Origin of the sequence: Actinomadura sp. NPDC049753 (assembly GCF_040674655.1) — a bacterium.
Lineage (GTDB): Bacteria > Actinomycetota > Actinomycetes > Streptosporangiales > Streptosporangiaceae > Spirillospora > Spirillospora verrucosospora.
In genome coordinates this window covers 99,399-141,005 of sequence record NZ_JBFARL010000001.1, presented here as the reverse complement: position 1 = coordinate 141,005, position 41,607 = coordinate 99,399, and the positions used below count along the sequence as shown (strand labels likewise).

General features: G+C 69.6%; 35 protein-coding genes, 4 tRNA genes and 2 pseudogenes. 22 read left to right on the top strand and 19 right to left on the bottom strand.

Features of this window, described 5'->3' with window-relative positions; genetic code table 11:
* Positions 1-418: pseudogene (locus AB0K37_RS00740) on the top strand (stress protein); the annotation flags it as partial.
* Here AB0K37_RS00740 and AB0K37_RS00735 read toward each other — a convergent pair.
* Together AB0K37_RS00735 and AB0K37_RS00730 are read right to left on the bottom strand one after the other, a co-directional pair.
* Entirely contained in the window at positions 419-886 is a 468-nt protein-coding gene (locus AB0K37_RS00735; protein WP_363972642.1) for a hypothetical protein, read from the bottom strand.
* Between the two features lie 15 nt (positions 887-901).
* Positions 902-1,690, bottom strand: coding sequence for a metalloregulator ArsR/SmtB family transcription factor (locus AB0K37_RS00730; RefSeq protein ID WP_363972639.1), 789 nt, complete (start codon positions 1,688-1,690; stop codon positions 902-904).
* A 198-nt stretch (positions 1,691-1,888) separates the two neighbouring features.
* On the opposite strand from AB0K37_RS00730, the gene AB0K37_RS00725 reads away from it, so the two are divergent.
* A complete protein-coding gene (locus tag AB0K37_RS00725; RefSeq protein ID WP_363972636.1) occupies positions 1,889-3,373 on the top strand; it encodes a glycoside hydrolase family 71 protein in 1,485 nt (494 codons plus the stop codon).
* Between the two features lie 410 nt (positions 3,374-3,783).
* On the opposite strand, the gene AB0K37_RS00720 is transcribed toward AB0K37_RS00725, so the two are convergent.
* The 3 genes from AB0K37_RS00720 to AB0K37_RS00710 all read right to left on the bottom strand — a co-directional run bounded on the left by AB0K37_RS00720 (position 3,784) and on the right by AB0K37_RS00710 (position 4,069).
* Positions 3,784-3,855, bottom strand: a tRNA-Val gene (locus tag AB0K37_RS00720).
* 31 nt (positions 3,856-3,886) lie between these two features.
* Positions 3,887-3,957: transfer RNA gene (locus AB0K37_RS00715), tRNA-Cys, on the bottom strand.
* Positions 3,958-3,997: 40 nt separating this feature from the next.
* A tRNA-Gly gene (locus tag AB0K37_RS00710) sits at positions 3,998-4,069 on the bottom strand.
* 127 nt (positions 4,070-4,196) lie between these two features.
* On the opposite strand from AB0K37_RS00710, the gene AB0K37_RS00705 reads away from it, so the two are divergent.
* The 9 genes from AB0K37_RS00705 (at position 4,197) to AB0K37_RS00665 (ending at position 15,015) form a co-directional block, all read left to right on the top strand.
* Positions 4,197-4,901 (top strand): helix-turn-helix domain-containing protein, encoded by a 705-nt coding sequence (locus AB0K37_RS00705; RefSeq protein ID WP_363972633.1) that lies wholly within the window; start codon positions 4,197-4,199, stop codon positions 4,899-4,901.
* Positions 4,898-5,914, top strand: a complete 1,017-nt coding sequence (locus tag AB0K37_RS00700) for a chorismate-binding protein (RefSeq protein WP_363972630.1) — start codon at positions 4,898-4,900, stop codon at positions 5,912-5,914. Before AB0K37_RS00705 ends, AB0K37_RS00700 begins: the two co-directional genes overlap by 4 nt.
* Positions 5,865-6,701 (top strand): aminodeoxychorismate lyase, encoded by an 837-nt coding sequence (locus AB0K37_RS00695; RefSeq protein ID WP_363972627.1) that lies wholly within the window; start codon positions 5,865-5,867, stop codon positions 6,699-6,701. Before AB0K37_RS00700 ends, AB0K37_RS00695 begins: the two co-directional genes overlap by 50 nt.
* A gap of 80 nt (positions 6,702-6,781) precedes the next feature.
* The gene (locus tag AB0K37_RS00690) at positions 6,782-8,206 is read left to right on the top strand and encodes an extracellular solute-binding protein (protein WP_363972624.1); all 1,425 of its coding nucleotides are present in this window, start codon (positions 6,782-6,784) and stop codon (positions 8,204-8,206) included.
* Positions 8,178-9,161, top strand: a complete 984-nt coding sequence (locus tag AB0K37_RS00685) for a sugar ABC transporter permease (protein WP_363972621.1) — start codon at positions 8,178-8,180, stop codon at positions 9,159-9,161. Before AB0K37_RS00690 ends, AB0K37_RS00685 begins: the two co-directional genes overlap by 29 nt.
* Entirely contained in the window at positions 9,158-9,985 is an 828-nt protein-coding gene (locus AB0K37_RS00680; RefSeq protein WP_363972619.1) for a carbohydrate ABC transporter permease, read from the top strand. Before AB0K37_RS00685 ends, AB0K37_RS00680 begins: the two co-directional genes overlap by 4 nt.
* Positions 9,985-11,139, top strand: coding sequence for an ABC transporter ATP-binding protein (locus AB0K37_RS00675; protein WP_363972616.1), 1,155 nt, complete (start codon positions 9,985-9,987; stop codon positions 11,137-11,139). Before AB0K37_RS00680 ends, AB0K37_RS00675 begins: the two co-directional genes overlap by 1 nt.
* Positions 11,108-12,304, top strand: coding sequence for a CehA/McbA family metallohydrolase (locus tag AB0K37_RS00670; protein WP_363972613.1), 1,197 nt, complete (start codon positions 11,108-11,110; stop codon positions 12,302-12,304). The genes AB0K37_RS00675 and AB0K37_RS00670 overlap by 32 nt, the downstream gene beginning before the upstream one ends.
* Positions 12,295-15,015, top strand: a complete 2,721-nt coding sequence (locus AB0K37_RS00665; RefSeq protein ID WP_363972610.1) for an alpha-mannosidase — start codon at positions 12,295-12,297, stop codon at positions 15,013-15,015. The genes AB0K37_RS00670 and AB0K37_RS00665 overlap by 10 nt, the downstream gene beginning before the upstream one ends.
* Here AB0K37_RS00665 and ppgK read toward each other — a convergent pair.
* Genes ppgK through AB0K37_RS00650 form a run of 3 tightly spaced genes read right to left on the bottom strand, consistent with a single transcriptional unit; the run spans position 15,012 to position 16,916 of the window.
* Complete coding sequence (ppgK, locus tag AB0K37_RS00660; protein WP_363972607.1) at positions 15,012-15,824, bottom strand: polyphosphate--glucose phosphotransferase; 813 nt, start codon at positions 15,822-15,824, stop codon at positions 15,012-15,014. The two genes, AB0K37_RS00665 and ppgK, sit on opposite strands and share 4 nt — an antisense overlap.
* 28 nt (positions 15,825-15,852) lie before the next feature.
* Positions 15,853-16,173, bottom strand: coding sequence for a multidrug efflux SMR transporter (locus tag AB0K37_RS00655; RefSeq protein ID WP_363972604.1), 321 nt, complete (start codon positions 16,171-16,173; stop codon positions 15,853-15,855).
* Positions 16,173-16,916, bottom strand: coding sequence for an SDR family oxidoreductase (locus AB0K37_RS00650; protein ID WP_363972601.1), 744 nt, complete (start codon positions 16,914-16,916; stop codon positions 16,173-16,175). Before AB0K37_RS00650 ends, AB0K37_RS00655 begins: the two co-directional genes overlap by 1 nt.
* A gap of 103 nt (positions 16,917-17,019) precedes the next feature.
* Here AB0K37_RS00650 and AB0K37_RS00645 point away from each other — a divergent pair, with 103 nt between their 5' ends.
* Positions 17,020-17,631 carry a helix-turn-helix domain-containing protein gene (locus AB0K37_RS00645; RefSeq protein ID WP_363972598.1) on the top strand — a complete coding sequence of 204 codons (612 nt, stop codon included), beginning with the start codon at positions 17,020-17,022 and terminating at the stop codon, positions 17,629-17,631.
* A gap of 112 nt (positions 17,632-17,743) precedes the next feature.
* Here the strand turns inward: AB0K37_RS00645 and AB0K37_RS00640 are convergent, their stop codons facing one another.
* Entirely contained in the window at positions 17,744-18,334 is a 591-nt protein-coding gene (locus tag AB0K37_RS00640; RefSeq protein WP_363972595.1) for a TetR family transcriptional regulator, read from the bottom strand.
* A 96-nt stretch (positions 18,335-18,430) separates the two neighbouring features.
* Here AB0K37_RS00640 and AB0K37_RS00635 point away from each other — a divergent pair, with 96 nt between their 5' ends.
* Together AB0K37_RS00635 and sthA are read left to right on the top strand one after the other, a co-directional pair.
* A complete protein-coding gene (locus AB0K37_RS00635) occupies positions 18,431-19,303 on the top strand; it encodes an SDR family NAD(P)-dependent oxidoreductase (RefSeq protein WP_363972592.1) in 873 nt (290 codons plus the stop codon).
* A 63-nt stretch (positions 19,304-19,366) separates the two neighbouring features.
* Positions 19,367-20,770 (top strand): Si-specific NAD(P)(+) transhydrogenase, encoded by a 1,404-nt coding sequence (gene sthA / locus AB0K37_RS00630; RefSeq protein WP_363972589.1) that lies wholly within the window; start codon positions 19,367-19,369, stop codon positions 20,768-20,770.
* Here sthA and AB0K37_RS00625 read toward each other — a convergent pair.
* A complete protein-coding gene (locus tag AB0K37_RS00625) occupies positions 20,767-21,180 on the bottom strand; it encodes an SsgA family sporulation/cell division regulator (protein WP_345180665.1) in 414 nt (137 codons plus the stop codon). The two genes, sthA and AB0K37_RS00625, sit on opposite strands and share 4 nt — an antisense overlap.
* Before the next feature lie 287 nt (positions 21,181-21,467).
* Between AB0K37_RS00625 and AB0K37_RS00620 the strand changes: the two genes are divergently transcribed.
* On the top strand, positions 21,468-21,893 hold the full coding sequence (locus tag AB0K37_RS00620) for a TIGR02611 family protein (protein WP_363972586.1): 426 nt from the start codon (positions 21,468-21,470) through the stop codon (positions 21,891-21,893).
* 98 nt (positions 21,894-21,991) lie between these two features.
* Positions 21,992-22,063: transfer RNA gene (locus AB0K37_RS00615), tRNA-Val, on the top strand.
* A gap of 91 nt (positions 22,064-22,154) precedes the next feature.
* Here the strand turns inward: AB0K37_RS00615 and AB0K37_RS00610 are convergent.
* From AB0K37_RS00610 to AB0K37_RS00600, 3 genes and pseudogenes are all read right to left on the bottom strand, one after another.
* The gene (locus AB0K37_RS00610) at positions 22,155-22,736 is read right to left on the bottom strand and encodes a site-specific integrase (protein WP_363972583.1); all 582 of its coding nucleotides are present in this window, start codon (positions 22,734-22,736) and stop codon (positions 22,155-22,157) included.
* Complete coding sequence (locus AB0K37_RS00605; protein ID WP_363972580.1) at positions 22,721-23,392, bottom strand: hypothetical protein; 672 nt, start codon at positions 23,390-23,392, stop codon at positions 22,721-22,723. Before AB0K37_RS00605 ends, AB0K37_RS00610 begins: the two co-directional genes overlap by 16 nt.
* A 188-nt stretch (positions 23,393-23,580) precedes the next feature.
* Positions 23,581-25,494: pseudogene (locus tag AB0K37_RS00600) on the bottom strand (DUF3987 domain-containing protein).
* Positions 25,495-25,696: 202 nt separating this feature from the next.
* Between AB0K37_RS00600 and AB0K37_RS00595 the strand changes: the two are divergent.
* The 3 genes from AB0K37_RS00595 to AB0K37_RS00585 all read left to right on the top strand — a co-directional run bounded on the left by AB0K37_RS00595 (position 25,697) and on the right by AB0K37_RS00585 (position 33,220).
* On the top strand, positions 25,697-28,840 hold the full coding sequence (locus tag AB0K37_RS00595) for an ATP-binding protein (RefSeq protein WP_363972578.1): 3,144 nt from the start codon (positions 25,697-25,699) through the stop codon (positions 28,838-28,840).
* A gap of 1,244 nt (positions 28,841-30,084) precedes the next feature.
* The gene (locus tag AB0K37_RS00590; protein ID WP_363972576.1) at positions 30,085-31,068 is read left to right on the top strand and encodes an NADP-dependent oxidoreductase; all 984 of its coding nucleotides are present in this window, start codon (positions 30,085-30,087) and stop codon (positions 31,066-31,068) included.
* A 508-nt stretch (positions 31,069-31,576) separates the two neighbouring features.
* Positions 31,577-33,220, top strand: a complete 1,644-nt coding sequence (locus tag AB0K37_RS00585; protein ID WP_363972651.1) for a Na+/H+ antiporter — start codon at positions 31,577-31,579, stop codon at positions 33,218-33,220.
* 201 nt (positions 33,221-33,421) lie between these two features.
* On the opposite strand, the gene AB0K37_RS00580 is transcribed toward AB0K37_RS00585, so the two are convergent.
* A complete protein-coding gene (locus tag AB0K37_RS00580) occupies positions 33,422-34,198 on the bottom strand; it encodes an SDR family oxidoreductase (protein ID WP_363972574.1) in 777 nt (258 codons plus the stop codon).
* A 249-nt stretch (positions 34,199-34,447) separates the two neighbouring features.
* On the opposite strand from AB0K37_RS00580, the gene AB0K37_RS00575 reads away from it, so the two are divergent.
* Together AB0K37_RS00575 and AB0K37_RS00570 are read left to right on the top strand one after the other, a co-directional pair.
* Positions 34,448-37,198, top strand: a complete 2,751-nt coding sequence (locus AB0K37_RS00575; protein WP_363972571.1) for an AAA family ATPase — start codon at positions 34,448-34,450, stop codon at positions 37,196-37,198.
* Between the two features lie 398 nt (positions 37,199-37,596).
* Positions 37,597-38,145: a hypothetical protein gene (locus AB0K37_RS00570; protein ID WP_363972568.1), complete on the top strand. Its 549-nt coding sequence runs from the start codon at positions 37,597-37,599 to the stop codon at positions 38,143-38,145.
* On the opposite strand, the gene AB0K37_RS00565 is transcribed toward AB0K37_RS00570, so the two are convergent.
* Together AB0K37_RS00565 and AB0K37_RS00560 are read right to left on the bottom strand one after the other, a co-directional pair.
* Positions 38,121-38,483 (bottom strand): GNAT family N-acetyltransferase, encoded by a 363-nt coding sequence (locus tag AB0K37_RS00565; protein ID WP_363972566.1) that lies wholly within the window; start codon positions 38,481-38,483, stop codon positions 38,121-38,123. The two genes, AB0K37_RS00570 and AB0K37_RS00565, sit on opposite strands and share 25 nt — an antisense overlap.
* A gap of 132 nt (positions 38,484-38,615) precedes the next feature.
* Positions 38,616-39,032: a MarR family transcriptional regulator gene (locus AB0K37_RS00560; RefSeq protein WP_363972563.1), complete on the bottom strand. Its 417-nt coding sequence runs from the start codon at positions 39,030-39,032 to the stop codon at positions 38,616-38,618.
* Positions 39,033-39,094: 62 nt separating this feature from the next.
* Between AB0K37_RS00560 and AB0K37_RS00555 the strand changes: the two genes are divergently transcribed.
* Positions 39,095-39,382: a DUF1330 domain-containing protein gene (locus AB0K37_RS00555; RefSeq protein ID WP_173392871.1), complete on the top strand. Its 288-nt coding sequence runs from the start codon at positions 39,095-39,097 to the stop codon at positions 39,380-39,382.
* A gap of 239 nt (positions 39,383-39,621) precedes the next feature.
* Here the strand turns inward: AB0K37_RS00555 and AB0K37_RS00550 are convergent, their stop codons facing one another.
* The 3 genes from AB0K37_RS00550 to AB0K37_RS00540 form a co-directional block, all read right to left on the bottom strand.
* Positions 39,622-40,188, bottom strand: a complete 567-nt coding sequence (locus AB0K37_RS00550; RefSeq protein ID WP_363972561.1) for a flavin reductase family protein — start codon at positions 40,186-40,188, stop codon at positions 39,622-39,624.
* Positions 40,189-40,260: 72 nt separating this feature from the next.
* Positions 40,261-41,037, bottom strand: a complete 777-nt coding sequence (locus tag AB0K37_RS00545) for an SDR family oxidoreductase (RefSeq protein WP_363972558.1) — start codon at positions 41,035-41,037, stop codon at positions 40,261-40,263.
* A gap of 38 nt (positions 41,038-41,075) precedes the next feature.
* A partial coding sequence (locus tag AB0K37_RS00540) for an SDR family NAD(P)-dependent oxidoreductase (RefSeq protein ID WP_363972555.1) occupies positions 41,076-41,607 on the bottom strand: 532 nt, incomplete at its 5' end.

Sequence of the window (41,607 nt, the reverse complement as noted above, 5' to 3'; positions counted from 1 at the left end):
GGCCGCCGAACGCCTCCGCCGCCTCCTCGACCTGGTCGACCTGCGCCGCATCGGCGGCGACGACGGGCCGGCCGCGGGGCCGCCGCTGCGCCTGGTCGTCGTCATGGACGCCGGCGCCGCGCTCGACGGCGAGGAGGCCCACCACCTCCTGCGCCTGGTCGAGGACGGCCCCCTGGTCGGGGTCCCGGTGCTCCTGGTCGAGACCGACACGCCCGCGGCGGAGTCGGTGCGCACCATGCGCGTCCGGCAGTCCTGCAACGACCTGCCCTCCAGCGAGGGCTCCATCGGCGACTCGTGGGTGGGCGCGGAATGGACGCTCACCCCCGACGTCCTCCCGGACACGGTGGGAGGCTCCCGGGCTCCCGCCCTGTTCGCCCACGTCCTCGGCGTCCACGCCCGCGCGGGCACGGCGCCGTAGTCACGGCGTCAGGGCAAGGATCTGCCGTGTGTGGCCGGGCAGCTCCGTCTCGGCGAGACCGCCGAGCAGATCGCGCAGAGGAACGGGCTGATCGACCAGCAGGTCGCCGTTGGACACGAGCCGGGTCGGCACCGGGGTGTCGAGTTCGGCGCCGTCGAGTATCGGCCCGAGCGTGCAGAGAGCGTCCGCCTGGGAAGCGATGCGGTCCCGGAGCCCTGCGCCGCCGCCGGCCTGCGCGATGACGCGCTCGATGGTCCAGGGCTCCTGGGCCATGCGGTTGTCGTAGGTCGCGATCGTGGCCGACGCGACGGCGGAGACGGCGCTGATCGTGACGGCGCTGATGATGCTGACGTGCGCCAGGATCTGCTCGACGTTCCATTCGCCCGGCGGTGGAACGGCATCGGAGCCGGCCGCCGCGGCGGCGTCCAGCAGGGCACGGTAGGCGTCCCGCAGCGGAGCGGTGTCCATGGTGTCCTCCTCTGCTCAGGCCTGCGTACCGGCCATCTCCCACGGCACCTGCGGGAGGACGTCGCCGGTCTCCAGCAGCGACTTGAGGTTGGCCACGACGGCCGGCCACCCCTGCGAGATGCCGTTGAGCATCTCCTCGTTGGGGAGGTTCTCGTGGGTCACGGTGAGCCGGACGATGTCGTGGTGCGGCTCGACGAGGAAGGTGACGACCGACGCGTCCCTGGGCGGCTCGACGCCAGGGGAGTCCTCGAAGGTGATGGCCAGGCGCGTCGGCGGTTCGGCCACCAGCACCCGGCCGACGCCGTCGACCACCCCTGACCCGTCGGAGCGCCGGTGCTCCCAGGGCGAGCCCGGCTGCCAGTCCGAGATGTTGGCGTGCCCCCAGTACCGCGCCGTCAGGTCCGCGTCGGTCAGGGCGCGCCACACCTGCTCGGCGCTCGCTCGGATGTAGGTGACATAGACATAGGTCGGGACGGTCGTCGGTTCGCCGGTCATGGCGTACTCCTCTGCCTGGGCCTTGATGGCGCTGAGCACTTGCAGGCGGGGCCTGTCGAACTCGGAGATCCAGCGTTCCTCGATCTCGTGGATCGGCGCCGGGTTGAGGTAGTGGACCCGCTCCCGCCCCCGCCTGACGACGGTCACGAGCCCGGCCCCCACCAGGATGTCGAGATGCTGCGTCGCCGACTGCCGCGCCATGTCCAGCCGTTCGCACAGCTCACGCAGCGTCTGCCCGTTCTGCTCCCGCAACCGGTCGAGCAGAAGGCGCCGCGTGGGATCGGCCAACGCCTTGAAGACCGAATCCATCCCTCCCGAATTCACACGCTCATTATGCAGGCATCTACCTGCCTAACGTCAAGCAAGGAGGTGCTGGCCGTCCCGCCCGCTCCGACCGGTCGGGGCGACCGCCGTGCCGCGATGGCTCGCCTCGACACCGCCCGTCCTTGAGACCGATTGGAGTGATCTTGAGATGGCGGCGCGGGTGGTGCAGTACGGTGCGGCCCCATGAAGATCACCTTTTCGCGGGCCGCAGGGGTCCTGCTGCTGGGCGGGGTCCTGGCGGCCGGGTGCGGGTGGACCGCGCGGGAGCCGGTGCCGGTCGAGGGCGTGGCCGAGGCGAGCACCACCAAGGCCCTGCCGTTCGACCTGCCCGCCACCGCGACCCTCCGCGCTTCCAAGCAGAAGGTGTTCGCGCACTACTTCACCCCGTATCCGGTCTCGCTGGACAACAAGGCGCCCGAGACGGACTACTACGCCCGCAACTACCTGAGTCCGGCCGGTGAGGGCGGGATCCATCAGGCCTACGGGGGGCTGCTGCGCGACCGTCCGGCGCCCCGCGCGTCGATCAGCGGCGACTACCAGCTGGAGGACATGAAGCGCGAGGTCCGCACGGCCGTCGCGGCCGGCCTGGACGGCTTCACGGTCGACCTGCTCAACCTCTCGGCCACCAGTCCGCACCGCAAGCGGGTGGAACTGCTCGTCAAGGCGGCCGAGCAGGTCGACCCGGGCTTCAGGATCGTCCTGATGCCCGACATGACCGCCACCCAGATCAAGGGCCTGGACGCGGCGGGCCTCGCCGCCGAGCTGGCGGGCCTCGCCAAGTCGCCGGCGGTCTACAGGCTGCCCGACGGGCGCGTGGTCGTCTCGCCGTTCAAGGCCGAGAACCGCACCGCCGACTGGTACGCGGCGCTGAGCACCGCCATGACGGGCCTCGGCGCCAAGCCCGCGCTCGTCCCGGTGTTCCTCAACTTCGGCGCCAACTACAAGAACTACGCCTCGGTCAGCTACGGCTTCTCCAACTGGGGCAACCGGAGCCCGAACCTCCAGGGCGGCATCGGCGGCAACATCAGCGCCTCGCACGGCCTCGGCAAGATCTGGATGCAGCCGGTCGCCGTCCAGGACGAAAGGCCCAACCAGGGCATCTACGACGAGGCCAACAACACCGAGAACCTCCGGACCACCTGGCAGAACGCCATCGACGGCGGCGCCGACTGGGTCCAGCTCACCACGTGGAACGACTTCTCCGAGGGCACCCAGTTCGCGCCCTCCCCGCACAATGACGGCGCGTACCTGGACCTGGCGTCCTACTACCTGACCCGCCTCAAGACCGGGAAGTGGCCGGTCATCGCGCGCGACACGGTCTACCTGACCCACCGCACTCAGGCCGCGTCCCTCAAGCCGACCTCGGGCGGCCAGACGAAGTTCATGGTGCCGCGCTCCGGCACCGCGACCCCGCGCGACAAGGTGGAGGTCCTCACCTTCCTCACCGCCGCCGCTCAGGTCCGGGCCACCATCGGAGGAACGGCGAGCACCTACGACGCGGCGGCCGGCGTCCAGGCGCGCTTGTTCCCCCTGGCGAACGGCACCAACACCGCGTCAGTGACCCGCAACAGCGCCACAACCGCCACAGTCACCTCCCCCTTCACCGTGACCGCGACCCCACCGGTACAGGACCTCCAGTACCACGCCGTAAGCAGCGGCCGCCCCTGACCCGGAACGCCGCAACGCCGCTCCTGGACCCGAGTTCCAGGAGCGGCGGCGTTCGCGGGAAGGCGACAAGGCACGGCGGATGACGGGTCGCGGTCTCAGGGACCCAGGTGAGCCAGCGAGGAAAGCGCGCACGGTGATGGGGGGACCCAGCCGCCAAAAGGGTGTTCGCCGAAGCCGACCGCGAGCCTCAAGGTGCGCACGAAACCCCGGCCCGCACGCAGGGGGAGTGGGGGCCGGAGTCCCGACTCGGGGGTCTGGGGGTCGCCCCCCGGGAAAGCATTGCGGGCCACCGGGAGGGCGCTAAGGCGCCGACCATGGTGGCCCGACTCGGGGGTCTGGGGGTCGCCCCCAGGAAAGCATTGCGGGCCACCGGGAGGGCGCCAAAGCGCCGACCACGATGACCCGACTCGTGGGCGATACTGGGATTGAACCAGTGGCCTCTACCGTGTCAAGGTAGCGCTCTCCCACTGAGCTAATCGCCCGGGTCCGTGTCCTCCGGAGAGGTACGGGTTGAGGTGGAGACGGGATTTGAACCCGTGTACACGGCTTTGCAGGCCGTTGCCTCGCCTCTCGGCCACTCCACCAGAAGGAGACCTTCTGGTCATAGCCTGAAAGGCCCCTCAGAGCGGAAGACGGGATTTGAACCCGCGACCCTCACCTTGGCAAGGTGATGCTCTACCCCTGAGCCACTTCCGCTTGCGCCCTGCGGCGACGGGGAAAACATTAGCGCGTCCGGGGCGGTGACGCGAACCGGATTGCGGGGCGGGGCGGGGCGCGGATGCTTCGGCGCTGGTCGAAGGGTGGGTCGCCTAGGCTCGGTGGCATGGGCTCAGAACAGGTCGTGGGTGTGGACTTCGCGCCGGTGGCGGCTCTGCTGGCGGACCGGGCGCGGGCCGCGATGCTGACGGCGCTGCTGGACGGGCGTCCGCTCGCGGCGGGGGAGCTGGCGAGGACGGCGGGGGTGAGCGCCCAGACGGCGAGCGCGCACCTGTCGCGTCTGCTGGACGGCGGGTTCGTGACGGTCGTGAAGCAGGGGCGGCACCGGTACTACCGGTTGCGGGGCAGTGATGTGGCCCAGGTGATCGAGGCGCTGTCGCGGATCAGCCCGCCGGTGCGGGTGAACAGCCTGCGGCAGTCGCGGGAGGCGCGGCGCCTGCACGATGCGCGGACGTGTTACGACCATCTCGCCGGCATGGCCGGGGTGACGTTGTTCGCGGCGCTGGTGGACGGCGGCCTGATCGAGGCGGCGGACGGCGACGCCTACGAGGTGACGGAGAAGGGCGAGGAGCGTCTTGAGGCGCTGGGCCTGGATCTGGCGGCACTGCGGAGGGCGCGGCGGAGGTTCGCGTGGCACTGCCTCGACTGGACGGAGCGGCGGCCGCACCTGAACGGGGCGCTGGGGCAGGCGCTGACCAGCCGGATGATCGAGCTGGGCTGGTTCGAGCGGGGCAGGACGCGGCGGGCGCTGGTCGTGACGGATGCCGGGCTGGCGGGCCTGGCGGATTCGTTCGGGTGCGTGCTGGGGTGAGCTTCGCCTATGCCGGGGGCCTGCTGGCGACCGGGCTCGCGGATGTGACCTCCGACCTCGGGGCGCTGGATTCGCGCGGCTGGTGGGCGGTCGTGGTGACCTATGAGGGGAAGGTCACATGCGCCCGGTTCGAGACGGTCAGGCCCGCGCCGCATCCGGGGGGCCCGTGGCTCGGCCCGGGGGAGTGGACGAGTTCGCTGGACGAGGCCGCCTACGTCGCGGGCGTCGAGCGCATCCGCGGCGCGATCGCGGACGGTGTGGTCTACCAGGCGAATCTCTGCCGCGTGCTCTCCGCGGAGCTGCCCGGTGGCGCCGGCATCGCCGGGCTGGGGGCGAGGCTCGCGGGGCGCCATCCCGCGCCCCACGCGATGACGCTGGAGCTGCCGGGCCTGGAGGTGGCGTCGGCCTCGCCGGAGTTGTACCTGCGGCGGGACGGGCGGGTGGTCGAGTCGCGTCCGATCAAGGGGACGGGCCGGACGGCGGACGACCTGCTGCCCAAGGACCGCGCCGAGAACGTGATGATCGTCGACCTGGTCCGCAACGACCTCGGGCGGGTGGCGGAGACCGGGTCGGTGAGCGTGCCGGAGCTGTGCGCGCTGGAGGAGCATCCGGGGCTCGTCCATCTGGTGTCGGCCGTCCGGGCGCGGCTGGCGGGGGGCGGCTGGCCGGAGCTGATCGCCGCGACGTTTCCTCCCGGTTCGGTGACGGGCGCGCCGAAGTCGAGCGCGTTGCGGCTGCTGGAAGAGCTCGAACCCGTCCCCCGGGGGCCGTACTGTGGGGCCGTCGGCTGGGTGGACGCGGACTCCCGGCGCGGCGCCCTCGCCGTGGGCATCCGGACGTTCTGGGCGCAGGACGGCCTGCTGCGGTTCGGCACCGGCGCCGGCATCACGTGGGGGTCCGATCCGCTTCGCGAGTGGCGCGAGACCGAGCTGAAGGCGGCTCGGCTATTGGAGGTGGCTTCCGGTGACGGAGCAGGCCAGGATCTGGCTGAACGGGGAACTGCTCGACCCTGAGCGGGCGACGGTGTCGGTCTTCGACCACGGCATGCTCGTCGGGGACGGGATCTTCGAGACCGTGAAGGCGACGAACGGGGAGCCGTTCGCGCTGACCCGGCATCTGCGGCGGCTGGCCCGTTCGGCGGCCGGCCTCGGCCTGCCGGAGCCCGACCACGACGCCCTGGCGCAGGGCACGCTGGAGGTGCTCGCGGCCGCGCCGAAGTGGCCGCTGGCGCGGATCCGCATCACCTACACCAGCGGCCCGGGCCCGCTCGGCTCCGCGCGCGGCGACGAGGGCCCGACCGTGTCGATCATCGTCGGCCTGCAGGACCCGTTCCCGGCGACGGCGGACGTGACGGTCGTGCCGTGGCCGCGCAACGAGCGGGGCGCCCTGTCCGGCCTCAAGACCACCTCCTACGCGGAGAACGCCCTGGCGCTGGCCTACGCCAAGGAGCGCGGCGGCGGCGAGGCGATCTTCGGCAACACCGCCGGGAACCTGTGCGAGGGGACGGGCAGCAACATCTTCGTCGTCCTCGGCGGGCGCCTCGTCACTCCGCCGCTGGCGTCGGGCTGCCTGGCCGGGGTGACGCGCGCGCTCACGCTGGAGTGGTGCGGCGGCGAGGAGGAGGACGTCGCGCTGGAGGACCTGTACCGCGCGGACGAGGCGTTCCTGACCTCCACGACCCGCGACGTCCAGCCGATCCGGGCGGTGGACGGGACGGTCCTCCCGGCGGCCCCGGGCCCGATCACGGCGAAGGCCATGGAGGCGTTCGCGGCACGGTCCGCCGAGCTGATGGACCCCTGAACCAGAAAAACGATCTCCGGCTCTTTACGTGATCGAATTCTTCGTTCACGTTATGTGGTGACGCTTGTAGGAGGTCACCCATGGTCTTCTCCAGCAGGGGCTTCTCCAGGAGGCGGATCGGCGCGGCGGCCGCGCTCGCGATGGCGGGCGCGGCGCTCGCCGGGTGCGGCGGCGGATCCTCGACGGACCCCGACCGGGGCAAGGACGCCAAGAGCTTCTCCCTGACGATCACCCGCAACGCCATCGAGGGCGGCAAGAACACCGAAGAGGCCGTGTGGATCACCAGAACGGTGATCCCGAAGTTCGTCGCGGCGCAGAAGGCCAAGGGCGTCACGGCGAAGGTGACGTTCCGCGGCCAGGGCGTGGACGACGAGGTGTACAAGACCAAGCTGGCGCTCGACCTGAAGTCGCGCTCCGGTGCCGACATCATGGACATCGACGGCATCTGGGTCGGTGAGTTCGCGCAGGCCGGCTACATCCTGCCGCTCTCGAAGGCGGTCGGCGCCCCCGCCGGCGCCTGGGACGGCTGGTCCCGGATCCCCGGGTCGGTCCAGCGGCTGGCGACGTTCGAGGACGAGAGGTACGGGATCCCGCCCGGGACCGACGGCCGCCTCATCTTCTTCAACAAGAAGCTGTTCGCGCGGGCCGGGCTGCCCGCCGACTGGCAGCCGAAGAGCTGGCAGGAGATCGTCGCGGCGGGGCGGGCCCTGAAGAAGGTCCCCGGCGTGACCCCGATCCAGCTCAACGCGGGCACCGCGATGGGCGAGGCCACCAGCATGCAGGGGACGCTCCCGCTGCTGGCCGGGGCGGGCGCCGAGATCTGGGCGGACGGCAGATGGACGGGCGGCGGCCAGGCGCTCAAGCAGGTCCTCGGCCTGTACGCGCAGGTCTACGGCCGCGAGGGCCTCGGCGACCCGAAGCTCCAGCAGGAGGCCAAGGGGCGCGACAAGTCGTTCGAGGAGTTCGCCGCCGGCAAGATCGGGATCCTGTTCGAGGGCGACTACTTCTGGCGGGACGTCCTCAACCCGAAGACCGGCGTGGCGAGGATGGCCACCCGCGACCAGGACGTCGGCTACGCGCTGATCCCCGCCGTCTCCCAGGGCCGCGGCGTGCGCGGGCAGTCGTTCGTGAGCATGTCGGGCGGCTCGGTGACCGTCCTCAACCCCAACACGAAGTACCCGCAGCAGGCCTTCGAGCTGCTGGCCTTCATGAACTCGCCGGAGATGGTCAAGGCGCGGACGGCCGGCACCCCCGAGATCACGTCCCGGACGGACGTGAACAAGGAGATCCTCGCGGGCGACCCGTTCCTGACGTTCGTGTCGGAGAAGGTGCTGCCCGTCACGTCCTACCGTCCCGGGCTCTCGGCCTATCCGCAGGTGTCGACGGCCTTGCAGGAGGCGACGGCGAGCGTGGTGTCGGGGAGGAGCCCGGACCAGGCCGCCGCCGAGTACGCCAAGAAGCTGGAGGGGATCGTCGGTGGCGCCTCCCACGTCGCCCCGCGCTGACGTCGCGTCCCCGGCCGCGTCCTCCGAGGGCGACGCGGCCGGGCTGGGGCGGGGACGCGCCGCCGCCTTCGTCGCGCCCGCGCTGGTCCTGGTCGCGGTGTTCCTGGTGTTCCCCGCGCTCTGGACGCTCTACCTGGGCACGACCGACTACCGGCTCACGGGCATCGCCGCCAGCGAGCCGCGGTTCGTCGGGACCGGCAACTACCGGACGGTGCTCGGCGACGGGGACTTCCACCGGTCGCTGTGGCTGACGCTCCAGTTCGTCCTGGGATCGGCGGTGGTCGGGCAGACCGTGCTCGGCTTCTCGATCGCGTGGGTGATGCGCGACCGTGCGGGCCCGGTCAGGCGGCTGGTCGAGGGCCTGGTGCTGCTGGCCTGGATCCTGCCGTCCTCGGTCATCGCGTTCCTGTGGATCGCGCTGCTCGACCGCGACGGCGGGACCCTGAACGCCGTGCTCGGCACCCCGGGCACGGCGTGGCTGCTCGACCATCCGATGGCGTGCGTCGTCGTGTTCAACGTCTGGCGCGGCACGGCGTTCTCGATGATGCTCTACGGAGCGGCGATCGGGAACGTTCCACCATCCCACCTGGAGACGGCTCGGCTCGCGGGCGCCTCCACGTGGCAGACGCTCCGCGACGCGGTGCTCCCGCGCATCAGGGGCCACCTGCTGACGAGCCTGCTGCTGGTCAGCCTGTGGACGTTCAACGACTTCACCCCCTTCCTGATCACCGCGGGCGGCCCGGACGGGCGCTCGGAGATCATGTCGGTGTACGTGTACCGGACGGCGCTCGGGGACGGCCGGCTCGGGTTCGGCGCCGCCATCTCGCTGATCATGATCCTGGTCAACCTGGTGATCGCGCTGGTCTACCTGCGGGCGCTGCGCGACCGCGGCCGCGCCCGCTCGGCGGAGGCGGGCGCGGCGGAGGCGGGCGCGGCGGAGGGGGCGGCCGCGTGAACGGCACGGTGCGCGAGCTGCTGCGCCGGATCGGGCTGGCGGTGTTCGTCTCGGCCGTCCTCGGGTTCTTCGCGCTGCCGCTGCTCTGGCTGGCCTTCGCGCCCTTCGACGCGAACCCGGGCATCTCGGCCTCGCTGCCCGAGTTCACCCTGCACAACTTCCGGGTCCTGCTGGACAACCCCTACGCGCTCGCGTCGCTGCGCAACTCGGTGCTGCTGGCCGCCGGGACGGCCGCGCTGGTCGTCACGACCGCGTCGCTGGCCGCCTACGCGCTGAGCCGGGTCCGGGTCCCGGGCCGGGACCTGCTGCTGTACGTCCTGCTCCTGCTGTCGTCGATCATCACCGGGACGGCCGCGATGGTGCCGGTGTTCCTGCTGGCCTTCAACCTGCACCTGATCGACTCGCGGCTCGGCGTGGTCCTGGTGCTGACCGGCGGGCTGCTGCCGGCGGCGATCTTCCTGCTGAAGGACTTCACCGACGCGACGCCCACGTCCTACGAGGAGGCCGCGCGGGTGTTCGGCGCCTCCCCGCTCCAGGTGCTGCGGCACGTGGTCGTCCCGGTCATCCGCCCCGGGCTCGCCACCGTGACGGTCTGGACGGTCGCGCAGGTGTGGGGCGACTTCCTCATGCCGTTCCTGCTCCTGCGGAACCCGGACAAGGCCCCCGCCTCCGTGATCATGTACACGTTCTACACCGAGGGCGGCCAGCCGGACCTGCCGCTGATCTCCACGTTCTCGCTGCTGTACTCCCTGCCGGTCGTGCTCATGTACCTGTTCGTCAGCCGCCGGTACGGGTTCCGCTTCCACGGAGGGATCAAGCGCTGATGGGGTCCATCACGATCCGGCGGCTGACGAAGGTGTACCCGGGCGGTGTGCGGGCCCTGGACGCGCTCGACCTCGACGTCGCCGCGGGCGAGTTCTTCGCGCTGCTCGGCCCGTCCGGCTGCGGGAAGACGACGCTGCTGCGCACGGTCGCCGGCCTGGAGGCGGCCACCGGCGGGACGATCCGCCTCGGCGACGAGGACGTGACGCGGCTCCAGCCGGGGCGGCGCGATGTCGGCATGGTGTTCCAGGACTACGCGCTGTTCCCGCACATGACCGTCATGGACAACATCGCCTACCCGCTGCGCGTCAGGAAGCAGAGCCGCGCCGTCCGGTACTCGCGGGCGGCCGAGGCCGCCCGCGAGCTCGGCCTGCAGGGGCTGGAGCGGCGGCGTCCCGGGGAGCTGTCGGGCGGCCAGCAGCAGCGGGTCGCGCTGGCCCGCGCCGTGGTGGCCGACCCGAGGGTCCTCCTGCTGGACGAGCCGCTGTCCAACCTGGACGCGCGGCTCCGCCTGGAGGCCCGCACGTTCCTGAAGAGGTTCCAGCAGCGCCTCGCGTTCACGTCGGTGTTCGTCACGCACGACCAGGCGGAGGCCCTGGCGCTCGCCGACCGGATCGCGGTCATGGAGTCGGGGCGGATCCGGCAGATCGGCACGCCCGCGGAGGTGTTCGGGCGCCCGGCGAACCTGTTCACGGCCTCGTTCATCGGCTCGACGCCGATGAACCTGCTGCCCGGCACGGTCCGCGGCGGGGCCGTCGCGGTCGGCGGAACCGAGCTCCCCGTCCCGGAGGAGGCGCGCGGCCTCGTGCTGGACGGGCAGGAGGTCGTCTGCGGGGTACGTCCCGAGTACATGGAGTTCAGCGCCGAACCGGTGGACGGGGCGTTCGCCGGGAGGGTGTCGGTCGTGGAGAACCTCGGCGCGTCCTCCCTCGTGACCCTGGACGTCGGCGGCGAGACGGTGCGAGTCGTCGTGGGGGAGGGCCGCGAAACCCGGCTCTCCGCCGAAGGGTGGGCGTCGCCGCGTCCGGGGCGCGTCCTGCTCTACCGCGACGGCGAGCTGGTGACGGGCGGCGGCGACCGGGCCGGACGGCCGGCGGTGCCCCTGACCGAGGACGGAGGAGCGGATGACCGTGCACAGCGGACGGTGGACTCTTGAAGACCGTCTGGAGCAGGGGCTGCGCGAACTCCCTTTCGAGGTCCCGCGGGGCACGGCGTCCGTCACGGTGGAGCTTTCCTTCGACGGCGGCGTGATCGACCTTGGCTGCCATGGGCCGGGCGGATTCCGCGGCTGGTCCGGCGGGGCGCGCCGCCGGTTCACGATAGGCGCCGACTGGGCAACGCCCGGGTACCTCCCCGGCGAGCCGGAACCGGGCCTTTGGCACGTCTGGCTCGGGCTGCATCGGATTCCTCCGGACGGCGTCCCGTACGAGGTCACCGTCACCACCTCTGGGCAGAGCCCGAGGCGGCCGGACGAATCTCCGCCCCCACGCCCGGAACGTCCGTCCCGCCCGGAACTCCCCGCCCCGGAGGGGATGCGCTGGCTCGCCGGTGACCTGCACTCCCACACCGTCCACAGCGACGGCACGCTCACCGTCCACGAACTGGCGTGCCTCGCGGCCTCCCGCGGCCTGGACTACCTCGCGGTGACCGACCACAACACCGTCAGCCACCACGCCGAGCTGCCCGCCGCCGGCGCGCACGCCGGGATCCTGCTGCTGCCCGGCCAGGAGGTCACCACCGACCTCGGCCACGCGAACGTCTTCGGCGACACCGGCTGGATCGATTTCCGCGGGCCGAGCGCCGACTGGGCCGCCTCCGCCGCCGCGCGCGGCGGGCTCATGTCGATCAACCACCCGCTCAGCGGCGACTGCGCCTGGCGCCGGCCGCTGCCCGCCGAGCACCGGCCCCGCTTCGTCGAGATGTGGCATTCGTCCTGGTGGGACCGCCGCTGGGGCGCCCCTCTGGCCTGGGCGCAGGAGTGGCGGCCGCAGAGCGTCGTCCCGCTCGGCGGCAGCGACTTCCACGATCCGGCGCAGGAGAAGAGCCTCGGCGAGCCCGTGACCTGGGTCCTCGCCGAGGGAACGGACGTCCTGGGCGGGCTCGCGGCGGGCCGGACGGCCGTGTCCGCCGGCCTGGACGCGCCGGTGCTGCTGCGCGTCGCCGGAGAGCTCGTCGCCCTCGGCGCGGACGGGACCGTGCTGGTCGCCCCGGACGGGCGGCGGACCGCCGTCCGGGGCGACCGCGTCCGGATGCCGGCCGGCGGGGCGGGCATGCACCGACTGGAGACCCATGAGAACGAGGTGATCGCACTGTGCGGGTAGAAGGCCGGACCGAGGGCTCGCAGATCGTCGTCGTGCCCCACACCCACTGGGACCGCGAGTGGTACCTGCCGTTCCAGCGCTTCCGGCTCCGCCTGGTGTCGCTGCTGGACGGCGTCATCGAAGGGATGGAGGCCGACCCGCGCTGGCACTTCACGCTGGACGGGCAGATGGCCGCCGTCGACGACTACCTGGAGATCCGCCCCGAACGGCGCGAGCGGCTGGCCGCGCTCGTCCGTGAGGGCCGGCTGGCCGTGGGGCCCTGGCAGATCCTGCACGACGAGTTCCTGTGCTCGGGGGAGAACATCGTCCGCAACCTGGAGCTCGGGCTGCGGCGCGCGGAGGAGCTGGGCGCCGCGATGATGGTCGGCTACCTGCCCGACCAGTTCGGGCACTGCGCCCAGACACCGCAGATCCTCAAGCTCGCGGGGATCGAGCACGCCTGCGTGTGGCGCGGCGTCCCGGACCGGGTCCGCACCCGCGCGTTCGCCTGGGAGGCGCCGGACGGCACCGCGATCCGCACCCAGTACCTCCCCGAGGGCGGCTACGGAAACGCCGCGTCGATGTTCGAGGAGTTCGAGGACGGCGCGTCCCTGCTGCCCGGCCGCGTCGCCGGGTTCGCGGAGGCGATGGGCCGCTGGTACCCGGGCGGCGGGCCGCTCCTGGCCATGTACGGGGCCGACCACACCGCGCCCGCCCCCGACCTCGCCGACCGGGTCGCCTCCGCCGGGCTCCCGATGCGGCTCGACACGCTCGCCGGGTACTTCGCGGGCGAGAAGGCGTCCGTGGACGGCCTGCCGCACGTCCGGGGCGAGCTGCGGTCGCACGCCCGCGCCAACATCCTGCCGGGCGTGCTGTCGGCCCGCGTCCGGCTCAAGCAGCTGATGGGACGCGCCGAGCGGGTCGTGGAGCGGTACGCCGAACCGCTGACGGCCCTCTGGTACACCGGCGACGCCCAGCGGTTCCTCGACCTGGCGTGGCGGCGCCTCATCGAGGTGAGCTGCCACGACTCGGTCACCGGATGCGGCAGCGACGAGACCGCCGAGCAGGTCGCGGCCCGCATGGCGGAGGCCGAGCAGCTCGGCCGCGCTGTCTGCGACCTGGTCACCGCCGAGCGCGCCGCGACCGTTCCGCTCGGCTCGCACCTGGTGTTCAACCCGACCCCCGCTCCGCGGACCGGCCTCGTCACCCTGGACATCCCGTGCGAAGGGGAACCCGGGCTGGTGACGGGGGACGGGCGGCCGGTCCCCGTCCAGACGCTCGACGTCGCGCCCACCGTCCTGGACGACGCCGTCCACCCGGCCTCCGAACTGCCGGTACTTCTGGAGCGGGTGTACGGGCGGGTCCTGTTCGGGCAGGAGATCCGCGACTGGACGGTGTCCCGGGAGGACCGCACGCTCACCTTCCACGTGACCGCCCGCGCCGACGTCCCGTTCGACATCGGCGAGGTGCGGGACGCCCTGCGCGACGCGGACGGGGACTGGCGCGTCCGGATCCTGGCCGATCCGCGCCGCACGGTCGCCGCGCTGGTCGACGCGCCCGCCCTGGGGCTCACCGCCGTCCGGCCCGTCGCGCCGGGCGGCGCCGAGGAAGGGCCGGTGAGGGCCGAGGGGAACGTCCTGGACAACGGGCTGCTGCGCGCCGAGGTCCGGGAGGACGGCACGCTCCAGCTGCGCACCCCGTCCGGCCACGTCGTCGAAGGGGCCGGCCGCGTCGTGGACGGCGGCGACCTCGGCGACTCCTACAACTACGCGCCGCCCGCCGAGGACCGCCTGATCGGCGACCCCCTGGCAGTGGACGTCCGGCCCGTGTGGGACGGGCCGCTCGTCGCCGCGCTCGACATCGTCCGGAGCTACCGGTGGCCCGCCTCCGGAGACGTCTCCCGCGACGCCCGGTCCGACGCCGAAGAGGACGTGACCGTCACCACCCGCGCGGAACTGCGCGCCGGCGAGCCCTTCCTGCGGCTGCGCGTCGCGTTCGACAACCGGTGCGACGACCACCGCGTCCGGCTGCACATGTCGCTGCCGCGCCAGGCCGGCTCGTCCTTCGCCGAGGGGCAGTTCGCGATCGTCGAGCGCGGGCCCTCGGCGGAGGGCGGCTTCGGGGAGCGGCCGGTGCCGACGTTCCCCGCGTCCGGGTTCGTCGCCGCGGGCGGCCTTGCCGTCCTGCTGGAGCACGTCACCGAGTACGAGGTGCTCGGCGGACGGGAGCTGGCGCTCACTCTGCTGCGCTCGATCGGCTACCTGTCGCGGGACCGCAACGCCTACCGCGACCAGCCCGCCGGGCCGCAGCTTCCCACGCCGCGGGCCCAGTGCCGGGGCGAGCGCGCGGTCGGCTTCGCGATCATGCCGTACTCCGGGGAGGCGCCCGGAACCGATGTCCTGGAGGCCGCGGAGGCATACCGCCATGACCTGCTCACCGCCGCCGGTTACGGACGGGCGGCCACACCCCTCCCGGCCGCCCGGGCGGGCCTCTCGATCACGGGCGACGGCGTGGCGATGACCTCCCTCCGCCTCCGCGACGGCTGGACCGAGACCCGGATGGTCGCCCAGTGCGCGCGTCCCACCACGGCCGTCCTGCGGGGCGATTTCACCGAGGCGACCCGCGTCGACCTGCGCGGACGCCCCGGCATCCCGCTCGACGTGCACGACGGGACGGCCACGCTGTCACTGCGCCCCTGGGAGATCGCGACCGTCCGCTTCCGGACGCCCTAACGCGCGGCCTCCAGGGCGCCCGCCGACTTCGCCGCTCCGTGGTGAGCGGCCTCGGCCGCTGCGTCATGAGCGGCCTCGGCCGCCATCGCCGCCCCCACGATGCCCGCGTTGTTCACCAGCCGTGCCGGGACGATCTCCGCCCGGACACCCTTGATCAGCGGAAGGAAGTGCTCGGACTTCTTGCTCACCCCGCCCCCCACGATGATCAGCGAGGGGGAGATCAGCGCCTCCAGGTGGGCCATGTACACGCTCAGCCGCTTCGCCCACTTCTTCCAGCTGAGGTCCTCCTCCTCCCGCGCCCTCGCCGCCGCGCGGACCTCGGCGTCCTCGCCGTCGATCTGGAGGTGGCCGAACTCGGTGTTCGGGACGAGGACGCCGTCGGTGAACAGCGCGCTGCCGATCCCCGTCCCCAGCGTGAGCACGACGACCGTCCCGCGCCGCCCGCGTCCCGCGCCGAGCCGCATCTCCGCGATCCCCGCCGCGTCCGCGTCGTTGAGCAGCGTGATCTCCCGTCCGGTCGCGTCCGCGATCAGCGCTCGCGCCTCCAGCCCGATCCACCGCCCGGACACGTTCGCCGCCGACATCGTCACGCCGTCGACCACCACGCCGGGATAGGTGACCCCGACCGGGCCGTCCCACCCGAAATGCTCCACGACCTGCGCGAGCACCTTCGCGACCGCCTTGGGCTTCGACGGCTGCGGCGTGTCCACCCGGAACCGCTCCCGGGTGAACGTCCCGTCCGACAGGTCGACCGGCGCGCCCTTGATCCCCGACCCGCCGATGTCGATCCCCAGCATCTCCCTCGCCATGCCCCCACTCTGCCCGATCTCCGCCCCGCTAAGAGCCCTCCAGCATCTGCAGGCCGACCACGCCCACGACGATCAGGCCGAGGAACGCCAGCCGGGCCGGCGACGCGCTCTCGCCGAACGCGACCATGCCGACCAGCGCGACGCCGAGCGCCCCCAGGCCGACGAACACCGCGTACGCCGTCCCGACCGGCAGGGTCCGCAGCGACAGCGACAGCACCACGACGCTGAGGAGCGCGACCGACAGGCCGATGACGGTCGGCCAGAGCTTCGTCAGGCCGTCCGACTGCTTCAGCGCCGTCGCCCACACCAGCTCCGTCAACCCCGCGATCAGCAGGAAGATCCAGGCCATCAGGCTGCGTACCCCCCGTCCACGGCGATCGCCGCACCCGTGACATAGTCCCCGCCCGGGCCCGCCAGATGCGCGACCATCGCGGCGATCTCCTCGGCGCGCCCGTACCGGCCGAGGGCCGTGAACCCGCGCTCGAACTCGGCGTCGGGGGAGTCGGCGGGGTTCATCTCGGTGTCGGTCGAGCCCGGCTGCACCACGTTCGCGGTGATCCCGCGCGGCCCGAGATCGCGGGCCAGGCCCCGGGTGAGGCCGGTGAGCGCCGACTTGCTCATGGCGTACAGCGTCCACCCGGCGTAGGGGACGCGCTCGGCGAGGCTGCTGCCGATGTTGATGACCCGCCCGCCCGGCCCGAGATGCCGGGACGCCGCCTGCGCCGCGACGAAGGCCGCCCGGACGTGGATCGCCAGGGTCCGGTCGAGCTCGGCGGCCGACACGTCCTCAAGCGGCCCGTAGGGCGCGATCCCGGCGTTGTTGACCAGGATGTCGAGCCGGCCCAGTTCCGCCGCCGCCCGGTCGACGGCCGCGACGACGGCCGCGGGGTCGGCCGCGTCGGCGGCGATCGCCAGCCCGCGCCCGCCCGCCGCCTCGATGTCGCGGACGACGCCGCGGGCCCGTTCCGGGGCCCGCACGTAGGTCACCGCGACGTCGGCGCCGTGCCGCGCCAGCCGCCGCGCGATCGCCGCCCCGATGCCGCGCCCGCCGCCCGTCACCAGCGCGGCCCGTCCCGTCAGATCCGCCGTCATCTCAACTCCCTAACCGGAGAAAGTTCCACTTAGCGGAGCTTAACCGGAGAGTATTCCGGATACAAACCGGTTAGGCTGGTGTGCCGTGCCGAGAGGGGGCTGGATGCGGGAGCTGCCCGTGGTGGGGCGGCCGCCCGCCGAGCGCGCGGACGCGACGCACAACCGCCGCCGCATCCTGCGCGCGGCCGCGGAGATGATCGCGACCCGCGGGCCCGAGGCCGTCTCGATGGACGAGGTCGCGCGGGCCGCCGGGGTCGGCGTCGGCACCGTGTACCGCCGGTTCGGGGACCGGGCCAGGCTCGTCTACGCCGTGATCGACGACCGCGAGCGCGACTTCCAGGCCGCGTTCATCCAGGGCCCTCCGCCGCTCGGCCCGGGCGCGGCCCCCGCCGAGCGCGTCCGCGCCTTCCTGCACGCCCTGGCCGACCGCACCGAGGCCCAGGCGGACCTGCTGCTGATGGCCGAGGCCGACCCGCCCGAGGCCCGCTTCCGCGAGGGCTCCTACAGGCTCTACCACCGGCATCTGGCGATGCTGCTCCGCGAGGTCCGCCCCGACGCCGACGCCGCCTACCTGGCCGACGCCCTTCTCGCCCCCCTCGCCGCGAACCTGTTCCTCTACCAGCGCCGGACGCGCGGCATGCCCCTCGACCGCATCAAGGCCGGCCTGGACGCGCTCGCCGGAGACCTCACCGCCCCCCGGGAGCGACCGGGCTGATCATTCACCGCCGTTCCGGCAAGGGCGCCTGGAACCGGTGATCGTGAAGGCGAAGCCCCGCCGCGCCGGCCGGCATTCGGCAGGCCGTGACCGGGGCCGGGATGAGGTCGTCTCAGAGACGCGGCGCCAGCAGGATGAACGCCTGGTCGATGAGGGCCGCGCGGTCGGCGGTGCCGTCCGAGCGCACCCACTCGCGGGCGGCCGCGTCCAGGGCGGCGCCGGCGGCGGCGGTGAGCAGGTCGGCGGTGAAGGTGTCGAGCGGGGCGCCGGGTCTTTCCCTCAGAGCGGCGCTGATCCGATCCCGTAGCTCGTCGCGTTTCTGGTGCAGGCGTGCCCGCAGCGCCGGGGTCGTCTCGATGAGGCGCATGCCGGTCAGGTCGCGCTGCGCGGCGTGGATGCGCGGCTCCCAGTCGCGCAGCACGGCGTGCAGGCACGCCCAGGCATCGCCGTCGCAGGGCCGCGACCGGATGTCGTCGGCGACGCGTTCGGCGAGGTCGTCGACGTCGCCGAACAGGACGTCCTCCTTGGTCGGGAAGTAGCGGAAGAAGCTGCGCTTGGACAGGCCGGCCGCAGCGGCGATGTCCTCGACCGTGGTCCGCTCGTACCCGCGTTCGATGAACAGTCCCAGCGCGAGCTCGGCGAGTTCGGCGCGCACCGCGCGCCGTGTCCGCTCCCGCAGCCCCATCGTCTCCGCACGTGTCATGCACCGAGGATAGGTTATGGCACTTAGAGTTGTGTCTGGCACTCGGTGACATATTCTGTCCTCCGTCGGCGACGGCCGGCGGGAGAGGAGAAGACGATGCACGGCAAGACCGTCCTGGTGACCGGAAGCACAGCGGGGATCGGCCGGGAGACCGCCCGGCGGCTGGCCATGCTCGGCGCCGAAGTGGTCCTCGTCGGGAGGGACCCCGACCGCGCGAGGACCGCCGCCGACGCGATCTCGCGGGAGGCCGCCGGCGAAGCCACGGCGCTGACCGCGGACCTGTCGGACCTGGCCGGCCTGCGGCGCCTCGCCGATCAGGTCACCGAGCGGTACGACCGGCTCGACGTCCTGGTCAACAACGCCGGGGGCATGAACGCCGAACGGCGGCTCACGCGGGACGGCGTCGAGGCCACGTTCGCCGTCAACGTCCTCGCCCCGTACGCCCTCACCTGCCTGCTCCTGCCGGCGCTGCGCGCGGCGGGCGCGGCGCGCGTGGTCAACCTGACCGGCGGCATGCCCGGCGGGACGATCGATCCCGGCAACCTGCAAGGGGAGAAGAAGTACCTCGGGTGGAGGTTCGCGCACTACAACCACGCCAAGACGGCCCTGATGGCGATGAGTCACCGGTTCGCCTCCCATCTGGAGGACGAGGAGGTGACCGTCAACGTGGCCTACCCCGGCCACGCCTACACCCCCGGGAACCAGGCCACCCCCATGCGCGCGTTCCCCTACCTCTACCGGCCCGCCGCCCCGCTGATCAGGCTGCTGGGGCCGCTGCTGCTGTCGGACATGACCAAGGCCTCGCGTTCCAGCGTCCACCTGGCGTCCCGCCCGGAGATGGAGGGCGTCACCGGCGCGTATGTCGACGCCAAGGCGCGCCGCGCGGCCTGGCCGTCAGGGGCGCTCGACGCGCGGGGGCAGCAGGCGGTGTGGTCGGCGTGCGAACGCCTCAGCGGGCTGAGGCCGTAGGGGCCGGGGGAATCGTTCCCTGAAGCCCTTATCGGACGGGCGGCCAGACGTCACACTGGCGGAGTGAGCGACTTCGATCTCCTCGTCCTCGGCTCGGGACCCGGCGGGCAGCGCGCGGCCATCGCCGCCGCCAAGCTCGGCCGCAGGGTCGGCATCGTCGACCGCCGCGACATGATGGGCGGCGTCTGCATCAACACCGGAACGATCCCGTCCAAGACGCTCCGCGAGGCCGTCCTCTACCTGACCGGCCTCAACCAGCGGGAGCTGTACGGGCAGAGCTACCGGGTCAAGGACGAGATCACCGTCGCCGACCTCGGGATGCGCACCCGGCACGTCATCGGCCGCGAGACCGACGTCGTCCGCAGCCAGCTCGCCCGCAACCGCGTCACCGTGCTGCCCGGCACCGGCCGCTTCCTGGAACCCGACACGATCGCCGTCAGCGGGGCCGGCGACCGCGAGCAGAAGCTCACCGCCGACCGCATCGTCATCGCGACGGGCACCCGTCCCGCCCGGCCCGAGACCGTCGACTTCGACGACCGGACGATCATCGACTCCGACGGCATCATCCACATGGACCGCATCCCCGAGACCATGGTCGTCGTCGGCGCCGGCGTGATCGGCATCGAGTACGCCTCCATGTTCGCCGCGCTCGGCACCAAGGTCACCGTCGTCGAGCGGCGCGAGCGCATGCTCGACTTCTGCGACCTGGAGATCGTCGAGGCGCTCAAGTACCACCTGCGCGACCTGGCCGTCACCTTCCGGTTCCGCGAGAGCGTCGCGTCCGTCGAGCGGATGGCGCACGGCGCGATCACCGTCCTGGAGAGCGGCAAGCGGATCCCCGCCGACACCGTCATGTACTCCGCCGGACGCCACGGCATGACCGGCGACCTGTGCCTGGAGGCCGCGGGCCTCGCCGCCGACCACCGCGGCCGGATCAAGGTCGACGAGCACTACCGCACCGAGGTCCCGCACATCTACGCGGTCGGGGACGTGATCGGGTTCCCGTCCCTCGCGGCCACCTCGATGGAGCAGGGCCGCCTCGCCGCCCACCACGCCTGCGACGAGCCCGTCTCGCAGATCCACGAGACCCAGCCCATCGGCATCTACACCATCCCCGAGATCAGCTTCGTCGGCCGCACCGAGGACGCCCTGACCGAGGCCAAGGTCCCCTTCGAGGTGGGCGTGTCCCGCTACCGCGAACTGGCCCGCGGCCAGATCATCGGGGACTCCTACGGGATGCTGAAACTCCTCGTCTCACCGGAGGACCGGCGCCTCCTCGGCGTCCACGTCTTCGGCACCGGCGCCACCGAGCTCGTCCACATCGGCCAGACGGTCATGGGCTGCGGCGGCACGATCGACTACCTGGTCAACGCCGTCTTCAACTACCCCACCCTCGCCGAGTCCTACAAGGTCGCCGCCCTGGACGCGATGAACAAGATGCGCCACATCGCGCGCCTGTCCGGCTAGGACGGCCAGAGCAGGTTCTCCAGCTCGGCGTCGATGTCGATGAACTCGCTCTCCTCGCCGGCGGGCACCGCCTGGTACGTCCGGTGGAGGAAGTCGGCGAGAGGGGAGAGCGGCACCTCGAACAGCGCGTCCCCGAACGGGGAGGACAGCGCGATGTTGAGCGTGCCGTCGTCCTCGCCGGGCCAGACCTCAACGTCGCCGTTCCCGACCTTGCGCACGATGCCGACGGTGAGCAGCTCCCGAGCGAAGATCCACTCGACCGGCTCGTCGTCGCCCACGTAGAAGGCCATCCGGATCGCGTACGGGTCGTCGGCCGCGTACTCCAGCCCGGCCAGCAGAGGGACGGTCGTGCGGTCGGGGACGACGAGACGAAGGCCCAGCTCTGCTGAGACGGTGGTACTGCTGTTCATGGCCATTCCCTCTTACGTCGGTCCCGCTGGCTCACGGGGTGCCTCGGTGGCGGTGCTCCTTCCCACCGACATCCCCGCGATCTATGACGCCTAACTGCCTGAACTCGGCCGAACATTCCGGCGTCCCCGGCGTTTGTGATCCATCTCACCCTAGCAAAACCCGCGTCTGACCTGGGCAAAAGCGGATCATTCGCAAGTTTCCTTCGCGCCGTCCCGCCTGCCCCACGGCCCGATCCACCCACCTTCGCGGGCTCCCGAGCGCCCATCCGCTGGCTTAGAGTAAAACCGTGGCAATAAATCATGAAAAGGACTCCACGCCCTCGGAACCGCGCCTCTCCCACCGCTTCCGAGCCCGGATCCGGCGCAACCCCCTCCTCAACACCGCCTGGCGCGCCGGCGTCTTCCTCGCCGGCGCCGCCGTCCTCGCCGGCGGCCTGATCATGATGGTGACCCCCGGCCCCGGCCTCCTCGGCATCGTCATCGGCCTGGCCATCCTCGCCACCGAGTTCGCCTGGGCCCAGCGCGCCCTCCACCGCGCCAGGACCGCCGCCGACCGAGCCAAGGAGAAGGCCCTCGACCCCCGCACCCGCCGCCGCAACACCATCCTCGGCGCCCTGACGGCCGCAGCCCTGGCCGCCGCCCTGACCGCCTACCTGGCCGTCTACGGCGCGACCCTCCCCTGGAACATAGAAGACCCCACCTTCTGGACCTGACCGAAGCCCCGCCACCCGCACCGCAGCCACGGAAACCGGCGCGCGACCACCCCCGGAGATGCGCTAGAGTTTCCGACGTCGGAACACGCGTTCCGCAGGGGCGATTAGCTCAGTGGGAGAGCGCTTCGTTCACACCGAAGAGGCCACTGGTTCGAACCCAGTATCGCCCACCCCCTTATACGGCAAGGTCAGAGGCCACTTCCAGTATCTGGAAGCGGCCTCTTCGTCGTCTTGGAGACCTCCAAAGCGCCCCGAGCCTGACTAACTGCCTGACGGCGGCTCGATGATCAGCTCAGGGAAGATCCGATCCATGGCGGTCGCGCCCTCGTCCATCACGGGCCTGATCTGCTGCCGGTAGACCTTCTCGGTGACGGTCGGGCTCTTGTGCCCAACCAGGCGGGAGATGTGCTCGATCGGCACGCCGCGGTCCGACAGCACCGACACGAAGCTGTGCCGCATCTCCCGCGGCGTCCACTGCTCGGCCTCGAGGCCGGCCCGGGCGATGACGCGGCGGAACTCGCGCCGGACGTTGCCGGCGGCGAGCTGCGCGCCGGCCCGCGTGGCGAACACCAGGCCGTCGGTCCGCCCGTTGCGGTCCTCCCACAGCGCGACGAGGGGCGGGACGCAGCGTTGGGGGAGCTTGAGCGTCCGGCGAGATTTGGGCGTCTTGGTGTCGCCGGACGCGCGAACCGAGCGCCAGACGTAGACGGCGAACTCCTCATGCTCCCAGCCGGCCGCGCCCACCGGCCGCCACGCCTGACGCTCCTGGTCATAGGCGACGACGTGCGACCATTCCAGCCCCCGCAGCTCCTCGGTACGAGCACCGGTCAGCAGCGAAAGCACCACGTAGGCGCGTAGCCAGGGCGCGCGCTTTCGGCGGCGGTGAGAACGGCCTCGGCCTGTTCCAGCGTCAGCGACTTGGACGGCCGGCCGGGGCGTCCCTTGGGCAGCTCGCACAGCAGCACGACGTTCCGCTTCACCTTGTCGCGGGCCTGGGCCCGGGCGACGGAGCGTTTGAGGATGGACCGCAGCTCCTGAAGCGTGCGGGTGCTGACCTGCTTTGCCTTTCGGGTCAGCCAGGTGTCGACGTCGTCGGCCGAAAGCTCTCTGAGCTTGCGGGCGCCGAGCTCCGGGATGATGTGCTTGGCCGCCAGGAACCGCTTGGTCTGGACGGTGCTGGGGTCGCGGCCGTTAAGCCCGTGTTCAAGCCAGTTCTCTACGGCCTGGGCGACGGTGTATCTGGTGTCCTCGCTCGGCAGCCCGTCTTCGCGGTCGCGGAGTTTCTGGTGAAGCTTCTTGAGCGCCTTGCTCTTGCTCCGGTCGCTGGCGGAGCGGACGATCCGCTTGCCCTCCGGGGTGTACCCGATGGTGATCTCGGCGATCCAGCGCTGCCGGCTCTCACTCCAGCGCAGGCCGCCGTCCCCCTGCGGGCGCCGCTGGCGGGCGGCTTTGCTCCCTTCGTCCGGTTCTTCGGGGGTGGGGGCGGTGGTTCTGGGCATCGTGATCTCCTCTGAGTGTCGTCACGTTGGGTGACGGGGATCGGGTGCTGGCGAGGGGCTGTGCGGCTGCAGGTATGCAGGAAATGCAGAACAATTGATTTCTCTGCATTACTTGCAGGCCTGCAGGGGCTCGTCCGGGGGTTCGCGCCCTAAGGCAGTCACCGTGCGTAGCCGCCGCGGGGGTGTGGTTATGGGTCTCTGGGCGGATCTTCGAGGGTGTGTGGGTGGACCTCGTAGACGGTGGCGCGGACGCGGCCGGGGCCGCTGGCGCGTGGTGCGGAGGGGCGCCGTCTGATCCAGCCGTGAGCGTCTAGGACGCGTAGGCCCGCCTCGGTGTCGGCGACCTTGCGGAAGCGGGGGCGCAGGGCTTGGACGGCGTCGCTGGCGGTGAAGCGGTGAATGCCGGCGCGGGCGATCCAGTCGCGTAGGGCGCGGGCGTCGGCCAGGTCGGGGTCGGCGCCGATGAGGTCGTAGGCGGCTTGGGCGTGGGTGAGGAAGTAGTCGCCGATCTGGCGGGCGCAGGCGAAGGTGTCGGCGGTGATGGGGCGGTTCCATGTGCCGTGATGGTGTTGGGCGAGGTGGAGTAGGCCAGCGATGCGGACGACTGCGCCAGGGAGCTTGCCGCCCCAGTCGGGCATGTGGGCCAGGTCGTTGCCGGGGCGGAAGCGCGGTTCGGTTTCGCGCAGCAGGTCTTGGACGGCGCTGAGGCCGGTTTCGGTGAAGGTGAGCGTGATCGGTTCGGGGATGTCGTGCAGTCAGGTGATGAGGCCGGTGAGGGTGTCGGTGTAGGTCTGGGCGATGTGCGCGGGGATCAGTTCGGGGCTGGCGTCGCGGTAGCCGAGGAGTGAGGCCGGGACGGAGTAGAGCAGACGTCCGAGGAGGCCCTGGCCGCGGAATTGCGGGGTGTCGGCGAGGCCGGCCAGGACGTCGGGTTGGGTGCAGATGCCGAGGGTGACGTGTGCGGACTCGATGATTTCCGAGGGCCGACCGACGCGGTCGATGCGCATGCCTTCGCCGGCGTGGCCGTGCTTGAGGACGGCGAAGTTGGGGGCGCCGCTGTAGCGGCCGGCGGCGATCGAGAAGATCTCGCCCTCCGGGGACAGCACGGCCATCCGCCCGCCCTGCTGCGCGAGCTGAGAGGTCAGGACTTCGGGTGTTGCGTCGTCGGAGAACAGCCGCGGCTCGGCCGGTATCAGCAGCTCCTGGAGGCGTTCGGCGGCGATGCGCGCGTCTGCCAGGTGCTGCTCGCGGACGACGGCGTCAACGGCGTTGATCGCGGCATTCTCGGCCTTCTCCATGTCGGCCTCGGCGACGCGCCGCTGGATGGCTATGTCGGTGATGTAGGGCTGGGCCTGGTCGCGGAGCCTTATCTCGGCGGCGCGGATTGGTGCGGTCATGGCCGCGAAGACCTCGGACTTGCGGTTGCCGGGGCCGAGCGCGATGACGGTGAACAGGTTGGTCGGCTCGCGCCAGCCGCGCGCCTGCACCCAGACCTTTCCGCCGGCGGTGACGGCGAGGACGGCAAGGGCCAGACAGCCGGCCAGGTCGGGTGGTGTCTGGGTTTGTTCGGCCAGTCGGGCGGCGTATTCGGCGAGCCAGTCCGGCAGCATCGGTAGCGGGAAGGTCGGCAGTTCGCGGGCGGCCTCAAGCGGTGTGGGGGCCGGCCAGCCTCGGGTGTCCGGTGCGGTGATTTCCTGGACGGCCGAGGTGACCGAGGCGCGCAGGTCGAGGGCGTCACCGCCTGCGGCCTGGTGGCCGAGTTGGGTGAGGTGGATTCCGGTCATCGCGACGGTGCGGGCGTAGGCGAGATCGGCGACCCGGTGGGCGTAGTAGCCGGCCTGGGTGGAGGACACCGTGTCCTGGATGAGGGTGTGCAGGTAGGGGCCGCCGCCGACTTTGGTGAGGCGGCGCGGGCCGAGTTCGGCCGCGACGGCGGTCGGTTCGCAGGGGTCGCCGCGGTCGGCCAGGTCGCAGACGGCCTGCCAGATCTCCTGGTGGGCGGGCCGGTAGAACTCGCTGCCGTCCAGGACTTCGCGGGCGTCGACCACGGCCCGGGCCGACAGCATCATCGCCCCGAGGACCTGGCGTTCAGCCGAGTCCAAGATGCCCTGGCCACGCCCACCGTCGTCCCCGTCCGCCAACATGACGGAGTCCGTGTCCTCGGCTAGGTCTTGAGCGAGGACACGAGGTGAGTTGATCAGATCACCATGTGAGGACACTCAGAAGAACGGACTTGCTCCCCTGATCAGCGCAGATGCTTCTCGGAACTGCATGACTAGCCTCAGCCGGTTTACAATCGAGGACGTGGCGGACTCGAGCGCACAGGGCAAGTCGTTGTGGTCCCATGATCAGGCCAAGGCAGCAGCCGAAGGACTGCCAAGCGACCCGAGGAATACCGCGCCCGAGACGAGAGCGCGATACGAATATCAAGATGAATGCATCGCTCTCATAATCCTCACAAGACTCATGAGTGAGCGGCTCGCCGCCGTACTAATCGAGCATTCGACGGACTTGATTCTGCTTCCGAGTGACGGATCTCCCGAGTTGATTTCAATAAAGCATCGAGAGCCTAATCACCGAAGCGATCCAAATTGGTCATGGGCCGCATTGAAGAAGGACTCCGTCCTGGAGGATCTATACTGCGTGTGGGAAAACGCCAAGAAGTCTTGCAGTGTAGCTTTTGTGAGCAATGCGGGATTTGCTGGGCCAGCAAAGGATTTGTGGAAGGCTTGCACCAGCCACGCTCCTAGGGACATAGAAGCTGTCTCTGAGCGGGTGGCGCGGCAGTTGGGATGCTCCTCGAAAGAAGCGGCAGCCTTCCTCCAATCCCTCTCTTTCCCCTTGGAGCCATTGCCTCGACGAAAAGAAATAACGGATGTAGCGATTCGACGACTAGAAGAGTTTCTTGAGCAACAAGGTCGTTCTAGTCGCCATGCAAGCCAGTGTTATAAAGCTTTGCTGGATCTAATTCAAGAAGCCGGGACGGACACACCGCCAAGTAGGAGCCTGAGCGCGCCTGCACTGGGGGCAACCGTTAGAGAACAGATCGAGTCCGAGTTGTCTCATGCGAATTCTAAGAAATTTCTGGCTGCTGAGGCTATAAAAGCACACATTCTTGCATGCTGTGACAAGTTGCAAGCCCAGCATCTTCCGGATGTAAGTCCGGGGTGGGAACCAGATCCGCTGTTTACGGGGCGTGATGAAGAACTGGCAGCCCTGCGCTGGTTGCTGGCTGACAGTTGCCCCGACGCTGTTTCGCCTGTCGTCATACACGGACTTACTGGATGTGGTAAAACCAGTCTAGCCTTGCATTTTGCGGCCACGCACAAGGACTTCAGGTCTATCTTCATCGACGCTAGTGTACGGTCTCATGTAATTAACACTCTAACCGACCTAGGATTCCTAGAAGTTTCTCTAGAGTCGAGGGTTACCCTCGGTGGAAACAACGGATCTGTCGCATCCAGATTCCCCGAGAGTAGCGGCATACTTCTAATTCTGGATGGGGTAACAGATCCCGAAATATTGCGAGGACTAATACCGCGGCAAGCATTGTGTCGGGTACTTATTACGACAACGATGCCACACCTGGATGATGCTTACGAGCATCTTAATCTGGCGCCGTGGAAGAGGAGCGAGAGCATTGAATATGCCTCGAAGATTCTTCCAAGTTGGCCGTGGGATGACGTTGCCCGCGTGGTGACGAAACTTCACGATCACCCACTGGCAATTACGCAGGCAGCTAACTATTGTCGACTAATGAGCCTCGACGCGCAGGGGTATATTCATAGACTAGAGCGAACACCTTTGATTGTTCTAGATAAGGGTGAGGCTGCGGGGTATCCCAAATCAATTGTCCAAGCGATCCGCCTAGCTATCGCCTCCGCAGTTGAGCGAGAGCCACTAGCGCAAGGCCTCCTCTCTATCCTCGCTTGTCTTGGCTCCGATCGAGTTCCTGAGGAGGTGTTCTCTTGTAAGTCCTTGTGGACGTATGTAGGAGAATATCCGTCTATGCAGGAAGAAACAGTAGATGAGCGGCTATCCAAGCTAAAAGGAGAGGGTTGGGAGGCAAGAATCGCCCTTGAAGACGAGGCAAGTTTCGACTCTGCTTTAGAAGCCCTGGTTCGTCTCTCGCTTGTGCGGCGAGAACGAGATGGATTGATAACGCATCCGATGGTTCGCTTGATCGCGCGACGAACGACCAAGAATAACATCGAATGGTTGAGAGCTTCCTTCGGACTTCTCCTGGCTCCTATCTCTCTTGGAGAGCATACCCCAGCCAGCAAAGAACTTTATGCCTTGCATCTCGAATCAGCACTTCAACTCGCTCTGGAAGCAGAGATATACGGTCCTGCGGTGATTGCCGGAGCGTCGGAGGTGATCAAGCGGCTCCTTGACATGCATGACTTTCACTCCGCACTTCGTTATATTGAACCCACACTTAAGGAAGTAGTAGATCGTTCACAACAAGGATTGTTGCCAGGCAGCGCTCCCTTTGCGTTTCGTTTTTTCGGTGTGCTAGCTCTGCTTCAGGTGGGGAGAATAGAAGAGGCTCGCTCTCTTCTCGATGAAAATATTGAGTTGGCGGAACTGAGTGAAAACTTTCAAGCGATCGTTGATACTTGGAACATGCAGGCTCAAGTAGCCCTGTTTACCGGAGATCGATCACTTGCACTAGAGGTCGTCGATAAGCTGTCGCTAGCGCAGCGGAACTTTCAGGGGCTTGGAGAGCAATCTCTAGTTGTCTATCATAGCCTGACTCAGTTGCTATGGCTTCTCAATCGACATGAGGAGGCTAATGATCAGAATCAGTATGCGCTTCTCGAGTTGGATAGGTATCCTGGCGTAAGCTCTAACGTGCGCGATGCTATTTATGGCGATGCGGTGCTACTCGCCCGCGGGCGGTTGGATATTGCGGACCTAGTTAAGTACGGGCTCTTTAACTATGCGGCGGCTGAGGATGAACGAGTAACTCGTGGTGGGCAGTACAGATACATTGACAATACCTTGTCCTATGCAGATGCGGCGATAGACGCTGGCGATTTGAAGAAGACCGAGGCCTTGCTTGCTGGAGTCGATGCGGTGCTGCACAACTGGGTTGATAGCCCTGAGATTATCTCCAAGTTTCTGGGCGTTAGAGGCCGACTTGGGTTGCATTACATTCTGTCTGGTTCATTGGAAAAGGCTGAATCGACCTACGGGGACCTGCTCGAAGCCGCTGAATTACTGAAGAGGGCCGAGACCTCTTCTCGAACTGCACGCGCTGCAGTGCTAGTTCATCTTGCACAGGTCTGCTACTTTCTGCATCGACATGCCGAGGCAGTTGCTGCCGCCGAAGAGGCTGTAGAAATCGATGGGGAATTTTATGGCATGCGACATCCCGAGACTTTGACAGACCTTGAAATCTTGGCGGCTATGCACCACCCGTGCAGACGCTGCAGTGCTCGCTAAAAGGCTCGTTCGGCTAATTGGTGTCGGCCTCGATGGACACACCTTTTGTTTCCATCCGGAAAGGCAGCAGTCGTGATCTTGATTCCGTCTGCTCGGCCATGCCCACGTGCCTTCACATGAGCGCGGCAAAGCACGACCTAGTTCGCTGAGAAGCAGTCAGCCCTGAGCGGCCCGTGTGGTGTATCGCTGGAAGGTCGTACGTCCGGGACGCAAGCCTGCGTAAGGTGAGTGTCTACCTGGGTGACAGTCGTAGTGGACACGAATGGACGTCGACAGTTCGCGAGTTATCGCTGTGTGGAAGGGGAGTTGAGTCGGGCGCAGGTGAGCTTGGCTCAAACGAGGAGTCGGCGCCTGGCGCCAGGGGCCTACGCTCGTGGTGGCGGTAGAACTGCCGGTGGCGGTGCTGGCGGTGCCTGACGGGTTGCTTGACGATGGTGGCGCAACTGCGTGGACTCTGCTGGACCTTGGCAGTCGTGGACGCCCGAGGTGAGAGCCACGCTTACCTGCTCGAACGCCCCTTTCGATGCTTCACATCGAAGAGGCCACTGGTTCGAACCCAGTATCGCCCACCCCAAGTTTCCGCAGGTCAGAGCGTCGTCCACGGCGCGATCTCGTGTGTTGCCAATGAGCGCTTCGTAGTCTCGGGAGCCAGTTTCGGGAGCCACCGTACACTTCGCAGATTTCCGAAGCGCTCATACAGTCGGTCGATCACCCTGAGTGCGTCATTCCAGGCTGGTCGAGGTCGGCGGCGCGGCCAGGTCACCAGGCTGATCGGCGCAACGGTTCCGGCAGACCGTGATCCTGAACATCGTGTACGGCTTCTACCGCGTCGATCGCGGCACCCTTGGGCTCGACGGGCGGCTGATCTGTGGCCGGGGCGCCGCCGCGTCGTCGTAGAGATCTCCGAGTGGTGCCGGGTCGGGGCCGGTGGAGGTGAGCGTGACGGCTTGGATCGTTACGCCGGGCATGTCGGCGATGAGCTGCTCCCAGACTCATGGGCTGTGCCATGCGCCGTGGACGAGGACCAGGGCAGAAGTGGTTGCCGCCGGGACGGACGGCATAGGTGATTTTCGCCGACGCGTCCGGGCCGATGCGGGTGACAGCCTTGACGCAGGCCACGCCATGATGTTCCGGCCCTCCGCGGGCGGGGGCGTGGGTAAGGCGCCAGCCTGCGACCCGATCTGCTTCGGCGACCTTGCCCCGAGCGCGTTCCGGCCTCCTACCAGCGCCTCCAAGGAGAATTCATGTCCAGAGCAGTGAGATTCGACAGTTACGGAGGCCCCGAGGTACTGCGGATCGTCGAGGTGCCCAAGCCTGTGCCCGGGCCGGGACAGCTACTGGTCCGCACGGTCGTCGCCCCGATCAATCCTGGGGAGATTGGCATCCGGGAGGGGGCCTTCGCTGATATCTGGCCTGCGACCTTCCCCGAGGGACAGGGCAACGACTTCGCCGGATGGGTGGTCAGCACAGGCGAGGGCGTGACCGGTTTCGCCCCGGGCGATGAGGTCATCGGGTTCGCTCCTCGCGCGGCGCAGGCTGACTACGTGGCCCTGGACGCCGATGCCGTAGCACTCAAACCGGTGGGTGTCTCCTGGGAGGAGGCGGCGCCGCTGTCGGCGGTCGGGGCGACGGCCTGGGCGGCGGTCGACGCAGTCCAGCCCCGGCCGGGGGAGACCGTGGTGGTGTCGGCCGCGGCGGGCGGCGTCGGCGTCCTGGCCGCGCAGCTCGTGCGGCTGCGCGGCGCCACCGTCGTCGGTACCGCCGGGGGGCACAACTTCGACTTCCTCCGCTCCCTGGGGGTCGTCCCTGTCCCGCACGGCCCTGGCCTGGCCGAGGAGATCAGGAAGGCGGCTCCCGAGGGTGTGGACGCCTACATCGACACCTTCGGCCGGGGCAACGTCGATATCGCCATCGCACTCGGTATCCCGGCACACCGGATCAACACCGTCGCCGACCCCCTGGCGGTCCGCCGCTATGGCGTGCACGGCCGGGCTCAGGAGGACGCGTTCTCCCCTGTGCTGGTCGCCGAGCTGGCCGACCTGGTCGCCCGCGGCCGGCTGGCCGTGCCGATCAGCACGGTGTATCCGCTGGAACGGGTCGGCGAGGCTTATGTCGAGCTGGCTCGGCGTCACACCCGAGGCAAGATCGTTCTGAGCCTCGTTCCCGAGGCCGACCGCGAGCGGGAGCGCCAGGCACTGTTCGGTGACAGGTCCAGCAACCCGACGTAGGGCGCGACGACCGCAGCCGGCGCGGGAAGGACCCTGGCCTCCCGGAGGGCGACCCGCGTCCGCATGGATCGGCGTACTTCGATCCGACAGTGCGCCGACCAGCTCGACCAGGCCGGGGTCAGCCGATAGAGCAGGGTGCGCATTCGACCACGTTGCGGCTTGTAGACGGCTGGGTCGAAGACCGGCGGGCGCCCGCCGCGCGAGCCCGCGGCTGGCCCGTCCAGTCCGCCAGTCGGAGCGTTCGGGGATGGTGGCCCCGATTGGATCTTGGCGGTCAGGCCCCGGGCGACCGCCCGAGTGTCCTGCACGTGGGTTCGGCCCACCGGCCACCCCGAGCGGGCTGCGCGGGCAGAAGCGGCTCGATCCGCCCCCCTGGTGGTGAGGTGGCTTTTCTCGAACATTTCTTTGCTTCCGCTGATGCCTGCTGACTTCGGTGACCGTGGCAAGGTCGGCCCGGGAGGGGTCGGGGAAGTCCGATCTCCGTGGGTGGGCGGGAAGAGGTGTGGTGATGGTCCTGGCAACCGTTGTGGTCATCGTGGCCGCAGTCCTGCTCCTGACATGGGCGGCGCGCCACCTGCGGATCAGTGAGCCTCTGCTGTTGCTGGCCGGCGGGTGCTTGATCGGTCTGACTCCGGCCTTCGACTCGGTGTCCTTCCCGTCGGAGCTGGTGCTGCTGCTGTTCCTGCCCGCCTTGCTGTACTGGGAGGCGCTGACCACGTCGCTGCGGGAGATCCGAAGCAACCTGCGGTCGATTACGTTGCAGGCTACGGGTCTGGTGCTCGTCACTGCTGCGGCGGTGGCCGCGGTCGCGCACGCGCTGGGATTCAGCTGGCCGGTCGGGTTCGTGCTGGGCGCGGTGTTGGCTCCTACCGACGCCGTCGCGGTGGCAGCCGTTGCCAAGGGACTGCCGCGCAGGTGGCTGACCATGCTGCGGGCGGAGAGCCTGATCAACGACGGGACAGCGCTGGTGCTGTTCGCGGTGGCCGTCGACGTGGCCGTGGAGCAGCACCCGTTCTCCTTGCCCGGCACCACCCTGCGGTTCGTCGGCTCCTACGCCGGCGGCGTCGCGATCGGGATCGCCGTGGCCGCTGTCGTGGTCGCGTTGCGCCGCCGGATGCGCGAGCCGGTGCTGCAGAGCGCGCTCAGCGTCCTCACCCCGTTCGCGGCCTTCCTTCCCGCCGAGTTGGCGCACGTGTCCGGGGTTCTCGCCGTGGTCACGTGCGGTCTCATCCTCAGTCAGTTCGGGCCCCGCGTGATCGGGTCGGCCGCCCGCCTCCAGGCCGTCTCGTTCTGGGAGGTCACCAGCTTCGTGCTGAACGGCGCATTGTTCGTCATGATCGGGATGCAGCTGCCCGGGGCGGTGCGGGGGCTGTCATCGGTCTCGCTTCCGCGTGCCGTCGGGATCGCGGCGGCGGTCAGCGCGATCGTGATCGGCACGCGCATGGCGTGGTTCTACACCGTCCCTTATCTCGTCCGGCTGCTGGATCGCCGCCCGCAGCAGCGTCTGCGGCGCATCAGCGCCAGGCACCGGCTCCCGCTGGCCTGGGCGGGCATGCGCGGGGCGGTGTCGCTGGCGGCCGCGCTCGCGGTGCCGACGACGATGGCGAACGACCTTCCGCTGGCTTACCGAGACGCGATCGTGTTCATCACCGTGGTGGTCATCGTGGTGACGTTTGTGGCGCTGGGTCAGCCGCTTCCGGCAGTTCTGCGCTGGGCGAGGCTGCCCGCCGACACTGCGGAATCGGCCGAGGAGGAGATGGCGCTGCGTCGCATCGCCGAGGCGGCGCTTGAGGCGCTGCCGCGGCAAGCCGCTCGGCTGGACGTTCCCGAGCCGGAGGTCGCCGCGATCTCGGCCGAACTGCGCGCGCAGGCCGATGACACGAGCAACAACGCGCTGGCCGAGCGGGCCAGGCTCAGGAAGTTGGAACTGCAGCATGCGCTGCTGAGCGTCAAGCGCACCGCCCTGGTGCGGCTGCGCGACGAACGACGCATCGACGACATCGTGCTCCGGCGGATTCAAGAGATGCTCGACGTCGAAGAGGTCCGGCTGCAGGAGGAGTTCGCGCATGCGGCCGCCGGTGCCGAGGCCGAGCGGCGCACCCCGGACGTGGTGCGGGGCGACGACGCTGATCCCACCGGAAACTCGTCCTGACGAGCGGCCAGCTCCTGTCTGTGGCCGTTGGGCGCGTGCCAAGTCGCCGGGCCAGGGGAGGCCGCCGTTATCGAGGCAGGTGCCGGGGCGATGCCGGAGACGATTTTTGGCCTTGTTCCGTCGTGACGCCGCCGGCATCTTCGCCGGCGGCGTCGGCAGAGCCCCGAGGCGCTCACATCGGTGGGACGGGGCGCTCCGCGGTCAGACGGCTTGTGCGGTGGGAAGGATGGTGATCTCTGTGAGGTTGACGTGGCGTGGCACGGAGGCGATGAAGGCGACCGACTCGGCGACGTCTTCGGACTGCAGGCAGTCGATCTGCCGCAGCAGGTCGGCCATGAGCCGGGTGGCGTCGGGGTCGGTGACGTGATCGGGCAGCTCGGTGTCGACCATGCCCGGTTCCACGGTGGAGACGCGCACCATCTTGCGCCCCAGCTCGGTACGCAGGAGACGGGTCAAGTGGCTGAGGTAGGCCTTCGTGCCGGAGTAGACGGAGAATTTCTCCAGCACCCGGGTGGCCGCGATCGACGACGTGGTGATCAGGTCGGCGGGCCGGCCCTCGGCGGCGACCAGCTCCAGTGAGCGCACGAAGGCCTCGATGGTGTTCATCACGCCCTTGATGTTGAGGTCGATCTGGGCGTTCCAGTCGTCCACCTTCAGATCGCCGATCTGGGAGATGAGCTGTACGCCTGCGTTGGCGAAGACCAGGTCCGCGGGGCCGAGTTCGGCGGTGACGCGGTCGGCGGCGGCCAGGACGGCGGCGCGGTCCGTGACGTCGGTCGGCAGTGCGAGCGCGGCGCCGCCCCTGCCGGCGATGCGCTCGGCGGCGGCCTCAAGACGGTCCTTGCGGCGGGCCAACAGGGCGACCTTGGCGCCCAGCTGCGCCAGACGCTCGGCGGTGGCCTCACCGATGCCGCTGGAGGCGCCTGTCACCACGGCGACCCGGCCCTCCAACGGCGTTCCTGTGATGATCTGACTCATGATTGCCCCCTGGTCGATTCGGCTTTGTGCCGATGCTGCCGACGGCTTCGACCCGTCGGCATCGGTGACGACCGCCGATGTTCGTCCCTAGGCGATCGGATCTGCGCACGCTCGGCTGTGCTCGCATCACCCGGGAACCGCCGACCCCGGCGGGGCCGACCCCACCGCAAGATGCCGGGGAGTCTCGGACACCGGTTTTCGCAGGTCACGGAGTAGGGTGATATACGACTCTCGGAGCTGTCCCGACTGATGATCGATTTGCCTTCCCGTCCTGATTCCGCAGCGCTCGTCGGCCGGCAGAAGGAATGCGAACGGCTGGCCACGCTGGTGGAGGCTGCCCGTGGGGGATGCGGCGGTGCGTTGGTGGTCCGGGGCGAGCCGGGGATCGGCAAGACCGCGTTGCTGGAGGCCGCCTCCGCGACGCCGGGTTTCGAGGTGTTGCGGTGTGCAGGGGTCGAGTTCGAGATGGAACTGGCCTTCGGGGCGTTGCACCAGCTGTGCGCACCGTTGATGGACCGGCTGGGACGCCTGCCCCATCCCCAGCAGGACGCCCTGAGCACGATCTTCGGCTTGCGTGAGGGCGAGGCGCCTAATCGGTTCCTGGTCGGTCTGGCGGTGCTCACCCTCCTGTCGGAGGTCGCCGGCCGGCGTCCGCTGATCTGCGTGGTCGACGATGCGCATTGGCTGGATCACGCCTCGGCGCAGGTACTGGGCTTCGTCGCCCACAGGATCGGTTCGGAGCCGGTCGCATTGATCTTCGCCTGCCGTGAGCCTGATGACCGGCAAGAGCTGGCACGACTGCCTGAGGTGCTCATCGGCGGCTTGGGCCAGGCCGACGCTCGCGCACTTCTGGCTTCTCAACTCCACGCCGCCGTTGACGAGGGAGTGCACGAGCGTGTCATCGCCGAGGCGCGGGGCAATCCCCTGGCGCTGCTGGAGCTGTCGCACAGCATCGGGCCCGCCGAACTGTCAGGTGGGTTCGCAGGCTCCGATGGGCGCTATGTGCTGCCCCCGATCGAAAGAAGCTTGCAGCGACGGCTGAAGGACCTTCCCAGGCCGACCTTGCGGTTGTTGCTGGTGGCGGCGGTCGAGCCCGTCGGTGATCTGGCGTTGCTGTGCCGGGCCGCCGGGTTGCTCGGTGTCGGGATCGAGGCGGCGGCGCCCGCGCAGGCGGCCGGGCTGGTGGACATCGGGGTCGCGTTGCGGTTCCGGCATCCGCTCGTGCGTTCGGCGATCTACCGCGCCGCCTCACCGAAGGACAGGCGCAGTGCGCATGAAGCGATCGCCGAAGCCACCGACCCGTCCGCCGATCCCGACCGCCGTGCCTGGCACCGGGGACAGGCCACCGCCGGCCCCGACGCGGAGGTCGCCGACGAACTCGAACGCTGCGCCGACCGGGCCGCGAAGCGCGGCGGCCTGGCCTCGGTCGCCGCCTTTCTGGAGAACGCGGCCTTCCTGACCGCCGAGACATCTCCTCGGAACCGCAGAGCGTTGGCGGCCGCGCAGGCCAAGCTCGACGCCGGTGAACCTGAGGAGGCGTTGCGCCTGCTGGCCTCAGTGAAGACCGCGACCTTGGACCAGGCTCAGCGAGCCGCTGCCGAGACGCTGCACGCACGGATCGCCTTCAGCGCGAAGCGGGACGATGACGCGGTCGCCATGCTCCTGCGCGCGGCGGCGCTCACCGCGCCGGTCGACGCCCGGTCGGCGCGCGAGATCTTCCTGGAGGCGTTCGCGGCAGTGCTGTTCGCCGGCCGGTTCGGTCCCGCACCGCGTCTGGCCGAGACCGCCGAGGCGGCCCGCACGGTCCTGCCCGCGCCCTTGCCGGCACGGCCGCTCGACCTGCTCCTCGACGGGCTGACCACCGAGGTCACGCGGGGACTTCCGGTCGCCGCGCCGCTCCTGCGGGACGCCATCGGCGCCTACCGCGGACGAGAACCCGGGTGTGGCTGGATGTGGCTCGCGTGCAGCGCGGCGATGGACCTATGGGACGACGAGGCGTGGCGGGTACTCGCCGACCGCCAGGTCGACATCGCCCGCCGCGACGGGGCGCTGGCCTTCCTCCCCGTGGGGTTGAGCTACAGGGCCCTCGCACATATCCACGCGGGGCAGTTCTCCGCCGCCGCGGCGCTGATCGACGAGGCGTACTGCATCGCCGCGGACATCGGCACGCCGGCCCTTGTTTACGTGGACATCACCCTCGCCGCCTGGCGCGGAGACGGCGAACGCACCTCCACTCTCGCCAAAGCGGGAGTGCGGGACGCGACAGAGCGTTTCGAGGGAAGGCTGCTGACCGCCGTGGAATACGCCCAAGCCGTTCTGTTCAACGGGCTCGGCCGCTACGACGCCGCGCTGCGGGCATGCCGGCACGCCTGGGAACTCGACGAGCTCGGGTTCCAAGCATGGATACCGGCAGAGTTCATCGAGGCCGCGGCCCGCGCCGGGCGGCGGGATCTCGCCGCCCGGGCGCTGGCGCGGCTGCGTGAGCGGACCGGCGTGACCGACACCGACTGGGGTGCCGGGGTCGAGCTTCGTTCACGCGCCCTTCTGGCCACTGGCCGCCCGGCAGAGTCCCTCTACCGGAGTGCGATCAACCGGCTTTCCCAGTGCGAGGCCTTGGGGCACCTGGCACGCGCCCGACTGCTGTACGGCGAGTGGCTCCGCCGTGAGGGGCGGCGACGCGAAGCCCGCGAACATCTGCACGCGGCACACGAGATGCTGTCCACCATGGGGGCGGCCGCGTTCGCCGAGCGAGCAGCCCGCGAGCTGCGCGCCCTCGGCGAACGCCCCAGGGCAGGAGCGACGGACACGCTCGGCTCGCTCACTCCCCAAGAACTACAGATCGCGCAGTTGGTCGCCACCGGCGCCACCTCCAAAGAGGTCGCCGCCAAGCTGTTCTTGAGCCCTCGAACGGTCGACGCACATCTACGCAGTATCTTCCGCAAACTCAGCATCACCTCACGCCGCCAGTTGCGCGATCTTCCATTGGAGAAGCCTGCGTAGGAACGCTCAGCCCCTGTCCGGCGGCTTCTGTGTTGAAGCAGAGGAGCGCCCTGACCAGGGTGATCGCTGCTTGGTGGCGGCGGGTGAGCTTCGCCGCGCCTCCCCCCGAGCCGGGGAGAAGACTCAGCCCGACATGTCCGAGATACCCTTGGACCACAGCGGCACTTTCGGTGTCGCTGATGCCGGAGGGGCTGGGGTTGCCGGCCAGAACAAGAGTTGCCCCCTCCAGCCCTGCTCGTGTGAGTTCGGCGGTCACGGCCCGTGCCGCTGGGGACTGCCCGGCCGAGCCGTGCGAGGGCCGCTGACGAGAAGGCTTACGAGTCATCGATCTGGCGGCCTTCCCGACTTTTGGATCACCCAACTATTCGTGGCGGGATCACCGCCCTCAAGGAGTCGGCATGAACATCACAGTGATCGGACGCGGGCGGGTCGGCGGCGGCCTGGCGCGCCTCTGGGAGAAGGCCGGCCACCAGGTCCGCACTCTCGGCCGGGACGGCGGCGACGCCTCGGACGCCGACATCGTGGTGGTGGCGGTGCCCGGAGACACCATTGCCGAGGCACTGCGCAGGGTGACCGGGCTCAACGGGCAGGTGACCATCGACGCGACCAACCTCTACACCGAACGCGACAGCGCCTTCCCCTCCCTTGCCCACCAGGTCAAATCCATCATCGGCGGCCCCACCGCGAAATCCTTCTCCACCGTCTTCGCCGCCGCCTATGACCAGATCACCGCGCAGCGGGTGACACCGAGCAACCTCTACGCCGCCGAGCCCGCCGCCAAGGACGTCACCGCCCGGCTCATCCGCGACGCCGGCTTCGACCCGGTCTACGTCGGCGACCTCGACCCGGGTGCGCGACTGCTGGAGGACAGTTCCGGCCTCACGCGCGCGCTGGCCGGGCAGATCGGCCCCTTCTTCTACCGCTACGCCGTCCCCGGAGAGTTGTAGCCGCGGAAGGCGGGCCGGGCCGTCAGTCCGTGACGCGGCTGGTCGCCTGATAGCGCCAGGGGTCGTACTCCGGGTGCTTCGCGCTCCAGCCCGCGATGAAGGGGCACACGGGGCAAGAACCTGGCGTCCGAGGCCTTGACCATCTCCAACGCGGCCCTGGCCAGCGCAGATCCCACACCGCGCCCCTCGAACCGGGGCTCGACCTCGGTGTGGACGAAGGCGATGAGGCGCTGGGCCGGGATGTACTCGACGATCCCGGCGACCTGCCCGTCCACATACGCCTCAAGGCGGTTGCCGTCGGCTTCACGCACGGTGATGTCTGTCTTGTCGTTGGGCATCGTTTCTCCTTCGGAACGGATCGGTTCTGTCCTGGCCAGGATTGCGGCCTCTCCGCCCAGCCTTTTGTGCCGGAAGGCGCCGTCGCATCGGCGATGACCGCCGATGCGATCGCCGCCCGCGCCCCCGCGGCCTCAGGGACGGCCTCGCCCGTCGAGCTTGGCGAGCAACCCGCGGAGCAGCTCGCCCTCCTCGTCCGTCAGCGGCAGCGCGCGGGTGATCTCGTCCGGGATCTCAGCGGCCCGCTCGCGCAGCGCGGCCCCCTGGGGAGTGAGGTCGACGTCAACGCTGCGCTCGTCGTCGGTCCGGCGGCGACGCACGATGTGCCCGGCCGCCTCCAGACGTTTGAGCAGCGGCGTCAGGGTGCCGTGATCGAGATGGAGTGCCGCCGCGATCTCCTTGATCGTCACAGGGCCGCGCTCCCACAGCACCAGCATCACCATGTACTGCGGTTGGGTCAGCCCCACCTTCTCCAGCAAGGGCCGGTACACCGCCGCCACCGACCGCGACGCGGTCGCCAGCGAGAAGCAGATCTGGTCGTCGAGCCGCATGATCCCAAACTATCACGCGTCAACTTAACTTGTGCACAATATTCTTGTGTACTATGGCTGTCATGAGCGCATACATGGTCATCAGCGTCACCCCGGAGGACGAGGACAAGTTCCGGGAGTACGAGGCCGCCACCCTGAGTGTCGTCGGACGCTACGGCGGCGTTCCCATCGCCCGCGACGCCGAGCCGCTGGTCCTGGAGACAGACGCCAAGCCCGCCCTGGCCGTCATCCTGCGCTTCGACAGCAAGCAGGCGGTCGAGGCGTTCTACCACTCCGACGACTACGCCCCACTGAAGGAGTTCCGACACACCTTCGCCAAGGCCCACGCCCTGGTCATCGAAGGCCCGTGACGCCGGACACGGTCAACGTGCACCAGGCGCGGTAGCGCGCCTGGTGCATCCGCGCCCCGAGTTCGCCGCCGCGCCCGGCGGCGAGCTCGGCGGCATACCGGGGCGAGAGAATCGCCACCCCGATCAAGCGGCGAGTACGCCGAGCAAGGCCAGGGATCACGCTGCGCGGGATCCCGGCTCGACCCTCAGTCGTAGGTAGGGGCGGACCCGGTGGTAGGTACTCACCTACATCGTCACTGTCAGTCGGTGAGGTGGCGCCACTTGGTCATGCGGTGGCGCAGGTCGAGGGTGGCGGCGTTGGGGGAGAAGGTGCCGTCGCCGCGGTGGTGGAACTCGCCGTCGCCACGGCGAGGCGGGTCGATCCAGGCGCGTTCGGCGCGCAGGATCCACAGGTTGTGGTCGGCGGCCAGGCGGGCGTCGGCGACGGTGCATTCGATGTTGGCGAAGCACTCGCGCACCAGTGGTGCGGCGACCTCGGCGGCGGGGACGGGAGTGAAGCCGAACCTCTCCCACTTGTCGACGTCACGGCCGGAGCAGTTGCCCACGTCGACGACCCGTTCGGCCAGATCGATCGAAGGTATCGCCAGAACGCACTCGCCGGTGGCTTCCAAGGCGGCGTGGCTGTAGTCCCACGGCCCGACGATCAGGGCGATGAGACCGCCGTGAGCGACGGGCATGTTGAACCCGTTGGTCATCAGGTTGGCTCGACGGCCGTCGTGGGTGGACACCAGCAGTACGGGTCCGGGCTCGATGAGGCGGTGAACGTCGGCCAGCGGGTAGGCGGTCTTGGTCGATGCGGCGGACATAGGCGGATCCTTCCTGGTTGGAGCGGCCTGGCCGGGGGGCGACCGGTGTGCGGTCGCCCCCCGGCCGGGCTGCTAGATGGCCTGCGCGGTGGGCAGGACGGTGATCTCGGTGAGGTTGACGTGGCGAGGGGATGCGGCGATGAACGCGACGGTTTCGGCGAGGTCGGCGGACTGCAGCGGGGCGATGTCGTGAAGCAGACCCTCCATCAGCGCGCTTGCGTCGGGGTCGGTGACGTGGCTGGGCAGCTCGGTGTCGACCATGCCGGGCTCGATCGAGGCCACGCGGACCCCGCGGGGGCCGAGTTCCACGCGCATCAGCCGGGTGAGGTGGCTGATGTAGGCCTTGGTGCCCGAATAGATCGAGAACTTCTCCAGGATGCGGGTGGCGGCTATGGAGGAGGTGTTGATCAGGTCGGCCGGGCGGCCGGCGTCGGCCGCGGCGGTGAGCTGCGGCAAGAACGCGGCGATGACGTTCATGACCCCGGTGACGTTAAGGTCGATCTGCCGCTGCCAGTCCTCGACCCGCAGCTCTTCGATCGCCGAGATCAGCTGCACCCCGGCGTTGTTCAGGACGAGGTCGACAGGGCCGAACCGGTCGGCGATCCGGGCCGCGGCGTCGGCGACCGCGGCGCGCTGGGTGACGTCGACGGCGACCGCCAGGGCGGTGCCGCCGCCCGCATCGATGGCGGCGACGAGGTCGTCGAGCCTGTCCTTGCGGCGGGCCAGGACGGCGACGGAGGCGCCGAGTTCGGCCAGGCGCAGGGCGGTGGCGGCGCCGATGCCGCTGGAGGCGCCGGAGACGACGGCGACGCGGCCGGCCAGCGGGGTTCCGGTGAGCAGGGCGGACATGATGATCCTTTTGTGATGGGCCCGGGTGTGCGGGCCGGTCAGGCGGCGTCGTCGTGGGCGGTCGCGGCGGACTTGGCCCGCCATGGGGCCAGGTCGTCCTGGATCCGGGCGAGCAATACCTGGAGGCGGTCGATGGTGTCGGGACCGAGGTACAGGTGGGAGGGAAGCCTGTCCTGGGAGACGACCTCGTGGATCAGAGCGGCGCCCTTGACCGGGTCACCGAGTTGGGTGTGGTTGGCCTCCCCGGCCCAGTCGAGGGTCACGTGGGCGGGGGTGCCGTCGTAGTCGGGGATCCGCGAGCCGGCCGTGGACAGGGAGCTGGAGTCCAGGAAGTCGGTGCGCAGGACTCCCGGTTCCACGACCATGGCCCGGATGCCGAAGGGGGCGAGTTCGGCCGCGAGCGCCTCGGTGAGCCCGGCGACGGCGAACTTGGAGGCGCTGTAGAGGCCGACGCCCGGCTCGCCCTCGAATCCCGACCGCGATCCGATGTTGACGATCGTGCCCGAGCCCTGGCGCCGCATGACGGGCAGGACCGCGCGGGTCACGTCGATCAGGCCGAAGACATTGAGG

Bases quoted from the DNA above. Each gene is read 5' to 3' on its own strand.
- AB0K37_RS00675 (WP_363972616.1), top strand. From the start codon at position 9,985: ATGGGGTCCATCACGATCCGGCGGCTGACGAAGGTGTACCCGGGCGGT.
- AB0K37_RS00705 (WP_363972633.1), top strand. From the start codon at position 4,197: ATGGGCTCAGAACAGGTCGTGGGTGTGGACTTCGCGCCGGTGGCGGCT.
- AB0K37_RS00625 (WP_345180665.1), bottom strand. From the start codon at position 21,180: ATGAACAGCAGTACCACCGTCTCAGCAGAGCTGGGCCTTCGTCTCGTC.
- AB0K37_RS00640 (WP_363972595.1), bottom strand. From the start codon at position 18,334: ATGACACGTGCGGAGACGATGGGGCTGCGGGAGCGGACACGGCGCGCG.
- AB0K37_RS00690 (WP_363972624.1), top strand. From the start codon at position 6,782: ATGGTCTTCTCCAGCAGGGGCTTCTCCAGGAGGCGGATCGGCGCGGCG.
- AB0K37_RS00560 (WP_363972563.1), bottom strand. From the start codon at position 39,032: ATGCGGCTCGACGACCAGATCTGCTTCTCGCTGGCGACCGCGTCGCGG.
- AB0K37_RS00735 (WP_363972642.1), bottom strand. From the start codon at position 886: ATGGACACCGCTCCGCTGCGGGACGCCTACCGTGCCCTGCTGGACGCC.
- AB0K37_RS00655 (WP_363972604.1), bottom strand. From the start codon at position 16,173: ATGGCCTGGATCTTCCTGCTGATCGCGGGGTTGACGGAGCTGGTGTGG.
- AB0K37_RS00635 (WP_363972592.1), top strand. From the start codon at position 18,431: ATGCACGGCAAGACCGTCCTGGTGACCGGAAGCACAGCGGGGATCGGC.
- AB0K37_RS00645 (WP_363972598.1), top strand. From the start codon at position 17,020: ATGCGGGAGCTGCCCGTGGTGGGGCGGCCGCCCGCCGAGCGCGCGGAC.
- AB0K37_RS00545 (WP_363972558.1), bottom strand. From the start codon at position 41,037: ATGTCCGCCCTGCTCACCGGAACCCCGCTGGCCGGCCGCGTCGCCGTC.
- AB0K37_RS00550 (WP_363972561.1), bottom strand. From the start codon at position 40,188: ATGTCCGCCGCATCGACCAAGACCGCCTACCCGCTGGCCGACGTTCAC.
- AB0K37_RS00650 (WP_363972601.1), bottom strand. From the start codon at position 16,916: ATGACGGCGGATCTGACGGGACGGGCCGCGCTGGTGACGGGCGGCGGG.
- AB0K37_RS00605 (WP_363972580.1), bottom strand. From the start codon at position 23,392: ATGCCCAGAACCACCGCCCCCACCCCCGAAGAACCGGACGAAGGGAGC.
- AB0K37_RS00590 (WP_363972576.1), top strand. From the start codon at position 30,085: ATGTCCAGAGCAGTGAGATTCGACAGTTACGGAGGCCCCGAGGTACTG.
- ppgK (WP_363972607.1), bottom strand. From the start codon at position 15,824: ATGGCGAGGGAGATGCTGGGGATCGACATCGGCGGGTCGGGGATCAAG.
- AB0K37_RS00570 (WP_363972568.1), top strand. From the start codon at position 37,597: ATGAACATCACAGTGATCGGACGCGGGCGGGTCGGCGGCGGCCTGGCG.
- AB0K37_RS00725 (WP_363972636.1), top strand. From the start codon at position 1,889: ATGAAGATCACCTTTTCGCGGGCCGCAGGGGTCCTGCTGCTGGGCGGG.
- AB0K37_RS00555 (WP_173392871.1), top strand. From the start codon at position 39,095: ATGAGCGCATACATGGTCATCAGCGTCACCCCGGAGGACGAGGACAAG.
- AB0K37_RS00565 (WP_363972566.1), bottom strand. From the start codon at position 38,483: ATGCCCAACGACAAGACAGACATCACCGTGCGTGAAGCCGACGGCAAC.
- AB0K37_RS00575 (WP_363972571.1), top strand. From the start codon at position 34,448: ATGATCGATTTGCCTTCCCGTCCTGATTCCGCAGCGCTCGTCGGCCGG.
- AB0K37_RS00730 (WP_363972639.1), bottom strand. From the start codon at position 1,690: ATGGATTCGGTCTTCAAGGCGTTGGCCGATCCCACGCGGCGCCTTCTG.
- AB0K37_RS00670 (WP_363972613.1), top strand. From the start codon at position 11,108: ATGACCGTGCACAGCGGACGGTGGACTCTTGAAGACCGTCTGGAGCAG.
- AB0K37_RS00580 (WP_363972574.1), bottom strand. From the start codon at position 34,198: ATGAGTCAGATCATCACAGGAACGCCGTTGGAGGGCCGGGTCGCCGTG.
- AB0K37_RS00585 (WP_363972651.1), top strand. From the start codon at position 31,577: ATGGTCCTGGCAACCGTTGTGGTCATCGTGGCCGCAGTCCTGCTCCTG.